Source organism: Mesorhizobium sp. M0923 (assembly GCF_040319365.1).
Taxonomy (GTDB): domain Bacteria; phylum Pseudomonadota; class Alphaproteobacteria; order Rhizobiales; family Rhizobiaceae; genus Mesorhizobium.
In genome coordinates this window covers 1-55,809 of sequence record NZ_JAMYNW010000003.1, presented here as the reverse complement: position 1 = coordinate 55,809, position 55,809 = coordinate 1, and the positions used below count along the sequence as shown (strand labels likewise).

The 55,809-nt window shown below is 61.9% G+C and carries 57 protein-coding genes and 5 pseudogenes (1 of these 62 only partly in view); 27 read left to right on the top strand and 35 right to left on the bottom strand.

Going from position 1 to position 55,809, the window contains the following annotated elements; genetic code table 11:
• The 3 genes from NKH89_RS06250 to NKH89_RS06240 all read right to left on the bottom strand — a co-directional run.
• Positions 1-934 carry the 5' portion of a sensor histidine kinase gene (locus NKH89_RS06250; RefSeq protein ID WP_352908513.1) on the bottom strand. Its footprint begins 101 nt before the window's first position, so 934 of the gene's 1,035 nt are visible here — the first part of the coding sequence; its start codon is at positions 932-934; its stop codon lies beyond the left edge, outside the window.
• A gap of 190 nt (positions 935-1,124) precedes the next feature.
• Entirely contained in the window at positions 1,125-1,289 is a 165-nt protein-coding gene (locus tag NKH89_RS06245) for a DUF1328 domain-containing protein (RefSeq protein ID WP_023678541.1), read from the bottom strand.
• A gap of 241 nt (positions 1,290-1,530) precedes the next feature.
• Positions 1,531-2,325: a response regulator gene (locus NKH89_RS06240; protein WP_023678542.1), complete on the bottom strand. Its 795-nt coding sequence runs from the start codon at positions 2,323-2,325 to the stop codon at positions 1,531-1,533.
• Positions 2,326-2,540: 215 nt separating this feature from the next.
• Between NKH89_RS06240 and NKH89_RS06235 the strand changes: the two genes are divergently transcribed.
• Entirely contained in the window at positions 2,541-2,744 is a 204-nt protein-coding gene (locus NKH89_RS06235; RefSeq protein WP_023720919.1) for a NepR family anti-sigma factor, read from the top strand.
• Between the two features lie 3 nt (positions 2,745-2,747).
• Complete coding sequence (locus NKH89_RS06230) at positions 2,748-3,299, top strand: sigma-70 family RNA polymerase sigma factor (protein ID WP_023678544.1); 552 nt, start codon at positions 2,748-2,750, stop codon at positions 3,297-3,299.
• Between the two features lie 31 nt (positions 3,300-3,330).
• On the opposite strand, the gene NKH89_RS06225 is transcribed toward NKH89_RS06230, so the two are convergent.
• Positions 3,331-3,699, bottom strand: a complete 369-nt coding sequence (locus NKH89_RS06225) for a response regulator (RefSeq protein ID WP_352480853.1) — start codon at positions 3,697-3,699, stop codon at positions 3,331-3,333.
• 226 nt (positions 3,700-3,925) lie between these two features.
• Between NKH89_RS06225 and NKH89_RS06220 the strand changes: the two genes are divergently transcribed.
• Entirely contained in the window at positions 3,926-4,252 is a 327-nt protein-coding gene (locus NKH89_RS06220) for an ElaB/YgaM/YqjD family protein (protein WP_023720917.1), read from the top strand.
• Positions 4,253-4,262: 10 nt separating this feature from the next.
• Positions 4,263-4,742: a hypothetical protein gene (locus tag NKH89_RS06215; protein ID WP_023720916.1), complete on the top strand. Its 480-nt coding sequence runs from the start codon at positions 4,263-4,265 to the stop codon at positions 4,740-4,742.
• Between the two features lie 58 nt (positions 4,743-4,800).
• On the opposite strand, the gene NKH89_RS06210 is transcribed toward NKH89_RS06215, so the two are convergent.
• A complete protein-coding gene (locus NKH89_RS06210) occupies positions 4,801-6,327 on the bottom strand; it encodes a sensor histidine kinase (RefSeq protein ID WP_352494198.1) in 1,527 nt (508 codons plus the stop codon).
• Positions 6,328-6,473: 146 nt separating this feature from the next.
• On the opposite strand from NKH89_RS06210, the gene NKH89_RS06205 reads away from it, so the two are divergent.
• Positions 6,474-6,647 carry a hypothetical protein gene (locus NKH89_RS06205; RefSeq protein WP_023720914.1) on the top strand — a complete coding sequence of 58 codons (174 nt, stop codon included), beginning with the start codon at positions 6,474-6,476 and terminating at the stop codon, positions 6,645-6,647.
• Between the two features lie 59 nt (positions 6,648-6,706).
• Here the strand turns inward: NKH89_RS06205 and NKH89_RS06200 are convergent, their stop codons facing one another.
• A complete protein-coding gene (locus NKH89_RS06200) occupies positions 6,707-7,627 on the bottom strand; it encodes a diacylglycerol/lipid kinase family protein (protein ID WP_352494199.1) in 921 nt (306 codons plus the stop codon).
• A gap of 252 nt (positions 7,628-7,879) precedes the next feature.
• Here NKH89_RS06200 and NKH89_RS06195 point away from each other — a divergent pair, with 252 nt between their 5' ends.
• Entirely contained in the window at positions 7,880-9,223 is a 1,344-nt protein-coding gene (locus tag NKH89_RS06195) for a PRC-barrel domain-containing protein (protein ID WP_352494200.1), read from the top strand.
• 51 nt (positions 9,224-9,274) lie between these two features.
• Here the strand turns inward: NKH89_RS06195 and NKH89_RS06190 are convergent, their stop codons facing one another.
• Complete coding sequence (locus NKH89_RS06190; RefSeq protein ID WP_352908512.1) at positions 9,275-10,843, bottom strand: alkaline phosphatase family protein; 1,569 nt, start codon at positions 10,841-10,843, stop codon at positions 9,275-9,277.
• A 219-nt stretch (positions 10,844-11,062) separates the two neighbouring features.
• On the opposite strand from NKH89_RS06190, the gene NKH89_RS06185 reads away from it, so the two are divergent.
• The 4 genes from NKH89_RS06185 (at position 11,063) to NKH89_RS06170 (ending at position 14,178) form a co-directional block, all read left to right on the top strand.
• Positions 11,063-11,995 carry a VOC family protein gene (locus NKH89_RS06185; RefSeq protein ID WP_352908511.1) on the top strand — a complete coding sequence of 311 codons (933 nt, stop codon included), beginning with the start codon at positions 11,063-11,065 and terminating at the stop codon, positions 11,993-11,995.
• A gap of 10 nt (positions 11,996-12,005) precedes the next feature.
• On the top strand, positions 12,006-12,641 hold the full coding sequence (locus NKH89_RS06180) for an alpha/beta hydrolase (RefSeq protein WP_352480848.1): 636 nt from the start codon (positions 12,006-12,008) through the stop codon (positions 12,639-12,641).
• Positions 12,634-12,933: a GNAT family N-acetyltransferase gene (locus tag NKH89_RS06175; RefSeq protein ID WP_352908509.1), complete on the top strand. Its 300-nt coding sequence runs from the start codon at positions 12,634-12,636 to the stop codon at positions 12,931-12,933. Before NKH89_RS06180 ends, NKH89_RS06175 begins: the two co-directional genes overlap by 8 nt.
• A gap of 186 nt (positions 12,934-13,119) precedes the next feature.
• Positions 13,120-14,178: a dipeptidase gene (locus tag NKH89_RS06170; RefSeq protein WP_352480847.1), complete on the top strand. Its 1,059-nt coding sequence runs from the start codon at positions 13,120-13,122 to the stop codon at positions 14,176-14,178.
• A gap of 88 nt (positions 14,179-14,266) precedes the next feature.
• Here the strand turns inward: NKH89_RS06170 and NKH89_RS06165 are convergent, their stop codons facing one another.
• The 4 genes and pseudogenes from NKH89_RS06165 to NKH89_RS06150 form a co-directional block, all read right to left on the bottom strand.
• On the bottom strand, positions 14,267-14,527 hold the full coding sequence (locus NKH89_RS06165; RefSeq protein ID WP_023720906.1) for a hypothetical protein: 261 nt from the start codon (positions 14,525-14,527) through the stop codon (positions 14,267-14,269).
• A 2-nt stretch (positions 14,528-14,529) separates the two neighbouring features.
• Entirely contained in the window at positions 14,530-15,762 is a 1,233-nt protein-coding gene (locus NKH89_RS06160; protein ID WP_352908508.1) for an aminomethyl transferase family protein, read from the bottom strand.
• Positions 15,763-15,814: 52 nt separating this feature from the next.
• Positions 15,815-17,389, bottom strand: a pseudogene (locus NKH89_RS06155) (phytoene desaturase family protein).
• Positions 17,376-18,996 (bottom strand): annotated as a pseudogene (locus NKH89_RS06150) (phytoene desaturase family protein). Before NKH89_RS06150 ends, NKH89_RS06155 begins: the two co-directional pseudogenes overlap by 14 nt.
• A 186-nt stretch (positions 18,997-19,182) precedes the next feature.
• Between NKH89_RS06150 and NKH89_RS06145 the strand changes: the two are divergent.
• The 6 genes from NKH89_RS06145 to NKH89_RS06120 all read left to right on the top strand — a co-directional run bounded on the left by NKH89_RS06145 (position 19,183) and on the right by NKH89_RS06120 (position 24,688).
• Positions 19,183-19,926 carry a methyltransferase domain-containing protein gene (locus NKH89_RS06145; RefSeq protein ID WP_352908507.1) on the top strand — a complete coding sequence of 248 codons (744 nt, stop codon included), beginning with the start codon at positions 19,183-19,185 and terminating at the stop codon, positions 19,924-19,926.
• Positions 19,927-19,984: 58 nt separating this feature from the next.
• On the top strand, positions 19,985-20,701 hold the full coding sequence (betI, locus tag NKH89_RS06140) for a transcriptional regulator BetI (RefSeq protein ID WP_502896875.1): 717 nt from the start codon (positions 19,985-19,987) through the stop codon (positions 20,699-20,701).
• A 26-nt stretch (positions 20,702-20,727) separates the two neighbouring features.
• Positions 20,728-21,816, top strand: coding sequence for an ABC transporter substrate-binding protein (locus tag NKH89_RS06135; RefSeq protein WP_352908506.1), 1,089 nt, complete (start codon positions 20,728-20,730; stop codon positions 21,814-21,816).
• Positions 21,817-21,930: 114 nt separating this feature from the next.
• A complete protein-coding gene (locus tag NKH89_RS06130) occupies positions 21,931-23,007 on the top strand; it encodes an extracellular solute-binding protein (protein WP_352908505.1) in 1,077 nt (358 codons plus the stop codon).
• Complete coding sequence (locus NKH89_RS06125; RefSeq protein WP_352480840.1) at positions 23,004-24,281, top strand: flavin monoamine oxidase family protein; 1,278 nt, start codon at positions 23,004-23,006, stop codon at positions 24,279-24,281. Before NKH89_RS06130 ends, NKH89_RS06125 begins: the two co-directional genes overlap by 4 nt.
• Before the next feature lie 5 nt (positions 24,282-24,286).
• Positions 24,287-24,688 (top strand): hypothetical protein, encoded by a 402-nt coding sequence (locus tag NKH89_RS06120; RefSeq protein WP_352480839.1) that lies wholly within the window; start codon positions 24,287-24,289, stop codon positions 24,686-24,688.
• A gap of 2 nt (positions 24,689-24,690) precedes the next feature.
• On the opposite strand, the gene NKH89_RS06115 is transcribed toward NKH89_RS06120, so the two are convergent.
• The 3 genes from NKH89_RS06115 to NKH89_RS06105 are packed head-to-tail and all read right to left on the bottom strand — an operon-like array spanning position 24,691 to position 27,539.
• Complete coding sequence (locus NKH89_RS06115) at positions 24,691-25,764, bottom strand: ABC transporter ATP-binding protein (protein WP_352908570.1); 1,074 nt, start codon at positions 25,762-25,764, stop codon at positions 24,691-24,693.
• A 22-nt stretch (positions 25,765-25,786) separates the two neighbouring features.
• Positions 25,787-26,611: an ABC transporter permease gene (locus tag NKH89_RS06110; RefSeq protein WP_023720898.1), complete on the bottom strand. Its 825-nt coding sequence runs from the start codon at positions 26,609-26,611 to the stop codon at positions 25,787-25,789.
• A gap of 10 nt (positions 26,612-26,621) precedes the next feature.
• Positions 26,622-27,539: an ABC transporter permease gene (locus NKH89_RS06105; RefSeq protein WP_352480838.1), complete on the bottom strand. Its 918-nt coding sequence runs from the start codon at positions 27,537-27,539 to the stop codon at positions 26,622-26,624.
• Positions 27,540-27,836: 297 nt separating this feature from the next.
• Between NKH89_RS06105 and NKH89_RS06100 the strand changes: the two genes are divergently transcribed.
• Both NKH89_RS06100 and NKH89_RS06095 read left to right on the top strand, forming a co-directional pair.
• A complete protein-coding gene (locus tag NKH89_RS06100) occupies positions 27,837-29,255 on the top strand; it encodes an aminotransferase (RefSeq protein WP_352480837.1) in 1,419 nt (472 codons plus the stop codon).
• A gap of 108 nt (positions 29,256-29,363) precedes the next feature.
• Positions 29,364-30,137 (top strand): glucose 1-dehydrogenase, encoded by a 774-nt coding sequence (locus tag NKH89_RS06095; protein ID WP_352494204.1) that lies wholly within the window; start codon positions 29,364-29,366, stop codon positions 30,135-30,137.
• A 108-nt stretch (positions 30,138-30,245) separates the two neighbouring features.
• Here the strand turns inward: NKH89_RS06095 and NKH89_RS06090 are convergent.
• The 4 genes and pseudogenes from NKH89_RS06090 to NKH89_RS06075 all read right to left on the bottom strand — a co-directional run bounded on the left by NKH89_RS06090 (position 30,246) and on the right by NKH89_RS06075 (position 35,766).
• Positions 30,246-32,776, bottom strand: a pseudogene (locus NKH89_RS06090) (NAD-dependent epimerase/dehydratase family protein).
• Positions 32,777-32,970: 194 nt separating this feature from the next.
• Positions 32,971-33,858 (bottom strand): arginase family protein, encoded by an 888-nt coding sequence (locus NKH89_RS06085; RefSeq protein WP_352855472.1) that lies wholly within the window; start codon positions 33,856-33,858, stop codon positions 32,971-32,973.
• A gap of 355 nt (positions 33,859-34,213) precedes the next feature.
• Positions 34,214-34,714, bottom strand: coding sequence for a DUF6496 domain-containing protein (locus NKH89_RS06080; RefSeq protein WP_023678569.1), 501 nt, complete (start codon positions 34,712-34,714; stop codon positions 34,214-34,216).
• Positions 34,715-35,031: 317 nt separating this feature from the next.
• The gene (locus tag NKH89_RS06075) at positions 35,032-35,766 is read right to left on the bottom strand and encodes a phosphoribosyltransferase (protein ID WP_352855474.1); all 735 of its coding nucleotides are present in this window, start codon (positions 35,764-35,766) and stop codon (positions 35,032-35,034) included.
• Between the two features lie 301 nt (positions 35,767-36,067).
• On the opposite strand from NKH89_RS06075, the gene NKH89_RS06070 reads away from it, so the two are divergent.
• A complete protein-coding gene (locus NKH89_RS06070; RefSeq protein ID WP_352847246.1) occupies positions 36,068-36,478 on the top strand; it encodes a CBS domain-containing protein in 411 nt (136 codons plus the stop codon).
• Positions 36,479-36,564: 86 nt separating this feature from the next.
• On the opposite strand, the gene NKH89_RS06065 is transcribed toward NKH89_RS06070, so the two are convergent.
• Positions 36,565-36,822 carry an Hsp20/alpha crystallin family protein gene (locus NKH89_RS06065; protein ID WP_352908504.1) on the bottom strand — a complete coding sequence of 86 codons (258 nt, stop codon included), beginning with the start codon at positions 36,820-36,822 and terminating at the stop codon, positions 36,565-36,567.
• Between the two features lie 61 nt (positions 36,823-36,883).
• Between NKH89_RS06065 and NKH89_RS06060 the strand changes: the two genes are divergently transcribed.
• A complete protein-coding gene (locus NKH89_RS06060; RefSeq protein ID WP_352471470.1) occupies positions 36,884-37,354 on the top strand; it encodes a YbhB/YbcL family Raf kinase inhibitor-like protein in 471 nt (156 codons plus the stop codon).
• A gap of 39 nt (positions 37,355-37,393) precedes the next feature.
• On the opposite strand, the gene NKH89_RS06055 is transcribed toward NKH89_RS06060, so the two are convergent.
• On the bottom strand, positions 37,394-38,869 hold the full coding sequence (locus tag NKH89_RS06055) for an FAD-dependent oxidoreductase (RefSeq protein ID WP_352494207.1): 1,476 nt from the start codon (positions 38,867-38,869) through the stop codon (positions 37,394-37,396).
• 1 nt (position 38,870) lies between these two features.
• The gene (locus NKH89_RS06050) at positions 38,871-39,920 is read right to left on the bottom strand and encodes a hypothetical protein (RefSeq protein WP_352855484.1); all 1,050 of its coding nucleotides are present in this window, start codon (positions 39,918-39,920) and stop codon (positions 38,871-38,873) included.
• A 362-nt stretch (positions 39,921-40,282) separates the two neighbouring features.
• On the opposite strand from NKH89_RS06050, the gene NKH89_RS06045 reads away from it, so the two are divergent.
• Entirely contained in the window at positions 40,283-41,146 is an 864-nt protein-coding gene (locus tag NKH89_RS06045; protein WP_245278662.1) for an alpha/beta fold hydrolase, read from the top strand.
• Positions 41,147-41,796: 650 nt separating this feature from the next.
• Here the strand turns inward: NKH89_RS06045 and NKH89_RS06040 are convergent.
• On the bottom strand, positions 41,797-42,120 hold the full coding sequence (locus tag NKH89_RS06040) for a glycosyltransferase family 9 protein (RefSeq protein WP_352908503.1): 324 nt from the start codon (positions 42,118-42,120) through the stop codon (positions 41,797-41,799).
• A 430-nt stretch (positions 42,121-42,550) separates the two neighbouring features.
• Here NKH89_RS06040 and NKH89_RS06035 point away from each other — a divergent pair, with 430 nt between their 5' ends.
• Positions 42,551-43,267 carry a pentapeptide repeat-containing protein gene (locus NKH89_RS06035; protein WP_352908502.1) on the top strand — a complete coding sequence of 239 codons (717 nt, stop codon included), beginning with the start codon at positions 42,551-42,553 and terminating at the stop codon, positions 43,265-43,267.
• Positions 43,268-44,542: 1,275 nt separating this feature from the next.
• On the opposite strand, the gene NKH89_RS06030 is transcribed toward NKH89_RS06035, so the two are convergent.
• From NKH89_RS06030 to NKH89_RS06010, 5 genes and pseudogenes are all read right to left on the bottom strand, one after another.
• Positions 44,543-44,749 (bottom strand): hypothetical protein, encoded by a 207-nt coding sequence (locus NKH89_RS06030; RefSeq protein WP_352494221.1) that lies wholly within the window; start codon positions 44,747-44,749, stop codon positions 44,543-44,545.
• A gap of 232 nt (positions 44,750-44,981) precedes the next feature.
• Complete coding sequence (locus tag NKH89_RS06025) at positions 44,982-45,947, bottom strand: Vgb family protein (RefSeq protein WP_352908501.1); 966 nt, start codon at positions 45,945-45,947, stop codon at positions 44,982-44,984.
• Between the two features lie 280 nt (positions 45,948-46,227).
• A pseudogene (locus tag NKH89_RS06020) lies at positions 46,228-46,338 on the bottom strand (pyocin activator PrtN family protein); the annotation flags it as partial.
• 1,203 nt (positions 46,339-47,541) lie between these two features.
• Complete coding sequence (locus NKH89_RS06015) at positions 47,542-47,739, bottom strand: hypothetical protein (protein ID WP_352494223.1); 198 nt, start codon at positions 47,737-47,739, stop codon at positions 47,542-47,544.
• A 13-nt stretch (positions 47,740-47,752) separates the two neighbouring features.
• Entirely contained in the window at positions 47,753-48,046 is a 294-nt protein-coding gene (locus NKH89_RS06010; protein WP_065012366.1) for a GYD domain-containing protein, read from the bottom strand.
• A gap of 74 nt (positions 48,047-48,120) precedes the next feature.
• Between NKH89_RS06010 and NKH89_RS06005 the strand changes: the two genes are divergently transcribed.
• Together NKH89_RS06005 and NKH89_RS06000 are read left to right on the top strand one after the other, a co-directional pair.
• Positions 48,121-48,285 (top strand): L,D-transpeptidase, encoded by a 165-nt coding sequence (locus tag NKH89_RS06005; RefSeq protein WP_352494243.1) that lies wholly within the window; start codon positions 48,121-48,123, stop codon positions 48,283-48,285.
• A gap of 127 nt (positions 48,286-48,412) precedes the next feature.
• Entirely contained in the window at positions 48,413-48,817 is a 405-nt protein-coding gene (locus NKH89_RS06000; RefSeq protein WP_352908500.1) for an antibiotic biosynthesis monooxygenase family protein, read from the top strand.
• Positions 48,818-48,961: 144 nt separating this feature from the next.
• On the opposite strand, the gene NKH89_RS05995 is transcribed toward NKH89_RS06000, so the two are convergent.
• The 3 genes from NKH89_RS05995 to NKH89_RS05985 all read right to left on the bottom strand — a co-directional run bounded on the left by NKH89_RS05995 (position 48,962) and on the right by NKH89_RS05985 (position 51,367).
• Positions 48,962-49,387: a GNAT family N-acetyltransferase gene (locus NKH89_RS05995; protein WP_352494225.1), complete on the bottom strand. Its 426-nt coding sequence runs from the start codon at positions 49,385-49,387 to the stop codon at positions 48,962-48,964.
• Positions 49,388-49,500: 113 nt separating this feature from the next.
• Positions 49,501-50,325, bottom strand: coding sequence for a methyltransferase domain-containing protein (locus NKH89_RS05990; RefSeq protein ID WP_352494226.1), 825 nt, complete (start codon positions 50,323-50,325; stop codon positions 49,501-49,503).
• Positions 50,326-50,686: 361 nt separating this feature from the next.
• Positions 50,687-51,367, bottom strand: coding sequence for an MBL fold metallo-hydrolase (locus NKH89_RS05985; protein ID WP_352496611.1), 681 nt, complete (start codon positions 51,365-51,367; stop codon positions 50,687-50,689).
• 62 nt (positions 51,368-51,429) lie between these two features.
• On the opposite strand from NKH89_RS05985, the gene NKH89_RS05980 reads away from it, so the two are divergent.
• Positions 51,430-51,678, top strand: a complete 249-nt coding sequence (locus NKH89_RS05980) for a hypothetical protein (RefSeq protein WP_352496612.1) — start codon at positions 51,430-51,432, stop codon at positions 51,676-51,678.
• Between the two features lie 265 nt (positions 51,679-51,943).
• On the opposite strand, the gene NKH89_RS05975 is transcribed toward NKH89_RS05980, so the two are convergent.
• From NKH89_RS05975 to NKH89_RS05960, 4 genes and pseudogenes are all read right to left on the bottom strand, one after another.
• The gene (locus NKH89_RS05975) at positions 51,944-52,246 is read right to left on the bottom strand and encodes a hypothetical protein (RefSeq protein WP_352496627.1); all 303 of its coding nucleotides are present in this window, start codon (positions 52,244-52,246) and stop codon (positions 51,944-51,946) included.
• Entirely contained in the window at positions 52,164-52,379 is a 216-nt protein-coding gene (locus NKH89_RS05970; protein ID WP_352496613.1) for a hypothetical protein, read from the bottom strand. Before NKH89_RS05970 ends, NKH89_RS05975 begins: the two co-directional genes overlap by 83 nt.
• Positions 52,380-53,073: 694 nt before the next feature.
• A pseudogene (locus tag NKH89_RS05965) lies at positions 53,074-53,348 on the bottom strand (DUF4062 domain-containing protein); the annotation flags it as partial.
• A gap of 223 nt (positions 53,349-53,571) precedes the next feature.
• Positions 53,572-54,243 carry a Crp/Fnr family transcriptional regulator gene (locus tag NKH89_RS05960; RefSeq protein ID WP_029356805.1) on the bottom strand — a complete coding sequence of 224 codons (672 nt, stop codon included), beginning with the start codon at positions 54,241-54,243 and terminating at the stop codon, positions 53,572-53,574.
• 224 nt (positions 54,244-54,467) lie between these two features.
• Between NKH89_RS05960 and NKH89_RS05955 the strand changes: the two genes are divergently transcribed.
• Together NKH89_RS05955 and NKH89_RS05945 are read left to right on the top strand one after the other, a co-directional pair.
• Positions 54,468-54,629, top strand: coding sequence for a hypothetical protein (locus NKH89_RS05955; RefSeq protein WP_352496614.1), 162 nt, complete (start codon positions 54,468-54,470; stop codon positions 54,627-54,629).
• A gap of 526 nt (positions 54,630-55,155) precedes the next feature.
• Positions 55,156-55,395, top strand: a complete 240-nt coding sequence (locus tag NKH89_RS05945; protein WP_352496615.1) for a hypothetical protein — start codon at positions 55,156-55,158, stop codon at positions 55,393-55,395.
• 167 nt (positions 55,396-55,562) lie between these two features.
• On the opposite strand, the gene NKH89_RS05940 is transcribed toward NKH89_RS05945, so the two are convergent.
• Positions 55,563-55,809 (bottom strand): hypothetical protein (locus tag NKH89_RS05940; RefSeq protein ID WP_352908499.1); only part of this gene is annotated, 247 nt, incomplete at its 5' end.

The following is a 55,809-nucleotide window of genomic DNA, read 5'->3' as shown; positions in this document are numbered from 1 at the left end:
CGCGTTCAAGTGCGACGCTGCCAAAACGCTTCTCGCCGCGTTGATTGTCGTTGGCTCCGATCACTTCGGCCCATGTCAGCGACAGCGCAGGCTCGCCAGCGGAAGCGGCCGTCAGATCGGCCGTCACCTCGACGAAACCATCGCTGCGCGACAGCGCGCCATAGCTGACCGAATTGACGGCGAGCTCATGCATGGCCAAGCCGATGTGCAAGGCAGCATTGGGATTGAGATATGGATTTGCGCCGCGGAAACGCAGGCTGTGCATGGGGTCCGCGCCGTACCTTCCGACCTGACCGGAAACCAGCTCGCGCAGCGCCGCTCCCCGCCAGTTGGATGACGTAACTAGGTCCTGCGAGGAGGCCAGCGACTGCAATCGGCCCCGGAAACGCGTCAGGAAATCGTCAATGCTGCCGGAATAACGCCCCGTCTGGGTGGCGATGCTCTGGATGATGGCCAAAAGGTTCTTGGAGCGGTGACTGACCTCGCGCAGCAGCGCCTTCAGCGTCTGCTCCCGGCGTTTCTGCTCGGTTGTTTCGACCATGGTGGTCACGACGCCCTGCACCGCGCCGGTCTCGCTGCGGTCGGCGTCGATCCATACCTGAAACCAGCGGGCGCCATCATCGGCCGGCACGCTGAGTTCGAGATGTTGAGGATTGCCGGAGACGATGACGTCGTGCTTGGCGGCGCCGATACGCTCTGCCTGCGCCGGCGGCAAGATGCCGTTGTTGTCGGAGGCATCAGAGGTCCATGGTGCGCGCATGTTGCGCGCCCACACCGTCTTCATCTCGCGATCCTGGTATAGAACGGAAATCCCGGCATTGTGCAAGGCGTGGAGAAGGGCTCGGCCAAGCTGCATTCCGCTTTCGGCGGGATGCAGAGCGATGATCTCATCCCTCTGGCCGCGGTCTTTCATTTTTCCGACTCTGGAACGCATCGGTAATTTGCTCAACCCACGTCGGGCTGAACGGCTCACGGAAAAATGGGTTCCAAAAGGAGGAGCTTCGGATCGAGCCCTAAAAAGCGGTCCGCCGAGCGGCATCCCGTTGGAGGACACTGCCCGGCGGTGGCTGGAAACCGTTTGAGGGGTGCGGCTTCCAGTGTTCGCTTGAATGGCCGCTTGGCATTCACGCCCGTCTGATCAGGCCGGCAATAAGCGATATGATCAGGAAGGCGAGAAAGATGAAGAACAATATCTGCGCTATGCCGGCCGAAGTGCCAGCGATGCCGCCGAAACCAAGCGCACCGGCGATGATCGCCACGACGAGAAATACGAGCGCCCAGTAAAGCATGATCCATCTCCTTCCAATGCTGCGGTGAAAACGTGATTCGCCTCCGTTTGTTCCACCATTTCCCGAAAAAGACGATGCTGAAAATCGTTACGGCCCGAATTGCTGCGGTGTGTGCGAAAAGGTTCTCGTCAGGTTCGGCAGCAGTTGGCTGTCGTGTGTTAAGTCGGCGTCACGCCCCCATCCGGTCCAAGGGGAGTGGCTATCCCACACCCTGGCGGCCGCAACTCGGTCGCCAGCTGTTTTATGCCGCGGCCTTCGCGTGCCGGTCAAAGAACAGGGCCTGGCTGATAAGAGCCTTGACCATATCCGGGTTGAATGGCTTGGTGACGAGGAAAGCCGGTTCCGGCCGCTCGCCGGTGAGCAACCGCTCGGGAAAGGCGGTGATGAAGATCACCGGCACCGAGGTGGACGACAGGATTTCATTGACGGCCGCGATGCCCGAACTGCCGTCGGCGAGCTGAATATCGGCAAGCACCATCTTTGGCCGCGCCTTGCCGAACATCGCCACCGCCTCCGCGTGGGTGCGCGCTGTTCCGACGACGCGGTGGCCGAGGCTTTCGACCATTTCCTCGATATCCATGGCGATCAGCGGCTCATCCTCGATGATCAGCACGTCGGTTGCCACCTGACGGGAGATCTCGTTGCTCGCCTGAGCGAGAAGTTCTGAGAATTCCTGTTCGTCGACGTCGAGAATCTCCGCCGCCTCGTCTTCGCTGAAGCCTTCGACGGCGACCAGCAGAAAGGCCTGGCGGGGACGAGGCGCGATTGCATTCAGATTGGCCGCGGCGCGCTGCTCCCATGCCGATTGGGCATGCTCCTGCGGAACGCGAATGGCCACCGAGGTGAAGAGCTTGGCAAAGACCTTGTAGAGTGCGATGCGGTCGTTCGATGCGTCCGGAAAGATATCGACATCGGCAATGATGGCCTCGAGCATTGCGGCGACCAACGCGTCGCCGCTCTCCTGCGATCCGGATACCGCGCGCGAGAAGCGGCGCAGGAACGGCAGGTGCGGAGCGATGGTTGCTGATAGGCTCATATCGGACGTCTCCCTCATATGACGTGATTACATGTTACAGCTAAAAACGGTTCGCAAGCCCAAAGTTAAAAACGCGGGTTGTGCGAAAAAGTTCCGGTCATGCGGAACTAAGTATGCGGGCTGGCGTTTAGGGTGGGGTTGGGCAACCAGACGAGGCTGCCGCTTGCCTTGCGTTATGTGTTGAAGGGCGGCTTAAGGCTGGGACAAAGGGCGAAATGAAGAACATGACGAAAGCTACCACGGCTGGCGTTGGCAACGGGCGCCGGGCTGCTTCCCGCGACCCGCTTGGGCCGAACTCGGAAATCGGCCGCAAACTCAAACAATATTACGACGAGCTGGTCTCCGACAATGTGCCGGATCGCTTCGCACAACTGCTCAGCCAGTTGGAAAAGGCCGAACCTGTACAGAAGAAGGACTGAGGCATGGCGGCCGTCTCCCAGGGCTTCAAGACCGACTTGCTCGGCTCGATCCCGAGCCTGCGGGCTTTTGCCGTGTCGCTGACGCAAAATGCCGACAAGGCCGACGACCTGGTGCAGGAAACATTAGTCAAGGCCTGGGACAAGCATGAAAGCTTCCAGCCCGGCACCAATCTGAAGGCATGGCTGTTCACGATCTTGCGCAACGAATTCTATTCGCAGATGCGCAAGCGCGGCCGCGAGGTGCAGGACAGCGATGGCGTCATGACGGCCAGACTTGCCGTTCATCCGGCCCAGCACGGCCAGCTTGACCTCGAAGACTTTCGCGGCGCGCTCGAGTTGCTGCCCGAAGACCAGCGCGAAGCCATTATCCTCATCGGCGCATCGGGCTTCTCCTACGAGGAAGCGGCCGAGATCTGCGGCTGCGCCGTCGGAACGATCAAGAGCCGCGTCAGCCGCGCCCGCACGCGGCTGCAGGAAATCTTGAAGATCTCCGGTGAAGACGAGTATGGCCCGGACGCAATTTCGGCTCAGGTAACGGGGTCGACGGCAGCGTGAAGCGTGGGCGTGTTCGAGCCGCTCCGCGCCCTCAGCGCCTGCAGGCCGCTGCCACTGCCTCGACGAGATCGTCTCCCGAATAGGGCTTGGTGACCAGTCTGACGCCGGGAAAGGATTTCTTGATCTCGTCCATATCCGACTGGCCCGAGGCGAAGACGAACGGGATGCCAGCTTCACGCAGCCGTGAAGCAAATTGAAGCGTCGAAACGCCGCTCAGCATGAGGTCGACGATGGCCACGTCGAACTGCGCGGCAACGTCTTGCTGTTCGATCTCAGTCAGATCACGGGCGATGACCACATCGAGCGCGCCGTAGTCGCGACAAAGCTGCTCGATATCCATGGCAATCAGGAACTCATCTTCCAGGATAAGAATCCGCAAACCGTCAAGCGATGGGCCCACGCAGCAATATCTCCTTAAATGCGCCTCTATCTTCAAACCGGGGAAGTCATGATCGCTATTTGGCATGCTGTCATTTAAAAAAGACATGCCGGCGGATGCGTCGGCCGCGGCCCTTGCAAGGCATTTGCAACGAGCGCTGCCGGAGATAGGGTTAGAAGAGGTTCGTGCCGGAACCTTGGGGTCTGTTGGGCGTTTTCGACCGAGCAAAAGCAAGGAGAGTGAAGCAATGGCGACTGCCGCAGGAAAGGCCGCGAACGAAGCCCGCACGAATTCCGATATTGAGGCCGACATCGCACAACTGAAGGCCGACATCGACCAACTTACCAAGCTGTTGGCCAAAACTGGCGAACATGGCTACGGGGCTGCGCGGCGCGCCGCCGCCGAGGGCGTCGAGCAGTTGCGAACCCAGGGCGAAGCAGCCTTCGACAGCCTGCGCAGCAACGCCAAAGACATCGAGGCGCAGCTGATAGCCCATATGCGCGAAAAGCCTGTGACTTCGCTGGCGATCGCCGCAGGCGTCGGGTTCCTCTTCGCACTCCTCGCGCGCCGCTAGTTCTGCACGCATGGGAATGCTTGCATCGCTGATCTCGGGCCTCGCCTCGGGCGAAACCATTGCGGCGATACAACGCGCGCGCGTCGCTGCGATGGTCTATTCGGTCGCAGCACTCGCGGCGCTGTGCGGCCTCGGCTTCCTAGTCGGGGCAGCCTATATCTGGACGGCGGCCCGCTATGGACCGATGGCAGCGTCGTTGAGCTTCGGGATCGGCTTTCTGGCAATCGCCGGTCTCATCCTGCTCGTCTACCGGATGTCGGCCGGCTCGCGCGCCAGACGCCGGGCGAAGCGACGCAACGCCGACATGAAGGCGGTCGGCATCGCCGCAGCACTCGCCGTGCTGCCGGCGCTGCTCAAGGGCAAAGGTGGCGTGGCGAAGGGCGGATTGGGCGCCATTCTCGGCCCGGCGATAGCACTCGCAGCCTACGCCATCTACCGCGAGAACGTGAAGCCCGACTCCGACGATCCGGATACCGGCAAAGGGAAATAGTTCGGAAGCGGATAGTTCGGCCCAAACGATTCTGGCGCCCGGTCGAAAAATCCTCGCGTCACAAATCGTCGAGCGGCATCGATATTTCGGCGATTACGCCGTCGGGCCGGAATTCATGGGTCACCTCGCTGGAAATGACCTTGGCCAGGCTGCGGCGAATCAGGATCGAGCCGAAGCCATGGCGTTCGGGCGGCGCAACCCGCGGGCCGCCGCTTTCACGCCAAGCCAGCAACAGACGTCGTGCACCCTTCCTGCCTTGCACCTTCCAATCGAGATCGACCTTTCCGGAAGAAACCGAGAGCGCCCCATGTTGTAGTGCGTTACTTGCCAGTTCATGCAGGATCAGGCCGAGTCCGACTGCCTGGTCGGGTGAGAGCAGGACATCGGTGCCGGAGATCGCCATGCGCGATTGTCCAGCGGTTTGAAACGGCTTTACTTCGATCTCCACCAGCTCCCGGATGCCGATGCCGCGCCACTCGCGGTCCGACAGCAGGCTGTGCGCAACGCCCAGCGCCTGCAGCCTGGCGCTGAAAGCTTCAAGGAATTCGCTTGGCTGACGGGCATGGCGAACGGTCTGCGTCGCCAGCGCCTGTACGGTTGCCAAAGTGTTCTTGACGCGGTGATTGAGCTCGCGCAGCAACAGCCGTTGACGTTCTTCGCCAAGCTTGCGTTCGGTGATGTCGTAGTTGACGCCGAAGATCAGCGTCGGCTTGCCCTCGCCGTCGCGCTCTATGACGCGGCCGCGCGTTGCGATCCATCGCGGCGGATCGAGGCCTTTGACACGGTATTCGCCAAAATAATCGTCGCTGCCGGTCAGCGCGTCGCGAAAGCGTGTTTCGGTCTGATGAACGTCGCGCGGGTCGATGGCGGTCAGGATGTCGCGCGCTCTCAGCCTGTTCGACTTGGGCAAGTTGAACAATTCGGACAGCAGGACATCGCAGTCGATCATGTCGCTGCGGATATCCCATGCCCAACTGGCGAGCGAAGCTGCATCGAGCGCAATAGCGCGCCGCTTTTCCTCTCGAGCCAGTGCGGCCTCGGCAATCGCTGCGCTGCGGGTTGCATCCTTCAGCGTGAACAGGCTCGCGGCGAGGCCAGCTAGCGCCGACAGTTGGTCGATCTGGACAGAAGAGGGACGTGCGTGCGGCTTCCGGTCGAGCACGCAGAGCGTGCCGATCAGTGCGCCGTCGACTACGATCGGCACGCCGGCGTAAAAGCGGATATGATGCTCGCCGGTGACCAGCGGATTGGCTTTGAACCGCGGATCCGTCGCCGCGTCGGCCACCACCATCGGCACGTCCCCGGCTGCGATGGTATAGGCGCAGAACGATGTCTCGGTTGCGGTTTCGGTCTCGTCGAGGCCGATACAGGACTTGAACCACTGCCGCTCGGCATCGACCAGCGTGATCAGTGCGACAGGCGTTTGCATCGCCGAAGCGGCAAGACCGCTGATACGGTCGAAATCAGGGTCGGCAGCCGTATCCAGCGCGTCGAGGCCGTGCAGCACGGCAAGGCGGTCCGCAGCGCCCACCACACGGCGAATATCGACCGGCAGGCCCGGCTTTGTCTGGCTATTGTCGTCCACTACGCCCCCAGTGGCCGGCCCCGCTGATTGATCAGGCCAACCGGCCCGTTTGCCGCCTTGTCGAGCCGGAACTTTCGCAGCGGGGAGCCGTTACCAGCCAATGCCCCGCTAGCTCCGCCTGCCGGCGCCAAATATGGAGCCAGACCATGCCAAAAATCGTTCCTGAAAACAAAGCCCGTCAAGGGCGGCGGGGTCAGCATGTCCTTCGTATCCTGATCGCCGCGCTGTTGCTGGCTTTTATCGCCTGGGGCGTCGCCGAAATCTACGGCTGGATGATCGAGACGCCTAAGACCGAGCAGGGCAACACACCCAGCGGCTAGACTCTCTCCATCTCTCGTGCCAACCCGCATCACGCAACCCCACATCACGCTACCTCACGTCAGGCAACCTTTGCCTCGGCGGCGCGCGCCGGGACGAGAACATTCAACGCGCGCGGATGGATTTCGACGGTCGTCTCGCGATCGAGCTTTACCAGTTCGCCGTCCATGACGGCCTGAACTTTCCTGTTCGTCGAATGGATTTTCAAAACGGCGCGGTTTGCCTGATGGATTTCGACATGCTCGTTGCCGCGCCATTTCCCACGGGCGACGTCAAAGAGGAACCTGATCAATTCGCCGCGCCGCCGTGCCACGGTGACATAGATGCCCAGCACGCCGCCTGCCGGATCGTCGGCATAGGGCAGGTGGCCCTCGCCGAACAGATTGTTGGTGATGCCGATACCGGTGATCCGGGTTCTGATCTCGGCCTCACCGACCGTCAGCGTTACGTTCATCGCCGGTGGATTGTTGATCGTTGCCCAAGCGGCTCGCACCGAGGCACGCATCTTCCCCAGCCGCGAGCCGAATTCCATCTTCTGGCGCAGTTGCACCATCCTGGCGTGCATGCCGATCGAGAATTGATGCACGAAAGGCCGGCCGTTGGCTGTTGCAATGTCAATCGCCATCACCTCGCCGTCCGCAAACGATTTCAGTGCCGCATCGAGGGTCTGCGGAATACCGAGGCCGCGCGCAAAAAGGTTCATTGTGCCAGCCGGCAGAATTGCCAGCGCCTTCTCCCCATTCATCAAACGGGCTGCCGCGGCCGAAATGGTGCCGTCGCCACCGCCCGCCAGCACGACGTCGATGCCGCGCCTGGAAGTTACGCCGTCCAGCGTGGCGACGATATCCTTGCCGGCGACGATTTCGATATCGATCGAGTGGCCGGCAGTCTCAAGCGTGCCGCGCATCCGGCTGGCGAAGGCCTCAAGATCGATGGTGCGCAGGGTGCCCCCGTCCTTGTTCAGCACCGCTGCAAACCGCATGGCCGTTCCATTTTCCAGCACCTATCGGGCCGGGACGGGGGCCCAGCCGGGAGTGGAACGGGGCGGCCGAGAAAATGTTCCGTTCGACCAGCGCGGCGAATCCGAGAACCATTGACATCGCACCGGGTGCACCGCGGCTTTTTTCGGAACAACAGTGTGGTCACAACGTTGTGAACATGCAGAAGACGCTGCGCCCGCAGTGACGCCAGGCGGGCAGGGCGTGCACGAAATCACCGACGAGGAGACACTAAGATGATCCGCACCCTTTTAACCACGACAGCAGTCGCAACATTGATTGCGACGGGTGCATTTGCGCAATCGGCGACGACCCCGGCGCCGGCGCAACCACCCGCCGCCCAGGATACCGCTCCGGCGATACGTGCCGAGGGCAGCCTTGTCACCAACATCATCGGTGAATCCGTCTATAATGGCACCGGCGACGATGCCCAGAATATCGGCAACATCAGCGACGTCGTCTTCGACGAGCGCGGCGAGGTAAAATCCGTCGTCATCGGCGTCGGCGGTTTTCTTGGCATAGGAACCAAGAACGTCGCTTTCGACTACAAAAAGATGCAATGGGCCGAAAGAAATGGCGACCGTTGGCTGATAGCGCAAACAACGAAGGATGAACTGACGGCTCAGCCGGATTTCGACCGGAGGCCTTACGATCCGCCGCCGCCACCAGCTTCGGCGGATAATGCGGCGCCTGCCGCCCCTTCCACCAGCGCGCAAAATACAACCCCGGCGCCTGCCGCGCCGGCTGAGCCGGTGAAGCGCGCCGAAGGCAATCTCGCCACCAATATCATCGGCGAGACCGTCTATAACGGCACCGGCGACGACGCCCAGAACATCGGCGACGTAAACGACATCGTCATCAACAAGGAAGCCAAGGCGCAATCGCTGATCATCGGTGTCGGCGGCTTCCTCGGCATCGGCGAAAAGAACGTCGCCTATGATTTCGACAAGGCACAGTGGGCCGAGAGGAACGGCGATCGCTGGCTGGTCGCGCAAACGACCAAGGAAGAGCTGCAGGCACAGCCGGACTTCAACCGCAAGGCCTATGATCCGGCCCCGGCAACCACTGCGTCGAACGATGCCGCGGCTAATGCGCCTGCCACCGTCACGCCTACCGTGACGGCCAGCACCGCGACCACCAGCAACACTGACCAAGCCAGTAAAACGGCTCAAAATGCCCCGGCGCCGGCGCCTACGGCTAATTCCGCGGCCGACCAGACCAAGACCGGCTCGATCGACAAGTCGACGCTGACTGAAATGCCGATAGGCGAAATCCGGGCCGAGGATCTGGTTGGAACAACCGTTTACGGCGCCAATGATGCCAATGTCGGCGAGATCGGCGACGTCGTGCTGAGCGGCGACAAGAAGGTCGACGCAGTCATCATCGACGTCGGCGGCTTCCTCGGCGTCGGCGAGAAGGAGGTGGCAGTCGGTATGGACAACCTGAAATTCATGACCGACAAGAACGGCAAGCGCTATCTCTACACGAACTTCACCAAGGAGCAGCTCGAGGCGCAGGCCGCCTATGACAAGGGCAGCTATGCGCAAAACCGCGACAAACAGCGCATGATCATGCGGTAAGCTGCATCTCAGTCGACAGGTAAGCCCGCGCCGGCAACGGCGCGGGCTTTCTCATGTCGACGCAAAAGGCAGGCCCGCGACATGGCCGGTAACGCCGTCATGCGTCAATTCGGCGAGCGCCAGCGACTGGTCGAGATGCTCGGCCCGCCAGGCAAGGAGCTTTTCGGCAAGTTCCAGCCGCGCCGGCCGACAGGCTGGGTCGTCCGCGACGCTGGTCACCTCGCCGGCGTCTTTCTCGAGGTCGAAGAGCAAGGGCGGCAGGCCACCGCCGAAATGCACATATTTGTACTTTTCCGTACGGATGACGGCGAGATTGCACTGGCGTTGACCGATGCCAAAATACCGTTCGGCATCACCATCCGCGATCGAGCGGAAATCGAACTCCCAATGGGCCGCGTCGCGCCAGGCGTCCGGCTCCGTCGCGTCCAGGAAAGGCGCCAGCGAGCGGCCGTCGAGATGCGGCAGCACTTCGCCGCCAGTGAGCTCGAGCAAGGTCGGCGCCAAATCCACCGCCTCGGTGAAGCGGTCGACGCTGCTGCCGACAGCCTTTCGGCGGCGCGGATCGCGAATGATCAGCGGAATATGGAAGCTGCCGTCGAAGAAGCCGCCCTTGCCCAGCATGAAATGGTCGCCCATCATCTCGGCGTGGTCGGAGGTCAGCACGATGACGGTGTCGTCCCATGCATCGGCCGCCTTGACTGCTTGCCAGACCCGGCCAAGCTGCGCATCGCTCTCCGAGATCATGCCGTAATAAAGCGCCCGGATGCGGCGAAAATTATCGTCGCCCCAGTCGCGCACCTTGCCCTCCGAGCCGGGCCGGAATTTCGACCGTTCCTGCCGGTCAAGTTCATAGGCGAGATAAGGGTGGCTTGCTGCTTCGGCCTGCCAGCTTTCGGCGCGGTCAAAAGCTGGACCGATGGCCAGATCGTACATGGCGTTGTAAGGCGCCGGCACGATGAAGGGTGGGTGAGGACTGATGAAGGAAAGGTGCGCGAACCACGGCGCATCGCGCTCCTGTTCGCCGAGCCAGCGGATAAATTCGCCGGCCAGGAAGGCCGACGGCGTTTCGTCCTTCGAATAGACGGGCGGGGCGTTGCTAACCCCGCCGTCGTTTTCCGGGATTTCACCCACCGGGAGATGGATGTCGGGGGAGCCGGCGCCGGCATCGACGCCGCGCGCCTTGAGCCATGACAGCCAAGGCTTCTGGTGCTCGGGCAGAAGCTGACGTACGGTGAAGCCGGGCAGCACGCCTTCATAGCTCTTCAGCTGCGGGTCGCCAGGCGCCAGCGTACGCGGATCGCGTGCCATATCAGTATAGCCGAACAGCGTCGGTTCATAGCCGAGGGCACGCGCCCGGAGCGCTATGTTGCCGTGGCGGGCGTCGAGCGGTGTGCCATTGCGGCAGACACGATTGTTCATCTGGTAGAGGCCGGTGTAGAGGCAGGCGCGAGCCGGCGAGCAAGGCGCGGCGCCGCCATAGTGCTTCTTGAAAAGAATGCCCTCTGCAGCCAACGCGTCGGCATTCGGCGTTCTTACCACCTTGTGGCCAGCAGCCGATAGGCAGTCGCCGCGCCACTGGTCGCAGGTGATCAGGAGAATGTTGGGGCGTTTTCCAATCAACCGCTATATCCTCATGCCGGCTACGTCGCTCATGGAGCGCAATTTCGGCGAATATGCAAGCCGGTCCAGTTTGACGAATGGTGAACAAAACCTGTTTGATCGTTCACTTTAACAGCACAGTCCATTCTGTGTTTGCCATCTTTGCAGCCAGGAGCCGGATCCTCATATTTGCGTGGACAGCGGCAAGGGCCGCACCAGTACAAGGGAAGGAGCAGAAACATGCTCGACCAGGTCAAGGGCCTGCATCACGTCACCTCGATGGCCAGCGACGCGCGCCAGAACAATGAATTCTTCACCGGGACGCTCGGCCTGCGGCGGGTCAAGAAAACCGTCAATTTCGACGCGCCCGACGTCTACCACCTCTATTACGGCGACGAGGTCGGCATGCCCGGCTCGGTGATGACCTATTTCCCCTTCCCCAACATGGGCAAGGGCCGCCATGGAGTCGGCGAAGTCGGCACAACCACTTACTCGGTGCCCGAGGGCACGCTCGGCTATTGGGAGAAACGGTTTGCCGAGCAAGGTGTCACAGGGCTTTCTCGCGAGGAGACGTTCGGCGAGAAGCGTCTTGCCTTCGCCGGTCCCGACGGCGACGGTTTTGCGCTGGTCGAGGACAGAGCGGACAGCCGAGCGCCCTGGGCCAAGGGTGGCATTCCCACTGACGAGGCGATCCGCGGCTTTCACTCAGTGTCGCTCAGGCTGAAAGATAGTGGCGCCACCGAAGAGCTGCTGAAATTCATGGGTTATGAGGAGGTCGACAAGTCCGGCAATGTCAGGCGGCTAACGGTGAAGAACGGCAACGGCGCCGATGTCGTCGATATCGAATCGCTGCCAGGGGCCGGCTTCGCCAATCTCGGCGCCGGCTCGGTCCACCATGTCGCCTTCGCCGTCGAGAACCGCGCCAAGCAGCTCGAAGTGCGCAAGGCGCTGCTCGATACCGGTTATCAGGTGACGCCGGTAATCGACCGCGACTATTTCTGGGCGATCTACTTCCGCACACCGGGCGGCGTGCTGTTCGAAGTCGCTACCAACGAGCCCGGCTTCGACCGCGACGAGGACACCGCCCATCTTGGTGAGGCGCTGAAGCTGCCGTCACAACACCAGCATTTGCGGCCCTATCTCGAGCAGCATCTGCAGAAACTGGAAGACTGAGGGCAACGTCGTGAGTAAGGATTCGTATATTCACAAGGTGCTGCCCGGTTCGCCTGATGGACCGCTGCTCTTCGTCTTCCATGGCACCGGCGGCGACGAGGCCCAGCTTCTGTCGCTTGGACGCGATCTTGTGCCGCAAGCGACGATCGTCGCTCCGCGCGGCGATGTTTCGGAACAAGACGCTGCACGCTTCTTTCGCCGCGCCGGCGAGGGCGTCTACGACATGGGCGACCTCACGCGAGCGACAGAGAAGATGGCCGGCTTCGTCAAGGCACATGTCGAGGCGGCAAAGCCATCTTCGGTGCTCGGCCTCGGTTACTCCAACGGCGCCAACATCCTGGCCTCGGTGCTGTTTGCCGAGCCGTCGCTGTTCGACGCAACGGTGCTGATGCATCCGCTGATCCCGTTCGAGCCGGAGGTCAAGGGCAGCCTTGGCGGCAGTCACATCCTGGTCACCGCCGGCAGGCGGGACCCGGTCTGTCCGCCTAATTTGACGGTGCGGCTCGAAGCCTATTTGCGCGCCGATGGCGCCGATGTCACAGTCGAGTGGCATGACGGCGGCCATGAGGTGCGGCCGAGCGAGATCGAGGCGGCGCGGCGGTTGTTCGCCGTGGCGCCGGACGAAAGGACCGCAAGCCATGTCTGACCTATTGCCGGAGATCGAACTGGAGGACCGCGGCTCGAAGGGCCGCTATCTCCTGCGTGGGCCGGGCGGCGCCGAGGCGGAGATGACTTTCACCAAGATCGGCGAGCACCAGATCATCATCGACCATACCGAAGTGCCGGATGCATTTCGCGGCCAGGGCGCGGGGCTTCGCCTGGTCACCCGTGCCGTCGAGGATGCGCGTGCGGCGGGCAAAACGATCATCCGGCTTTGCCCGTTCGCCAATGCCCAGTTCCGTCGCCATCCGGAATGGGCGGACGTGCTGAAGCGGTAAGAGACAGCCATCGATGAATGACAGGAGAAAGGGTGCGCGGCTTTACCGCGGGCCTCTTCGGCCATTGGAGGCGTACAAACACAGCGGCAACATGCGGGATTTGCGAAGAGCGCCCGTCTTGCCTAAGTATTGCCAACAAACCGGCTCGCCGTCTGCGGCCCGACCACTTCAACCGAATGGCCCTCCATGACCGAATCCGATCTCGTTCCCGTCTTCGACGGCCACAACGATACGCTGCTCAGGCTCTACCAGTCGAAGGATGCGGACGTCGAAAAGCTGTTCGTCGAGGGGACGCCGGGTGGCCATATCGACCTGCCGCGCGCGAAGAAAGGCGGATTTGCCGGCGGCATGTTCGCGATCTTCCCGCCGCCTGTCGAGAAATCCAAACGCGGCTCGGTGCCGCTGGCGCCGAGTGACAGCGAGCCCTTGCCGCCCGAGGTTCCGCGCGCCGATGCGCTCAACTCCACCATGGCGATGGCCTCGATCCTGTTCAGGCTGGAGCGGGCTTCGGCGCTCACCGTTTGCCGCAGCGCCGGCGACGTGAGGAAGGCGATGACGCAAGGCTCGATCGCGGCGGTGTTCCATATCGAAGGGGTCGAGGCGATCGATCCTGAGCTCACCCTGCTTGACGTCCTCCACGCAGCCGGCCTGCGTTCGCTCGGTATCGTCTGGAGCCGTCCCAATGCCTTCGGCCACGGCGTGCCGTTCCGTTTTCCGTCGTCGCCCGATACAGGGCCAGGGCTGACCGATGCCGGCAAGGCGCTGGTGAAAGCCTGCAACCAGCTGAAGATCATGATCGATCTTTCGCATCTCAACGAAAAAGGTTTTCGCGACGTCGTCGAAATCAGCGATGCACCGCTGGTCGCGACCCACTCCAACGTGCACGCGATTTGCGGCCATTCGCGCAACCTCACCGAATGGCAGCTCGGCGCAATCCGCGACTCGGGCGGCATGGTCGGGCTGAACTTCGCCACCGGGTTCCTGCGTGAGGACGGCAGGATGAACGCCGACACCAGCCTCGACATCATGGTGCGCCATGTCGATTCGCTGCTGCAGGCGCTGGGCGAAGACGGCGTTGGCCTCGGCTCGGATTTCGACGGCGCCATGATTCCTGCCGTGATCGGCGACGTTGCCGGCCTGCCGAAGCTGCTCGACGCGTTCGCAGCACGCGGCTTCGGGCGCGCGTTGATCGAGAAGATCGCCTATCGCAATTGGCTCAGTATGCTGGAAAAGACCATCGGCTAGGGCACCCAAAAGTACGCTCCGCTCCGGTTCTCGGAACCCACAATTTTCGACTCGGCCTGACCTGAATCTCAACACGCCCCAGGGCGAGTTATTCAAAACCTATGCGTTTAAGCCAGTCCTGGCCAATGCCGCGATCGCGGATGATCGGCAGCGGATCGGTCGAGTCCAGCCTCGCACAAATGCGGTAGACCTCCAGCGTTTCAGCGCTCATCTCGCCACGTTTGTAGAAGAACATGGCCGCTGCATAGCGGGTGCGGCCCGACCATTTTTCGCCGAGCGGCGTGTTGACCAGCTGCCACTGTTCGGCGGCTTCGGCGTCATCCTCATGACGTTCGGCTTCGTCGGACATGCTCAGAAATCCGCGGGCGGATTGGCGGTGCGGCGGTCGAGCCTGACGAACGGCCGCGCCACGATTTTGGCCCGCTTCATCAGCTTCTGGTACTGCAGTTCGCGCGTGGCGTAGATCTCGACCCAGAGGTCGTCGACGATGGTCTCGCCGAACGGCCGCGTCAGCGAGGCGATGGCGATGTTGCGCTTGGCCATTGGCGACCACATGGCGGCGCTGACCAGCCCGACCTCCTGGCTTTTCCTGTGGTAGACGATCGCATGCTCGGCCGGGATATTGCCCTCGATCTGCAACCCGACCAGGACATGGCGAAGACGCTTCTTCGCCCGTGCGTGGAGTATTGCGCGGCGGCCGTTGAAATGACCCTTTTCCAAGTCGACCATGAAGCCGAGGCCGATCTCGTCCGGCATGCGCAGGCGATCGGCGCGGATGGCATGCTCGGCGGTGACGAAATCTGCATTGGCGACGATCAGCCCGGCTTCGAGCCGGGCGCGGTTCAATGCGGCGTAGCCGATGGCGCGGATGCCGCGCAGCTCGCCCGCCGTCATCAGCCGATCCCAGAGGCTGAGCGCCTTGTCCGTTTGCACGAACAACTCGTAGCCGAGATCGCCGGTGAAGCCGGTGCGCGAGATGGTGATGGTGACGCCGTCATGCGGAAACTCGGCGAGGTCGAATATTTTCAGTTTTTCTATACCTGCAAAACCTGCATCGCGCAGCACGGCAAAGGAGGTCGGGCCTTGCAAGGCGAGGCCGGCGACGGTTTCGGTCTCTTCTTCAACCGCCACGTCGAAGCCAATGGCGCTGTCCAGAAGCCACGGCAGATGCCGCTCCTGCGAGCACAGCCGGAACCGTGTCGGCGATAGCCGAAACAACGTGCCGTAGTCGAGGACAAAGCCCTGATCGTCGCACCAGGCGGTGTAGTTGACGCGGCCGGGCTTCAGCCTAGTCACGTCGCGCAATGTCAGGCGGTCGAGGAAGGTCTCGGCATCCGGTCCCTCGATGCGGTACTTCGTCATCGGCGAGATGTCGAACAGAGCGGCCTGGCTGCGGATGGCGAAATATTCGAGATCCTCGTCCCATAGGGAATGTGGGGCGCGATAGCCGGCCCAATTGTACCAGTCGTTCGTCTTCGCCAGCGCATCAATGCGCGCCTGGAACGGCGTGTCGAGGCGCAAACTGCGGAAATGGGATTGTGCCGCGATGCGGGCATCGGATGGGCCAATGGGCTGATGGTTCATCACGGCGTTCTTTCGCCGTGGAGCACGGTCTTGGCTCGTTGCACCATGACAGCTACCCCCTCACCGTAATGATGCGCCTTGCGGCATTCAGGCCCGGCACGCCGGAGACCCCGCCGCCCGGATGCGAGCCGGCGCCTGCAAGGAACAGCCCGTCCACCGGCGTGTCGTAGCCGGACCAGCCGGAGATCGGCCGTGACATCAGCATCTGGTCGGCCTGCAGTTCGCCGTGGTGCCAGTGCCCACCCGGCATCCGGTAGCGCGCCTCGATGTCGGCCGGCGTCAGCAGGTCGGCATGGAGCACGCTGCCGCCGATTCCCGGCGCATAAGCCTCGAGTTCAGCCATCAAGACTTTGAGGAATTTCGGCTTGCCGACGCTCCAGCCCTCTTTCAAGGCATAGGGGGCGTATTGCACCACCGCGGACAGCACGCAGGCCCCCTCGGGCGCGAGCGAGGCGTCCGACAGCGAGGGCAGCGTGATCTCCATCACCGGTTCGGGTGAGAACTCGCCATATTTCGACGGGTTGAAGGCGCGCTCGACATGATCGGTCGAGGGCGCGATGACGAGACGGCCACGGTGGCCGGCGGCATCGACGCCGACGAATTGCGGTGGCTGGTCGAGCGCCAGATTGAGCTTCGCAGCATCGCCCTTCATGCGGATATTGCCGACCTTGCGAACGAAGCCGGTGTCGACTTCACGCGGGCCGACAAGGTCGACCATGGTCGTCGCCGGGTTGATGGCGGACACGACCGTTGTCGCGCGGATTTCCTCGCCGCTGTCGAGCAGCACGCCGACGGCGCGGCCCTTCTCGACGATAATCTTTGCCACCGGCGTCGCGGTGCGGATGGTCACGCCGGCCTATTGCGCCGATGCGCGAATGGCGGCTATGACGGCGCCCATGCCGCCCTTCGGCAGCATCTGCGCGCCGGCGGAACCGCCGGTCTCGCCGGCCAGGCGGTAATAGAGACCGAGCAGCGAGGTCGGCGAGCGCGGGCCAAGATGGCTGCCGAGCGTAGCGTCGAAGGCAAGCAGGCCCTTCAGCCGGTCGTCGGCAAGCTGCTCGTCGAGCAGGTCGGCAACGTTCATCAACAGCACGCGCAGGAAATCGCGCATGTCCTCCTTGCCAAGCTTCTTCAGCGCCAGTCCGGTTTGGCCGAGCGCTGCCGTGTTGGCGAGCGACATGGCGCCGAGATCGGGCGGCCGGCGTGACAAGAACAGCTTCAGGATGCCGGCGTAGCGCAGCAGCTGTGCCCGCAACTCCTTCCAGGCGGACTGCTCGGCAGGACTGGTGCCGGTCAGCACCTCGCCATAGGCGCCATGCAGGAAAAGCGGCGGACCGCTTTTCGCCAGCACCACCGACGGCGCGAAGTCGCCGCGTGCGACCTGCAGCCCGTGCTTCTCCAGCTCCAATACCTTCACCACATCGGGGTGCAGCCGGTTCAGCAGATGGGCGATCGACGAAACACGAAATCCGGGCGCGAATTCCTCCGTGCGCGCGGCGCCGCCGACCTCGCCGGCGGCTTCCAGCACCAGCACCTTGCGGCCGCTCTTCGCCAGAACGGCGGCGGCGACGAGGCCATTATGGCCGCCGCCGATGACGACAACATCCCATTTGTCAGATGACGTCATGGGCCGGGCTCATATGCTGATTTGGCTTGGCGAGATCACGCAGGATCTCGGCGGCGGCATTGCGGCCCGGCGCGCCCATGACGCCGCCACCGGGATGGGTCGAGGAGCCGCAAATGTAGAGTCCATCGACCGGCGAGCGGTATTGTGCGTAGCCCGGCACGGGGCGGTTGAACAACAACTGGTCGAAGGTCAATTCACCCTGGAAGATATTGCCTTCGGTGAGGCCGACCTCGGCCTCGATCTCGCGCGGCGTGCGCACTTCCATGTGGACGATGCGGTCGCGGAAGCCCGGCGAATAGTCCGATATCTGCGCGATCACGCTTTCGGCAAAGCCGTCGCGGTCGGCGTCGGTCCAGCCGCGGCCGTCCACCTTCGGTGGCGCATATTGCACGAAGCAGCTCATGAAATGCTTGCCGGGTGGAGCCATGGTCGGGTCGAGCGTCGTCGGGATCACCATGTCGAGGAAAGGATCGGCCGACCAGCGCCCGGCCTTCCAGTCGTCATAGGCACGCTCCATGCGCTCGATCGAATCGGTGAAATGCATGTCGCCACAATAGACGGGCGAATCCTTCGGCAGCGCCGGGAATTCCGGCAGTGAATCGAGCGCGATGTTGACCTTGCCTGACGAGCCGCGGATCTTGAAATTCCTGACCCGGCGCAGGAAAATCTCGGGCAATTCCTTTTCCTCGACCAGCTTGAGGAAGGTGCGCTTCACGTCGGCGTTGGAAACCACGAGCTTGCCGTATATTTCCTCGCCGCCGGCCAGCACCACGCCATTGGCCTTGCCGCGCCGGATCAGCACATGGGTCGACCTCGGCGCCGGTACGGATGGTGCCGCCCGAAGCCTGGAAGGATGCGGCGAGCGCCTCGGTGACCGCGCCCATGCCGCCGCGCGCATAGCCCCAGGCGCCGACCGAGCCGTCGACCTCGCCCATATAATGATGCAGCAGGACATAGGCGGTGCCGGGCGACATCGGCCCGAGCGCGGTGCCGATGATGCCGGACAAAGCGAAATTCGCCTTGATCACGTCGGTCTCGAAATATTCGTCGAGAAAGTCGGAGATCGACATGGTCCAGAAGCGCAGCGTCAGCGCCATTTCCTCCGCAGTGAGCCCCGTGAACTTCTTGCCGAGATAGAGCAGTTCGCCAAGGTCGCGCGGCCGCAGGCTGGTCGGGTCGGGCGCCGTGCGCATCAGCAGCGGCTGGATGAAGCGGCACTGCCGCGTCACGTCGCGGGCATAACGATCATAGGCCTCGGCATCGCGTTTGGAGAACCGCGCGAATTCGCGCCGGTGGGCATCGTGGTCGCGGTAGTTGGCGAGATAGTCGCCATCGCGGGTGAACACCGCGCCGCCCTCATAGGAGATCACCTGCAGGCCGAAGCGCGGCAGCTCGAGGTCGCGCATGATCTCCGGGCGGAACAGCGAGCAGACATAGGAGCAGTTGGAATAGAGGAAGCCGGGCGTCAGCTCGCGGCTGGTGGCGGCACCACCGACCCAGTCGTTCTTCTCGACGACCAGCACGTCGAGCCCGGCACGCTGCAGGTAGCAGGCATTGACCAGCCCGTTATGCCCGCCGCCGATGACGATCGCGTCCCAGCTCTTCACTTTGGCCCAGCCTTCATCGTGCCCGACCTTCTTTTCGTGTGATGCGCCCCCAATAAGCCGAATTTCGCACGAAGACGGTCATCCTGTCCAGCCATATTGAATGAATGTTCAACAAATGATGTTGCGTTTTCGTGTTTATGCGCTAGGCTTTGGCTCATTCGAGGATAGCCTTGGGACCAGGGTTTGATGATCGAAACGGCAGAGGCCGAACCGGAGTATGACGACACCGCCATCCGCTTCCTCGAGGCGCTGTGGGGCGACGGCTATTTGTCGCCGGGTGGGCCAGAAGAGGTCGACCGGGTCGTCGAAGGGCTGTCGCTTGCGGGCAAGACAGTCCTGGACATGGGCTGCGGTTCCGGCGGCATCACGCTGCATCTCATCGAGCGTCACCGCGCGGCCCACCTCACAGGCTTCGACGTCGAACGGCCCGTGATCGAGATGGCCAGGAAGCGGGCCGCTGCGCGCGGGCTCGCGCGTCGCGCCGATTTCATCCAGGCGGCGCCAGGACCGCTGCCTTTTGCCGACGGTGCCTTCGACGTCGTATTTTCCAAGGACGCGCTGCTGCACGTGGCGAACAAGGATGCATTGTTCGCCGAGATATTCCGCGTCCTGAAGCCTGGCGGCGTCTTTGCCGCGTCGAACTGGATGATCTCGCATGATGGCGAGCCGTCGCCCGAGATGAAGGCCTATGTCGCCGCTGAAGGCCTGTCCTTCGCCATGGCATCGCCGGCCCGCTATGTGCAGGCGATGCGCCAGGCCGGCTTTGCCGACATCACCGTGCGCGACCGCAATCCCTGGTATCGCGAGATCGCGGGGGGAGGAGCTGAACCGCTTGAAGGGGCCGCTCTACCCGGTGGTCGCGGCTGCCGTCGGCGCGGCCTATGTCGACAAGAATATACGAACCTGGGAAGCCATGCAGAAGGTGCTTGACACAGGCGAGCACCGTCCCACTCATCTTCGCGGCCGAAAGCCGGTTGGCTAGCCGGCGATGCTGGAGACCATCAATCCCATGAAGACAACAGAGGCGCGCGAAGCCCTCCTCGAGGCGACGCGAAAGAGCGACACCGAAAAGCGTGGCCGCAAGGCGTCGAAAGAGACCAGGCAGCTTCAACTGATCGAAGCGACGATCGATTCACTGGCCAAGCGCGGCTATTCGGATACGACGATGGCCGACGTTGCCGACGGTGCCGGCCTGTCGCGCGGCATCGTCAATTTCCATTTCGAAAGCAAGGAGAAGCTGCTCGTCGCGACTTTGCAATACATGTATGACGAGTATTCGGCGCATTGGCGCAGCGCCTTGCAGAAGGCCGGCGATGATCCCGCCCGCCAGTTGCAGGCATTGGTCGCGGCCGATTTCGACCGCTCGATCTGCAACAAGCGCAAGCTGGCGGCCTGGTGTGCGTTCTGGGGCGAAGCCAAATCGCGGCCGACCTATCAGGCGCTGAGCAGCGCACGCGACGCCGTCTATCAGAACATCTTTATCGACCTTTGCGCGACGCTCAAGCAGAGCGGCGGCTATTCTTATGAGCCGCAGGTGATAGCGCTGGCGCTCAGCGCCATGCTGGAGGGACTGTGGCTGCGGCTGATGATGGGCACCGAAGACACCACGCGCGAGACTGCGCTGCAGGCCGCGAACGCGTTCCTGTCCGCGGCATTTCCCAAGCATTATCCGTGGCCGACAGCCGGCGGTGCCAAGCCGGCGTGAAACAATCAAAAGAGGATGGAACAGCAATGAAGACAATGACGCGACGCCCGACGCTGACATTGACGCTGACATTGGCATTGGCCGGAGCGCTCGCCGCTTCGGCGGCGGCGCTGGCTGCGGACAAGGATCTCGTCGTGTTCGACTGGTCTGGCTACGAGGAGCCCGGCTTCCATCCGAAATATGTCGAAAAGAACGGCGATTCGCCGACTTTCACCTTCTTCGGCGACGAGGACGAGGCGTTCGAAAAGGTCCGCTCCGGTTTCAAGGCCGATCTTGGCCATCCCTGCTCGCAAAGCGTGGTGAAATGGCGCGAGGCCGGCCTGCTGCAGCCGCTCGACACCTCGAAGATATCAGGCTGGAAAGACCTCAATCCCGGCATAATGGCGATGAAGGATCTCGCCACCACCGCCGACGGCAAGGCCTGGTTCATGCCTTGGGACTGGGGCAACACGCAGCTGACCTACAATTCCGACAAGATCGATGCGAAGGACGTGCAGTCGTTGAAGGCCTTCGCCGATCCGAAGTTCAAGGGCCGGGTTTCCGTCGGTGACAATGTCGACGACGCCTACGCGCTGGCCAGTCTCGCCATCGGCCTGAAGGACTGGACCAAGATGACGGATGACCAGTTCAAACAGGCATCAGGCTTCCTGCGCCAGGTGCACAAAAACGTCCGCTCCTACTGGACCGACTCAACCGATATCGTGCAGCTGTTGAGCGGCGGCGAGGTCGATCTCGCATGGGCCTGGAACGACGCGACGGTGCAGTCTGTCGCCGCCGGCGTGCCGATCAAGGCCAAGAAGGACACCGACGAGGGCATTTCGACCTGGGTCTGCGGCTATGTGCTGTTCAAGGATGCGCCCGGCAATGCCGACAAGGCCTATGATTATCTCAACGCCGTCAACGATCCGGAAGTCGCCAAGGTCCTGGTCAAGGACTGGGGCTACGGCCAGGCCAATGCCAATGGCATGGCCGGCGTCGACCAGGTGGTGCTAAAGGAGAAAGGCTATGACGACGTGCAGAAGTTCGTCGACAAGACGCTGTTCCAGTCGCCGGTTCCATCCGATCTCAAGCTCAAGATGATCGCCGAGTTCGAGAAGATCAAAGCCGGCTATTGAGCTCTCCTCGCTTGGCCCGTCTGCCCACGGACATAGCGGGCGGACGGGCTCGCCAAAGCTCCCGAATTCTCCTAACGTCGCCGCGGTGTTTCCCGCGATGAGGAGCTTTGCGCCATGAATTCCGTGCTTCGCCGCCTGGCCATCGCCGCGGCCTGCGCAATCGGCGCAGGCACAGTCGCGGCACTTGCGGCAGGCGGCGGCGACCTCGTCGTGTTCGACTGGTCGGGCTATGAGGACCCGCTGCTGCATCCGGCCTACACCGCCGAACAAGGCGCCGAGCCGACCTTCGCCTTCTTCGGCGACGAGGAAGAGGCCTTTCAGAAAATGCGGGCCGGCTTCAAGGCGGACATTGCGCATCCCTGCTCGCAAAGCGTGGTGAAATGGCGCGAGGCCGGCATGCTGCAGCCGCTCGACACCAGCCGTATCGCCGGCTGGAAGGATCTCAATCCCGGCATCATGGCGATGAAGGATCTCGCCACCACCGCTGACGGCAAGGCCTGGTTCATGCCTTTCGACTGGGGCAATACGGCCCTGCTTTACCGCACCGACAATGTGACGCCGGATCAGGCGCAGTCGCTCAGGATCTTTGCCGATCCGAAGTTCAAGGGGCGCGTTACCATTGGCGACAATGTCGACGACGCCTACGTGCTGGCCAGCCTGGTCATCGGCCTCAAGGACTGGAACAAGATGACCGACGCGCAGTTCAAGGACGCCTCGGCATTTCTGCGTGACGTGCACAAGAACATCCGCTTCTACTGGACCGACGACACCGATATCAATCAGGCCTTCTCCGGCAACGAGGTCGATCTCGCCTGGGGCTGGAACGAGACTTTCGTCACCCTCAAGGGCCAAGGCGTGCCGATCGCCATGAACCGCGATACCAAGGAAGGCCTGTCGACATGGGTGTGCGGCTATGTGCTGATGAAGGACGCACCGGGTGATCTCGACCAGGCCTATGATTTCCTGAACGCTGTCAATGCGCCTGCTGTATCCGACTATCTGGTCAAGACGTTCGGCTATGGCCATGGCAACGCCGCTGCCATGGCGGCGATCGATCCCAAGATCCTGGCCGAGCGCGGCTTCGACGATCTCGACAAGTCCCTCGACAAGACGCTGTTCCAGCAGCCGGTGGCGCCGGAGCTCAAGCAGCGGATGATCGCCGAATTCGAGAAGATCAAGGCCGGCTATTGACGTCCGAGATCGAACGAGCCGAGGTGGTCGTCGTCGGCGCCGGCTTCACCGGCCTGTCGGCGGCGCATGAGCTGAACAACGCTGGCGTCGATTTCGTGCTGCTCGAAGCCCGCGACCGCGTCGGCGGACGCGTCGAAGCCATGCCGAACGGGCTCGGCGAGCGCATCGACAGCGGCGGCCAGTTCCTGTGCGAGGACATGCCCGAACTGATGGCGCTGGTGCGGGCACGCGGCAAGACGCTGGTCGGGACGCATTTCGCCGGCGAATTCATCACCCAACCGCGGATGAGCGAGGCGCAAGCCGAGCGCACTTATGGCACCGCCATGCGAATACGCGAGCGGATGAACGCGATTGCACCGGACGATCCGGCCATTGCCGGTTTGACCGTCGCGGCATGGCTCGATCGCCAGAATGATCCCGATGAAGCCAAGGCGGTCTTTCATTCGCTGATCGAGGGCCTTTGGTGCCTGGCAATGGAAAGGCTGCCGCTGTGGTACCTGATCGACAACGACCGCCGCATCACCAACGAGGTGTCGGAACTGCAGTATTTCGTGCGCGAAACCATGCATTCGCTGGCAGACGACCTGGCCCGCGACCTCGGTGGTCGCCTGCGGCTGAACACGCCGGTCAAGACCATCGAGCGTCGAGCGGAAGGGGTTCGCGTCGTCTCGGCCGCAGGCTCAATCGAGGCGCGAGCGGTGCTGGTCGCAGTCCCGCCGATGATGGCGTCGAGACTGGATTTCGTACCGCTGCTGCCGGCTGCGCTGGAAGCAGCGCTCGGCGTCTGGCAAAGCGGCGCGGTAATCAAGATGCTGGCGCGTTATCCCACGGCCTTCTGGCGCGACAGGGGCTTGAGCGGCATGGTGATGTGGCGCGATCCGCACGGGCTTTTTGCCTGCGACGCCGGCAATGACGACGGTCATCCAGCACTTGTCGTCTTCATCGGCGGGCCGCTGGCCCGGCGCTGGCGCGAACTGGGCGAGGCGGAACTGCGCGCTAAGGTGACGTCAAAACTGGAGCAAGCGCTCGGCGCCGAGGCGGCCGGCTTCTCCGATCTCAGCTACCGTGACTGGACGGACGATCGCTGGAGCGGTGGCGGCTACAGCGACCTTATCGTCGATGCGACGGCAACCAATGCCGAACGCATCATCCGCGCCGGCGCGCCGCCGGTCCATTTCGCCTCGTCGGAGCTGTCGCCGTCATTCCCAGGCTATGTCGAGGGTGCAATCGTCGCCGGGCGAAAAATGGCGCGGCGGTTGATCGAGGAGATCTGAGCGGTATGAAAACGGTCTCGAAGATCGTACTCACCGGTGCGGTCATGGCAGTTACAGGATTTGCGGCTGGCTATTATTCGGCGCCCCACCCAATCGAGATTGGTGAACTCGACAATACCTTAAAGAAGGTCTGCGAATACTCGGCAAGCTCACTTAAAGCTGACCTTCAGGGCGGCTGGCCGATCAACTCATTTGCTGTTTGGAAGTCCGGCGACCGTGCGCATTATCACGTGCTTAGCCAATTGGGTAATCTCAAGTGCGGGTTCGACCCGGAGCTTACAGTCGTCTATTTGCAGAACCATGGATTGGTCGACATTGATGATCTTAAAATGCTGCTGGAGGATTCAAAGAAGGCAGGCGACAATCGATTAAGTGACTATCTGTCCGCCGAATTGGAGGTGAGATAGCGTCAATCTGCCATCGCCACCAAGGCCTCTGGGTCGTAGGCGAGGCGGATCGTGGTGCCGACCGGAATGTCGTCGGCGCCGAAGTCGTTGGTCTCGGTCACCGACAACGGCTTTTCCAGCCTTGGTATCTCGACGATCAAATGGGTGATCTCGCCAAAATAATGGCGCTCGACCACCTTGCCGGCGACCTCGAATTTTGCCGTCGCATCGTCCCACAGAACGCGCAGGCGCTCGGGCCGGATGCCAAGCGTCGCGGCGGTGCCATTGCGCACAAAAGCTTTCGGCTTGTCGGTCTTGACGCGGCCGAAGCCCAGCGTGTCGAGCACCAGCGAGGCGCCGTTCTCCTCGACGATCTCCGCTTTGACGAAATTCATGCCGCCGAGGAAGTCGGCCACCTGGCGATTGACCGGCCGCTGGTAGATCTCCTTCGGCGATGCGACCTGCGCAATCATGCCGCCGAACATCACTGCGATGCGATCCGACATCGCCAGTGCCTCATATTGGTCGTGGGTTACCAGGACAAAGGTGATGCCGACCGCCTGCTGCAGGCGGCGCAGTTCGACCTGCATCTGCTCGCGCAGCTTCTTGTCCAGCGCCGACAGCGGCTCGTCGAGCAAAAGCACTTTTGGGCGCATCACCAGCGCGCGAGCCAGCGCCACGCGCTGGCGCTGGCCGCCGGAAAGCTCGGTGGCGAGCCGCTTGCCGAGGCCGGTCAGCGACACCTGGGCGAGGGCTTCCTCGACGCGGCGCCTTTCCTCCGTGCCGGCCAGCTTCAGCCGCTTCAAGCCATAGGCGACGTTCTGCTCGACATTGAGGTGCGGGAAGATGGCGTAGTTCTGGAACACCATGTTGGTCGGCCGGCCGTTGGCGGGGATGCCTTCCATCGGTTGGCCATCGACGGAGATCGAGCCGCTGGTCGGGTTGTCGAAACCGGCAATCATACGCAACAGCGTGGTCTTGCCGCAGCCGGACGGGCCAAGCAGCGAAAAGAATTCGCCCTCCCTGATGGTCAGCGAGGCGTCGTCCAGCGCCTTGAACGAACCATAGCTGCGCGTGACGTTGCGGATCTCGATCATAGAGCGCTCGATTTGGGGCCGCTCAGGCATGGAGGCCTCCCTCGTTCTGGGTGCGTCTGGCCGCGCGGCGGCGCAGGATTTCGGCGATGGTCATCAAAAGAAACGAGGCAACCAGCAACAGCGTGCCCAGCGCCAGCACGCCGGGCAGTTTCGCGGCGAAACGCAACTGGCCCCAGATATAGATCGGCAGTGTAGCCTCGGTGCCGGTCAGGAAGAAGGCGATGAGGAACTCATCGAGCGAAATGGTGAAGCAGACGAGCAGGCTTGAAATGATCGCCGGCGCCACCATCGGCAGCGTCACCCGCCGAAACGTGCCGAAGGCGCTCTCGCCGAGATCGGCGGAGGCTTCCTCCAGGCTGCGGTCGAAGCCCTCGAAGCCGGCGGTCAGCACCGTCATCGAATAGGGAACGCAGACCAGGACGTGGCCAAGCACGACGGTGAACAGCGACAGGCTCAAACCGAGTTGCAGGATCACCAGTAGCAAGGAGATGGCAACGATGATTTCGGGCAGTACCAGCGGCGCCATGATCAGGCCGTTGATGGCGCGGCGGCCGGGATAGCGGTAGCGGGTGATCGAGCGCGCGGCGAGGATGCCAAGAACGGTCGACAGGATGGAGGCCGATACCCCGACGACCAGGCTGTTCCAGGTGGCGTCGAGCAGCGCCGGCGTGCGCGGCAGGTCGTGGTACCATTTCAAGGTGAAGCCGGAGAGCGGGAATTTCGGCGTCGCGGCGGTGTTGATGGAGAAGATCGGCAGGAAGATAACCGGCAGATAGAGAAACACGACGTAGAGGAACGCATAGGCCGGCAGCAATCGGCCCGGCAGCAAGCGGCGCATCGCCGTCATCGCGCCGGCCTCATCGTGCCAGCCGCTGGGCGGCACGGATGATCAGAACCGTGGCGCCTGCGATCAGCGTCACAACCAGCATCGTGGTGACGGAGAGTGCAGCACCCAGCGGCCAATTGGAGGCCTTGCCGAATTGCGCCTGGATGGCATTGGCGATCATGACGCCGTCCTTGCCGCCGACAAGCTTCGGCGTGACGTAATCGCCGACCGTCGGGATCATGACGATCAGCGCTGCCGAAATGATACCGGGCGCCGAAAGCGGCAGCGTCACGCGCAGGAAGGAACGGACAGGGCCATCGCCGAGGTCCGTGGCCGCCTCGACCAGCGTGCGGTCGATTTTTTCCAGCGAGACGAAGATCGGCAGGATGGCGAAGGCTGCCCAGGCGTGGGTCAGCGTGATGATGACGGCAGTCGAATTGTAAAGCAGCGCGGTCGACGGCTCGTCGATGATGCCAAGGCCCATCAGGCCGGAATTGAGCACGCCATTATAGCCGAGGATGACCTTCCACGACATTACCCGCAGCAGATAGCTGGTCCAGAACGGGATGGTGATCAGGAACAGCCACAGGCCCTTGTGGCGGCCGCCGTGGAACGAGATGAAATAGGCGATCGGATAGGCGAGCACGACCGTGAAGAAGCTCACCGTCAGCGAGATGTAGAGCGAGCGCCACAGCAGGTCGCGATAGATCGGCTCGGTCAGCGCAAGGCGGTAGTTTTCAAGCGTGAAGGTATGGTCGACAGTGAGGTAATTCTGCGTCCAGAAGGAGTGCGCGATGACCGCCAGGATCGGCAGCACCAGAAGTATCAGCGCATAGACGAAGGTCGGGCTGATCAGGGCAAGACCCTGAACGGGTTCTGATTGCAGAAGGGCGTTTCGCCTCGCCCGCGTCATGCCGAAAGCGGGCGACCCTTCCGCGGCCACCATCATTGCAGGCCCTCGGGCAGGGTCTCCGGCGTGATTTCGGTTGCTGGCGCGGACTGTCCTGCCATGCGGCATCCCATTGCTGAAACCGGCTATCTGTTCCCACTTTATGCCCAGGGCGCAATCGTGCTCCGAGCTTGCCGGCTTTCTTTCATCATGCGCGCATCGGCGGATTGAAATCAAGCGCTATTTCTGCAATATTGATTGAACGGCCATTCAAAATGAACGAAGAAAGCCGAGCTTTCCTGGAGCGTGAACCAGCTTCGTGTCCGGTGAAATTGCGGCATACAATGCGAGGCGAAGATGGCGGCGGCAAGAGACATCACTTCGACCGAAATGGCTGGAGCCGGCGCTCAGGATGCCGTCGAACTGGCCAAGCGCCATCTTGTCCAGCCCTGGCCGTTCGCCGGCTCGGTCGGCGCGGAGGCACGCGCCCTGATCGGCGCGGGCGAGGGCATCTACATCACCGATGCCACCGGCAAGCGGCTGATCGACGGACCGGCGGGCATGTGGTGCATCAATGTCGGCCACCGTCGCGAAGAGCTCGCCAAGGTAATGTACGACCAGGCGATGGCGCTGTCCTACAACACGCCGTGGTACACGATGAATGCGCCGTCGGCGGAACTGGCCATGCGAATCGCCGGCCACGCGCCGGGCGATCTCAGCCATGTTTTCTTCACCACGGGCGGCTCCTCGGCGGTCGAGACGGCGCTGCGCTTTATGCAATTTTACAACAATGTGCGCGGCCGCCCGGAAAAGAAGCTGATCCTGAGCCGGGGCGGCGCGTATCACGGCTCGACCTATCTGTCGGCCTCGCTTAACGGGCGTCCGCGCGACCGTGACTGGATGGATGGCGCAGACGAGCTGGTCGTCAAATTGTCCTCACCCGATCCGTTCCGCCGTCCGAAGGGCATGAGCGTTGCCGCTTTCACCGATGCGCTGGTCGCTGAATTCCGCGATATGGTCGCCCGTGTCGGCGCCGACAGGATCGGTGCTTTCGTCGGCGAGCCGGTGCAGGCGTCGGGCGGCGTCATCGTGCCGCCGGAGGGCTATCTCCAGCGCATCCGGACGATCTGCCGCGACAACGACATCCTCTATATTTCCGACGAGGTGGTGACCGCCTTCGGCCGGCTTGGCCATGTCTTTGCCTCCGGCGAGGTGTTCGGCATCGAGCCCGACATGATCACCTTTGCGAAAGGGGTGACCTCAGGCTATTTCCCGCTCGGCGGCGTCATCCTTTCGGAACGGCTGCTGGAGGAGCTGCGCCGCTCGAACCATCCGGACGCCATGTTCGGCCATGGCCTGACCTACACCAGCCATCCGGTCGGCTGCGCGGTGGCGCTGAAGAACCTCGATATTCTGGACGAAAGCGTGCTGGCCCATACGCGCGAGGTCGCGCCCTACTTCCAGGCGCAACTGAAGACGCTGGAGGAATTGCCGGTGGTCGGTGAGGTGCGCGGCATGGGGCTGATGGGCTGCGTCGAATGCGTCGCCGACCGCGACAGCAAGGATCCACTGCAGCTCGACAAGGATGTCGGCAAACGCATCGACGCGCATTGCCACGAGCTCGGCCTGTTGGTCCGGCCGCTGATTAACATGTGCGTGATGTCGCCGCCATTGATCATCACGCGCGAGCAGATCGACGACATGGTGTCGATCCTGCGCGAAGGCATTTCGCGCACGATGGACGATCTGCGCCGGGAAGGCGTCTGGCGGGGATAAGCGTTTATCGCCGGCAATCTCGCCATTGCTGACAGCGGTCGTTCGCGCTTACGATGTACGGCAGGGCCTCGATCGCCTGCATCTGGCCGCATCTCTGGGAAACAAACATTGACCGACCTATCGGACCTGTTCGGCCTCGCCGGCAAAACCGCTTTCATCTCCGGATCGAGCCGCGGAATCGGCTTTGCCATGGCGAAGGCGCTGGCGAGCGCCGGCGCGACGGTGATCATCAATGGGCGGGACGAAGACCACGTTCAAAAGGCACTCGGATCGTTGGCCGAATCCGGTATCCAGGCGATCGGCTCCACCTTCGACGTGACCGTGGCTGAAGACGTCGAGCGTGAAATCGGCAGGCTGGAAGCAGAGCGCGGCCCGATCGATATTCTCGTCAACAATGCCGGCATGCAGCACCGCGCGCCATTCGCCGATTTCCCGCTCGACATGTTCGACAGATTGATGCGGACAAACCTTTACAGTGCATTCTATGTCACCCGGCCGGTGGTCCGCTCGATGATGGCCCGCAAGACCGGGTCCATAATCAACATATGTTCGGTGCAAAGCGAACTGGGGCGTTCCTCGATCGTGCCATACACGGCATCGAAGGGTGCGATGAAAATGCTGACCAAGGGGCTTGCCACCGAGCTTGGCCCACACGGCATCAGAGTCAATGGTATCGGCCCAGGCTACTTCCGGACAGAACTGAACGAGGCGCTGGTGCAAGACGCCGAATTCTCGCGCTGGCTGGTCGGGCGCACACCGCTGGCCAGATGGGGCGAAGTCGACGAACTGGGCGGCGCCGCGATCTTCCTGGCATCCAATGCATCGAGCTTCATGACGGGCCAGATCATCTATGTCGACGGCGGCATGACCGGCTCGGTGTGAGCGCGGGCGTCGCGGTCGCTGTTGGGGCACGATCAGGGCGCCGCGCCGCCATCCTTTGGCTAGCTTCGGCGACCCTCATCTCGACACGTCCAGCGCTGCTGAACATCCTTATACGATGGCCCGGTCCCAACCGCCATAATGCGCGGCGCTGCGCGTGCCGCGCGGCAGGCTGAGCCCGACCAGCAGCGCTCCGATCGCCAGATTGGCTAGGCTCGCCGCCGCACCGCCGGCGAGGATAAAGGGAGAGAGGGCGATCCAGGCTCCAAGCGCGATGTTCAGAAAGCGGACGGCGCGCGCCACTTCGGCCATCGCAGTAACGGCGACCATTATGACCAGGCAGCCGGTGACATGGTCGCTGAAGTAGAGCGGCGGGCTTGTGCCGAAGGCGAGCGGCGTGATCATCAGCAGGGCGCCGGCGAGGGTGCTGGCGACTAGGGTCCATGGGAAGTTCACACCGCCGGTGACGAAGTCCCGCGCCACTTCCGACAGCGGCCGGTCGAGATCCGGCGCCGGCGTCTGGTCCTCCGAAAGTGCCGGGCCTCCGCACCAGAATGTGCGCCAGAACGGCTCTCCCGCCTGTTTCGCACGCCAAAGATACTGGCAGCTCGCCAGCACCTCGTCGACCGAATAGGGGATGAGCACGACGGTGACGGCAGCCTGGACGATGCAGAGCGTGCACAGCGCTCCGATGAGCGGCGGCTGGATGATGATGAAGCTGACGCTGACCACGCCGAGCGGGACGACCAGCAAGCCGAACAAAAGCACCATCCACGGTATCGTGCGCCAGCGGCGGCGGTCGCCGATCGCGCCGGCGAGGATGTCCAGCGCATAGGTAAAGGCGCCCAGCCCGGCATCGGCGATCGGAAAGCCCTTGGAGACCCAGGAGGTGACTACCGCCTCGCTGCCATTGCCGGCCGGCGTTTCGCCCGGGCCAAAGAACGGTTCCCAAAGGCCATCGATATGGCCAAGCTGATAGGCAGCGAGATAACGCGAGACGAACAGGCCGACAAAGGCGAGGCCGATTATGGGAATGCGCTGGGTGAAGAGCGAGGGCGAATAGCTCCAGCCGAGCGGCCGGTCGTCATCGGCGGCAAGGGCACGCCGGCTGATACCCGGCGTTGGCGGGACCATCACCGCGAACGCGACGATCAGCATGCCGGCCAGCGTGTCGGTCGCGTAGGCTCCGGCGCTGGTGGTCCAGAACAGGAGCGGCGCGAACATCACCCAAACCCCGATCGAGGCGGTGATCCATTGCAGTCCGCGCCAGCGCCGGCGCATGCCTACAAGCGCCAGCGACAGGATGGCGAGGCCGGATACGATCTCACTGATGCCGAGCCTTCCGTCGCGCGTCTCCGGCGAGGCGATCTCATGTCCGAGCGCCGGCGGAATCGGTGCTGAAGCGGGATCGAACAGGCCGAGCGTGAAGGGCGCCGCCACGAGCCACAGTCCGATGGCAACATTGGTCAGTGGCGCCCAGAGCGTTGCGGCCCGGTGGCGTTCGGTTTCCACTTCGACCTCGTCGTCCGAGCGCTCGAGCGGACGCCGCAGCCTTGCGGCGGCCTGGTCGAGCTCGGGCGCGGAAGCGGCGACCGCCGACGGTTCAAGCTTGTTCTTCTTGTACCAGTCGGTGGGATCCGCCTTCAGCCGCCGGATCATTTCCGGCAAGGTAGCGGTCAGGCTGTGCCGCGGCTTCCAGCCAAGCAGCCGCCTTGCGCGGGAGATGTCGATCTCGTAGTGATCGTCGGCGTTCTCGATCATCCATAGCTTGATGTCGGTCTCCTGGTCGAAAACCTTCTCCTGCATCCAGGCGCCGAGCTTCGTCACCTCCTTGGGCAGGGACAGGTCCGCCAGATCTCGCCATGCAGGAGCCGCCCAATCTGCTTCTGCATCTCGTCGTAGGACGGCGTCTGCTCTTCGCCGATCAGCAGTACGGTCTCGTCGGGAAGCTCGCTGCGCCGGTCGACGGTGCGCACTACGGCGTCGACGAGGTCGTCCAGGTGCAGGTAAGGCTGTCCGGTGGTGATGTCGCCGGTGAAAAGATAGGCGGTCGGCATGCGCTCGAAAATGCGGGCGATCTGCTGGGCGATGAAGGCGGCGTGGCAATCCTCGTCATAGACACCCGCCAGTCGCAGGATCGCAACCTTGATGTCGCCGTGCTCCTTCAGGATCAGTGTCTCGGTCTCGGCCTTCGATCTCGGATAGGCCCAGGCCGGATCGATCGGCGATCGCTCGTTGATCTTGGCGCCCTTCACCGGGCTCGGCGCATGCACCAGCAACGTGCTCGAAAACACGAACTGCTCCGTCTCGAGCCCCCTCAGCGCGTTCAGCAGCCGGCGCGTTCCCTCGACGGTCACCGCGCCGTATTTCGGATTATCCTCGCCGGTCGTGTCGTAATAGGCCGCGAGATGGATCACCGAGGCAATGCGGCCGCCACTCCGTTCGCGCACCTCGGCCAGCGCCTTCGCCGCGCTCGTATCCGAGGTAAGGTCGATCTCGATCGTCTCGACGCCGGGCAAGGACCGCCTGGCAACATCAAGGCCGATGATGTCGTGGCGCTCCGTCAGGCCGCGAGCGATGGCCTGGCCCAGAAACCCGCTGCTGCCTGTGATCAGGACGGTGGGACGGGTTTTGCCGGTCATGGCGAATCTCCTTGGCGGTAGCGAGATGAAAGGGGCCAAATGCTTTCAGTCGCACACTCGGAACCATGTTCGTTGAGAACGGTTCCCGATGAGGTGGCATCACGGAATGGATGCGCGCGGCGATCCGTCAGACCGACTGCCATTCGCTCCGGCGGATTGCATTCGTGCACAAGTGCAGGACGACTGCCATTGGCCTACCGGTCGCGAAGTGCAGCAGTCAGAATGTCGATCAGCAGCTTGCCGCAGCGACGATCTGGATCGCGGTCGGGATCATAGATCGTCACCTCCATCCCAATCACGCGTGAATCATTGCACCATGTGCGAAGAGCTTCGACGGCTTCGTCGGGCAAGACACCGCCGGCTTCCGGCGTATCGACAGCCGACATGATCTCGCTGTCCAGCACGTCGACATCGAAGTGAACGAATACACCCTCGACGTCCTGCCCTGCGACCGCGTCAAGCGCTACGCGTGCAGCATCGGCGACGCCGCGCCGCCGCACTTCAGCCAAATCCATCCGGTGAACATCGGTGTCGAAGACGGCCTTGGACGTGTAAGTCGCGGGGTCCTGCACATCGCGATAGCCAAACGCGACTACATCGGCCTCACGGACCAAAGGAGTGTGCTCGCCGAAATCGGTCAGGAGCTTCGGTCCATGGCCGGTCACGAAGGCCAAATCCATGCCCGCGGCTCCCTTTGAGGGCGAGGTATCCGGCAATTTGAAATCCGTGTGCCCATCGAAGAAGATAAGGCCGTAGCGGCCACGACGCCGTAGCGCTAGCGCGGGGCCAAGCAACACGCTGCAATCGCCGCCGAGTATGAGCAGGAACCCTCCCGAGTTCAGCTCCTCGCCGACGGCTTCGGCAAGCGTCTCGGAATACTGGCGCAGCGCCTGGGCATTGCGCACGCCCGTCGCAGGGTCCACCTCAGGCCGATAGGGCGGAGCCCGAACCGTGCGCAACGGACCGGCGCCCAAACGGTTGGCGAGACCAAGCGATTGAAGTACCTCCGGCGCCTTCCATGCGCCGGGCTCCGGCTCACCCTCCTGCGGCATCAGCCCAAGATTAGAGGGCGCGCCGAGCAAAGCGATATGTCTCGCCTGAGGGGTGGTTCGTGGCATTGTCGTGCTGGCTACTGAGGACATGATCAGAGTTCTCCGCGTTGTGGGCAATAGGCATCTGCTCAAGAAACAGGCTGCGCTTTCCTCCCGGTCTCCCGTCGGCTTTGCCGCCGAGTACCTCCGGGGCCTTGCCGCCGAGTACCTCTGGGTCGGTGTTACGCGTAAGGGAACATTTCGAGCGAAGACGTCGATGTTGTCCCGCAGATGCAGTCACTGATTCGCCTTGGGCAGCGGCACCGTCCCACGCTGCAGGAGCGGAGCTCGATACCGGTCGTTTGGGCCATATCGGGTTTCCTAGAGCCGAACTGCCATCTTTGAACTATGCGTGGTGTGCCCGCGTTCTGGCGGCCTTTTGCGCCGCCGCCTTCCTTCCGCTGGCGCCTTTCGTCTCGGCGGCTTTCTTTGCGGCTGCGGAACGCTCCTCAGCCGTCCGGCGCGAGGCCGCACGCTTTGCCTGCTGCGCCAGCGCCTCGTGCGACGCTGTGCTCTTCGGCTCGTGCTCGAGCACCTTGGAGACGGCTTTCGAGACCCGCGGGCGGCGTTTCGGCGTGCGTTCGCCCTGGCCGGCCTCATAGGCGTATTCGGCGCTTTTGCGCGTGCTCTCCTTCACCTTGCCCTTTTTGGGCGGGGGCAGGTCTACGCCTGCGCGTCTCGCCTCGGAAAGCCCGATGGCGATAGCCTGCTGGGTCGAGCGCGCGCCGTGCTCGCCGCGGCGGATTTTATCGATCTCCTCGTGCACGAACTCGCCGGCCTGCGTGCTCGGCGATTTGCCCTCGCGCTTGTCCTTTCGGGCCTTCTCGATGGTTTTCTTGTCCGGCATTGTCTTTCTCCCAACTAGGGGTTGCGACAGCCATTTGGGTTGCAGCTGCGCGCTGTTTTACGAGGACCTTAACGCGTTGAGGACGCAAATGATCCCGGGACTGGTGATCCAACCTCCAGCTGTCAGGACGTGGACGCCGATCTGTCCGAAATCAGATGGCGCAAGAACCATCGGCTCGCGAGATCCGCGACTTCGTCCAGCGCTGCCATGGGCGAAGAGCACAAGGCCGCGGGCATCCGGGGCAACGAAAGATTGCCCTCGAGCGTGATAGGGAACATGCACGACGTGCTCGCTATCCCGGTCCATATCCACCTCCGCTATGTCGATCTGATGCCAGGCGCCGGACCCGCACTCGCATGCCCAGCCAATTCCTCTTCGGAAGCGGCAGGCTTGTCGGAAGCGGCAGGCTTGGGCACGGACCTGGCGAGGAGCGCGCGGACCTCTTCATCGCTCGTCTGTGAGAAATCCACGTACCACCGCCCGACACCGAGCAGCGGCTCTGGTGTCGTCGCGCAAACGACCTCGTCTGCGTCCGCCCGCATCGCGTCGCAAGTGTCGGGGCTACCGACGGGAACGGCCGCGACGATATGGGCGGCGTGGTTTTTTCGCAGCGCCTTGATCCCGGCCCGCATGGTCGATCCGGTCGCAAGCCCGTCATCCACGAGGATAATGGTTCGTCCGTTCAACTGCGGTGGGGGCCGCCCGTCCCTATAGAGGTGCTCGCGGCGCAGAAGCTCTTTTTCCTCCGTTGCGGCGACTGCGTCGATGACATGTGGCGGGATCGCGAGACTGCTGACGATTTCGTCGTTGAGGACGCGTACGCCGAAGGGCGCGATCGCTCCCATGGCCAGCTCCTCGTGACCGGGGACGCCGAGCTTGCGCACGACGAAGACGTCGAGCGGTGCCTTGAGCGCCTGCGCGACCTCGTAGCCGACCGGCACGCCGCCTCTGGGCAGCGCCAACACGGTCACGTCGTCGCGCCCGGCAAAGCGAACGAGCTCTCCGGCGAGTCGCCGCCCGGCCTCGCGGCGATCTGAAAAGATGATAGCCATGATCTTCAATCCGCGTGCATCTGTTTTTCCGGTGGATGTTTTCACCAGCCTGCGGCGACATCCCGTGGGATGGCTGCGACGCCGGGTACCGTTTTGGAACTCGCTCGCTGCCTGGACGTTCCAAGAATAGTTTCGATCGCGAGGTGCCGGCACGTGCATTGGCGCGGGATCGAGAGGATAGCGGTCGCACAAGCCTCGTCCGGCCAGCTGGCAATCTCGCGATGCGCGGCAACAGCGCGTTTGGCGACTTGTTGCCTCAGCAATCAGAGAGAGGAAATATGCCATGCAAGTTCAGGAGATCATGAGCCGTCGGACCGAACTGGTCGGCCCGAACACGACAATCAGGGATGCCGCCCGGAAAATGCGGGCCGACAATCTCGGTGCCCTTCCGGTCGGCGAGAATGACAGGCTGGTCGGCATGGTGACGGACCGCGACATCGTGATGCGCGGCGTCGCCGAGGAGCGCTCAGCCGGCAACACGACCGTTCGCGAGGTCATGTCCGAGCATGTCTATTGGTGCTTCGACGATGCCGATATCACCGATGCGGCGAAGATCATGGCCAAGCATCAGGTGCGTCGTCTTCCGGTGATCAACCACGACAAGCGCCTCGTCGGCGTCATTGCCTTGGCCGACCTCGGGCGGACCGGTGAGGAAGCCGCCAAAATCGCTCTCGAAGGCGTTTCCGAGGCGACGGACGATCCCCGGCGCTAGACGCCCTGAGCGGTTGCCGCCGTGCTCGCCGCTCTCCTTCCACAGGGGCTGAACGCCGCCTGCTCAGGCAGCCTCCAGTTTGGCAACTATCGCGCTTTCACTTCTATGCGGCGTGTTTTGTCCTTTGCAGCGGGATTCTTCGGAAGCTCGACAGCCAAAACGCCGTTCCTGAAAGTGGCCTGCACCTTGTCGGCATCGATCTCCGTTTCCAGGGGGATGGTCCGCTGAAACCGGCCATAACTGCGTTCGCTGTAAGTGCGGCCGCCGTTGCCTTCCTTCTGCTCCGAACGCTTCTCGCCCGTAATGGATAGGGTGTTGAGATCAGACGCATCGCCGAAGCTCAACAAGCGGCGTGAACGACGCCGGCGCGGGTTTCTCGGTCGCAACCTCCTTGGGGAAATAGCAATGCCACTCACCCTTATCAGCCCGGCGTTCCGGGCAGGCGGAAGAATTCCCGAAAAATATGCGCGTGACGGCCAGAACGTCTCGCCGCCGCTGAAGTGGTCCGGTGTTCCGGATGGTACCAAGAGCCTTGTTCTTGTCGTGCGGGATCCCGATGCGCCAAGCGGGATTTTCGGGCACTGGGCGGTCTTCAACATCCCGCCGGATGCCGGCGGACTCGCCGAGGCCGAAGACGGCAAGCCCGGCCCATCGGCCCTCAGGCAAGGCACCAACGATTTCGGCAATGCGTATTACGATGGTCCGCAGCCGCCTGCAGGGCACGGCGTCCACCATTACCACTTCCTACTGGCCGCGCTCGATGTGCCGAGCCTCAGCGTACCAGGACAGGCGGGCGTGCATCAGGTCTGGAAGCAAGCCCAGAAACACGCATTGGAGGAGACGGAGTTGGTCGGAACCTACGAACGGCCGGCGTGACGCGGGCCGCGCCGATCGCCGCCTTCACAGTGGCCGCCTTCACAATGTAATCTGGGCAAGCGGTTTTCGGGCAGGGCCGTGGATGACCGAACCGTCGGCGGCGAAGATCGAGCCGTGGCAGGGACAATCCCAGGTGTGGTCCACATTGTTCCAGGTTACGGTGCAGCCTTTGTGGGTGCAGGTCGCCGAAACCGCCTGGAGTGCGCCTTCGGTGTCTCTCCAGGCCGCAATCTTTTCGTCTCCCCTGACGATCACGCCACCCATGCCGGGCGCAATGTCGTGGGTGCTCGACACGATCGATTGACTGCGGCCATTCTTGTGGAAGTCCTCGGGATAGGGCCGCGCCGGATCGTAGAGTTTTTGCCATGGGCTCGGGCGGGCGCAAATCAGGTCGGCGATCATCGTTCCCACGGCCGTCCCGTTGGTGATGCCCCAGGCGTTGAAGCCCGTGGCAATGCGGAAGCCGGCGGCCTTGGTGGGATCGGGTTCGCCGGCGTATGGGATCCTGTCGGCCGTATCATAGTCCTCGTTGCACCAGCGCCACGCGACGTCGCCGACCGGAAGGTTCTTTCTTGTCCATTTTTCCAGTTCGACAAACCGCTTCGCCAAGTCGCCATCCCAGCCGGTGTTGAATTTGGGGCCAAGCGTGACCAGCAGCGGACCTTCGGCATCACGGCCTGTGCGAATGGAATGCGTCGGCTCGTCGATGCCGATGAACATGCCGTCGACAGGGAGGGGATCATCGATCCGAAAGGCCATCACGGTGTGGCAGCGCGGTTGCGTCCGGTTCGCCATGCCGACGGGGCTCTTCACCGTCATGTTGGTGGAGACGACGACGTGCCCGGCATCAACGGCGCCGCCATCTGTGACGACGCGCCAGCGGCTTGCCTCGTCGATCGAGGTGGCGCGGCTGTTTTCAAAGATCCGACCGCCACGGGCCGTCACCGCTTCCGCCAGACCAACCAGATACATCGCCGGATTGAACTGCGCCTGGTCGGGGAACCGTAATGCCGCGGCCGTTTCGAAAGGCAGCGGTGCGCGTTCGAGAACCTCGGCCTCTAGCCCGACCTGGCGCGCGGCCTCCGCCTCGGCCGCGACCTCCGCGCGCCGGCGATCGTCGCAGGTGTAGGTATAGGCTTCCTTGCTCTCGAGATCGCAGGCGATGGCGTAGTTGTTAACCCAATCGCGGATTTGTCGGGCGCCGGCGGAATTCGCATCGGCGTAGACCTGGGCCAACTCCCGGCCGACAGTGTCGATGAGATGACGATAGATCAGCGTATGCTGCGTGGTGATCTTGGCCGTCGAGCGGCCGGTCACCTGGCCGCCCGTGCGCAGGCCTTCGAGGACGACCACCGATCGGCCCGCCTCGCAAAGCCGAAGCGCCGTCGTCAGCCCGACAATTCCAGCCCCCACGACAACGGCGTCCGCATGGATCGAACCTTCGAGCTGGGGATAGTTCGTGGATCTGGCTGCCGCCACCCAACAGCTTCCCGGTTTTCCCAAGAGAATGGCCATTTCAACCGCGTTCCTTGCGTCTCGGTGCACTTCCATCGACAACCGCGCCGGCAGAGGAACGTTCCCGAGCTTGGTCGCTTTCAATCATTGTCTCGCCACCCCGGGTCAGAAAAGCACCAGGAAGATGCGAGGTGCAGGCCATCACCCACGTGATCGCCTCGCGGTCGTATTCGTCGCCGGAGCGCCAGTCCTCGAAGAAGGCGTTCAGCCTATCGACACGCCCCGGCCAGATACCGGCGGCCTGCAGGCCGAGCGAAACGCCGTAATTGGTGAAGGCGAACTTGGTGTCGCCCAGCCATGGGGCACGGCTGAAATAGCCGGGCGGGTCGACCCACATCGTTTCCAGGCTTCGCAGGGAACGCCTCGTCTGGGCCTCGGCCCACGGCTCGTCGGGAAAGAAATGGGCGAGCCACAGCATCATGCCGAGGCCGAGGTCCTGCTCGATGTCGAGGGTGCGCCAATCGCGCTGCATCAGATCACGCATTTGCGCGATCTCGGGCGCCAGTGCGTCCTCATCGAGCGTCCGGTAAGAGACGTAGCCGTCATAGGCATCCATGCTGCCGAGACCGTAGCCAGGATATGGGCTGCTTAGATCCTCCTGCATCTTCCAGATCACACCGCGGCCGGGGACCACAAATGCCGGGTGAATGTCACGCGCCAGCGCAATGCCGCGCTTGCGGTATTCCGGCTTCAGATCGCCGAGGCGCGCCAAGGCGAACAGCCACATCGCGAGATAGTGGAAGTACTGGCCGTCGCGATCGGCCGCTTCGCCGATCCTCAGTCCGCGCCGGCGGCCGAGCACACGCTCGACATCGGCGACCAGCCGCTCGGCCGCGTCCAGCCAGCGCTGTTCGCCAGTTTCTGTGTAAAGCGAGACGTAGAGCACGACCCCGAATGCATCGGTCCACAGATATCGCAAGCCGTTGGGCCAGATGCCTTCGGCGCGCATCCAGTCGAGTTTTCGCAGGACGTAGTCGACGTCACGCAGCATCGTGCCAAAGCCCGAACTGGCCGAGCCGGCCGATGTTCGGTGTCGCGCGATTGTGAGCATGCAGAATTTCGAGCATGTCTCTCCTCCGTTGCGGTCGATCTGGCCAGATACCGCGAAACGATCTGATCGGCGGCAGGTTCCTTGGCGCTTTCAACGGCGCGACCGGGAACCCTCCGCCTAGTCATAAGTTTGCGAATTGGCCTTGGACGGTGCGGGGACCACGTGGCCCGAACTCATGCCCGGACTGGCCGAGCGGAGCAGTACAGAAAGCGACAATCGCGCGAACAAGACAAAGTGCACTGTCACCGTATTTGTGTTTTGGAAGTCAGTTGCCGCGTCTATTTTTCCACGGAACCTTCCAGCGAGAGCATCGTAAACAACGGGATGCGGGAGGTTGCAGCCTTTCGATCAAGGAGGCAAAATTGCGACACCGCCAAGTCAAAGTTAACGGAGACGCTATTTTCTTTCGCGAGGACGGCCCGGCCGACGCTCCGGTGCTTCTGCTGCCGCACGGCTATCCCTGCTCGTCCTATCAGTTTCGAAGGCTGATGCCTGGACTGGCAGATCGCTGGCACACGTTCGCGCCGGATTTTCCTGGCTTCGGTTACAGCGCCACGCCCGACATGGCTGCATTCGGCTACGATTTCGATGCCTATGCCGGGTTTCTGGCGGCTTTCGCTGACGCGCTCGGCCTATCCCGCTATGCGCTGTGGCTGCACGACTATGGCTCGCAGATCGGATTGCGCCACGCCATCGCCTATCCGGAGCGCGTTGCCGCGCTTATCATCCAGAACGGCGACATCTACGAAGACGTGCTCGGCCCGAAATACGCAGCCATCAAGATGTATTGGAACGATAAGACGTCCGAGAAGCATCGCCCGCTGGAAGATGCGGTCAGCGAGGAGGGCTTCCGGCACGAGTTCATCGGTGAAGTTGGCGAGGCCGTGGCCGAGCGCGTGCCACCGGATCTGTGGAAACTCCATTGGCCTCTGATGGACACGCCAGCCCGTCGGCGGCTTGCGGTCGGCCTGATGGAGAAGCTGGAGGGGAACCTCAACTGGTTCCCGAAATACCAAGCTTATCTGCGCAAACGGCAACCGCCGACACTGATCGTCTGGGGTCCCGAGGACGGCTATATGCCGGCCGCATCGGCCCGCGCCTACAAACGCGACTTGCCGCAAGCTGAGTTCCACCTCCTCGATGGCGCCGGCCACTGGCTTCTGGAAACCCATTTCGATGAGGCGCTTGCGTTGGTGCGCGACTTCCTTGCACGCGTCCACGGCTGATGACCGATGCATCCCTCGGGTAACCTATTGAAAGCATGGTGAACCGACCGGTCTGTGGCGAACCAGTCTCCGTTTGATATTTCCTGCTAACAGGCAAAAAGCAGGGTATTTGTGCGAATGCGCGCTTTGGGCGGGCAGAACATCAATATCTTGTCGCGATGTCAGCTACTTAGTGGGAGATTTCCTGCGCGAGGCGTCAGGGAATATCGACCAGATTTGCGTGAATATTCGCGGCCGCCGGTGAATTAACAGGGAAATCCGTTGTCGTTATGTGGGATGCGATTGCCGTTAGCTGGGATCGAATGTTCGTTATCCGGGAACGCGCTGCCGTCTTGCGGAAAATGAACGCGCAATAACGGTTCGAATCGCGCTTGCGAGGGAATGCAATGCTCTCACCCGGAAAGACCTTGTCATAGCGCGGGAGGCGATTGTCGACTCGCAAGAGGCTATCTCAAGGCGATGAGCAGTAACCGACGGCGGGGGTGAATAGGGGTATTTTGCTGACTTGGCCGTTCATGAGACGCAGAGTGTAGTTTACGATATCTCGGTTCTGGATCGAGGCCCGGCTTTGATCTGATGGACCTAGGCCGCTCGCCGTCGATCCGGCCAGTTGTTAGGTCCGCCGCTTCAACGAACTAGCTGAGCTGAGCTTAACGATTCGGTATTGATTTGAGCGTTTCGAACTCGATCAGGTCGAGGGTAGCTGTGGTGACCTCCTCTACTCGCACGCGATGCACACAGTAGACGCCACCGGGATTGTTCGGCTTGCACAAGTTGGGAGCAGCGCATTGGCAGGGCAGCCGAGGCGCCACGATCCGATGCGGAACTCCGAGCGGCCCCCAAATGTCCGGCGGTGTCAAGCCGTAAAGGCCGACGACAGGAGTCCCTACTGATGCCGCCAGATGCATGGAACCACTCTCATTTCCTAGAAAGATAACGGCGTCGTCAAGCAATGCCGTCAGTGCGACTAGCACCCCGTGCCGGGTCAACCTCGCCGTCGGGAAGTACCGACCGGTGCGGAACCAAGCGGATTCACGCTTGTCGGCAGCGGACGCCGGCGGTTGGCGGTCTGCACTCGAGCAGGCTCCCAATTAGCGAGACAAGCGTCCAGAGCGGAGGCCAATCTTGGCACGCGACTTCGCCAGCCTGAACGACCGCTCTCCTCGGCTTAGTCAAGCATACCTACGGAATGATGCGCCTGGCCGGTGACAAATGAATCTCTGCTGGACCGCCGATATGGGGAGGCGCTCGCAAATCGCGCCCTACGCGCGGGTTGATCTGTTGATCAACATCAAAGCTTGAATATGAGAAATGCGCCAACTGTGACGGCAGTGGTCACCGTGGCTCGAGTGTCAGCAGATGTGGTAAGGGTGAGTGTCGGCGAGTAGCAGAGGTCCAGCAACAATGACTTTGAGGCGAACCAGAGCTTACGGCACATCCGGCTTGGTTCTAGCGGTTTGCACTGTGTTTGCTTGGCAGAACGCCGCTGCCGCTCAAAATTGCGACGCAGCCGCGACGCCTGGCGTCAATTGGCAAGAGTGTGACAAGAAGCTTCTCATCCTAGAAGGACAGGACCTGAGCGGGGCGAACCTGTTCGGTGTTGATTTCACTTCGACCGACCTCAGGAACACCAATCTCCGTGCGGCAAATCTTGAGAAGGCAACTCTTGTGCGTGCTTCCTTGGCCGACTCGACCGCCAAAGGCGCCCGGTTCGACAGAATCGAGGGCTACAGGACCGACTTCAGCCGTATGGACGCGCAGAGCGCTGTGTTTGCGAGCGCGGAAATGCAGCGCTCGAATTTCCAGGACGCCAATCTGACCAATGTTGATTTCACAAAGGCAGAACTGGGGCGTGCGCAGTTCCATGACGCCGATATCAGCGGCAGCCGCTTCTCGTTTGCCAATCTCGCACGGGCGGACTTCCGAGGAGCGAGGTTCACCGCGCCGATAGACTTTGACCGCGCCTTTTTCTTTCTGACCCGTATCGAGGGTGTCGATCTTTCCAATTCGGCGGGTCTGTCCCAGTGGCAGCTCAACATGGCTTGCGGAGACGCCCGGACCGAGTTGCCTTCTGGCTTGACGAGGCCTGAAGATTGGCCCTGTCAATTCCAGCAGGAATAGTTGTCGGCAAGCGAACTGCGGCAATGCTGCACCCGACAGGATTCGAACCTGTAACTTCTGCCTTCGGAGGGCGCAGATCGTCCGCCAAAGTGGCACGTTTCTGCGGTATTGCTATTGGCGAAATCGCGGCCGAAGGGTGTTTGTGCCCTTCCGTTCACCGCTACCGGTTCAATCGAACCGGTAGCTCCTGTCCGAATAAGTGGCAGCAACTCTTGTATCGTCGAGAATGACTACCATCGTCGTGATTATCATTCAGAAGCCTGGCACCAACGCGTCGATCATACTCTAGCTCGGTCCATCACGACCGACGGTTCATCGATCCCACCCCTCCCGCCGCCTGCGGGTGGTGAAGGCCCGCAGGCGGCAACCCACTTTGGCCTCGAAACGACGGAAAGTCATAAGACAAGCGGTTCATTCAGCAGCTTGGTGAGTCCGTTCGACCGACGTGTACTCGTTTGTCGAAGGTTCAGGAATACAGTCGCAACGGGCTCACTATGTGATCTGGAAGGTCAACTGCTGATCCTCCCGCTCAACTCCTAATGAACCAGCGGTTGCGGGGCGAATGGCGCTCCAGGCCGCTACTTGGGCGACGAATGGAGGCATTCACTCACGACCGCTGCGGGTTCTTCGACGACCCGCTGTCGTATGACATACCCTGCGTAGACACGGCTTGTGAAAACGCGCGATAAGGTCGGCCTGCGCTAGATTCAAAGATGGCCGGCGCACCAGAAGATGGCACACCGAATGTGCAACGCAATGCTTGGCTTCGCGGCACTTGCCCTAGCCGCGTGCCAATCGGCTCCTGAAACGCCGCAACCCGCCACTCTCGAACCTGCGTTAGAACCTGGTGCCATTCCTCCCCAACCTGCCTTGGTTCCTTCCGGCTCAGCAATCATGCATCAATCCGTGGCGGTCACTCTCCCTGGCAAGGGCGTTCCAACAAAGTACGCTGCTTTTTCGGGTCTATGGGCCGGACGATTGGATGGGATGTATGACGCCAAACTTGCTGTTCAGACGATTTCTTCCGATGGGAAGGTGACGGTCACCTATGCGTGGGGAAATCTGGGCGACAACTATCCGGGAGAGGCCGCCGGCTTGAGCGCCTACCGAATGGCGCGGACGTCAGTTTTGTTATGCTGTCCGACGGAGCCCTCGCCGGAACCGTTAGGCTTGCTGGCCAGACCTACACGGGCGCGTACCTCAGGCAATGATCAAAGACGCATCTGAAGGGCTATGGAGAGGGCCAAACGACTGTTCCAATTTTGCAGCCTGTTGTTACCGGAGTGGGGGCCGTGCAGGTCGTGATCCCCAGATGTGAGCCACAACTCGATGCAAATGATCGTTGAACTTCTTGCCCGCCGCCTTGACGGCAAGCGCGGCCTGATCACCCTTCGCCTCCCGAATGACGGCCTCGATGCTCTGGCGGTTGATATGCGAGAAATAGCTGTCGCCGGTCGGCTCGAACCATTTCGCCATGTTCACCGCAAGAGCCTATCCAAGCCGGTCTGCGTGCTCGAAAGCGCCTTTCCGGTCATAGCAATGAAGCTTCCGCACAGCGTTGACGGAATGAGCCGCCGCAAAAGGGGCGGCGCCGATCCGCGATGCGGATCCGCGTCGATCCTGCACGGAGCGCGGCGCTAGCAGCGCGGAGGAAGGACGGGAGACCGAACTTCGCCTTGCTGGCGCTAATGAAGCCGCGACTGGGACCGGCGCCTCACTTGGCGGAGACGGTGCGGATCACGACCAGCCGGTCGGCCCCGGATTCTGGCAGCCAAACCTCTCCGCGGCGTCCATTGATCTGACGGACATCAGCGTTTTCCGTGGACTTGGGGTACGTCGTAAACTTGTCTGTCTGCGGATCGAACGCGTGCACGGCATTCCCTCCGAAATCGGAGAGCCAGACAATGTCGCGCTCGTCCACATAGACCGCATAGGTGCGAGGAAGGTCGCCGGGCAAACGCCAAGCGTTCCAGCCGCCGTCATGGGGGTCGTAGACCGATACCTGTCCCGCGTTCCATTCCGAAATCCAAAGCCGTCCCCGGCTGTCCGACCACACGCGGCGCGCCCCCTGGTCCGGGGTCGGAGGCTCGATCACTCGAGCTTCACCGCTCTTGCGGTCGATGCTTGCCAGATAGCTGCCGGCGAGCGACACGAAGTAGACGTCTCCGTTGGGGGTCGCAGTAATCCCGTAGGGGCCGCGGCCCTCTGGAGCGTGGAAAATTTTCATGTCGCCCGTCGCAGGGTCGAGCCTTCCGTAGATTCCGCTCTGCCCGGTGAACCAGAGGAGGCCGTCGCCGTCGAAGGCGGCAGTATTGAGATTGGCGTAGCCGACGTCCTGCGGAAGCGCCCACACCTTGATTTCCTCGGTTGTCGAGTCGAAGCGCACGATCGCGTTGAGCCCGCCATCGGTTATCCACGCGTCACCGTCCGGACCCTGGATGACACCGTGAGGGCTGGATCCTTCGCCAAGCGGTACTTGGCGAACCTTGCCGGTCTCGGGATCGAGAATACCCAGTGCCCCCTGTTGCTGGGCCGTGTACCAGATGTCTCCGTCGGGCGCGGGCGCGACGTCATGGGGATGCGCGCCCTGCGGGAGACTGTAGACCTGACGTTCCTGCGCGCCGGCCGGGAAGGCGGCAGGGCTGGCGGCGAGTGCGATAAAGCGGAAGAGGCGGCGCATGAGAACTCTCCATGCTGCGGCATGTGCCACTACTCTAGGCGCAAAGTTCGTCGCGGCAATGACGGATCGGGAAAATCACGGCGCCCTGCACTGCGTTTCACCGCCCCGCGGATCGACCAATCCAGCCCTGCTGTTGGGGCATTTTTGGGGTTCGACTGACGCGCTTATGGAACCCAACCCGGCTTGACAAGGATGCGTATTCAACAGGCGCAATGCGCCAAAAGCTTTGGCGCGAAGGGCAAGCATCTTGCCGATACGGCCATAGCCGAGGATGCCAATGCTGAATCAATTTCGGCGGCGTCAGGTGGGAGAAATAGTCTCGGCAGACGTCATCGATCGGGATGATGGCCTTACCACCATACTGAGCCATCAAAAGCAGTGCCGTGTTCATGCCGGGTTACCACCTAAGTCTGGAACCCTAGCAAGCCGCCCGACGGGTTCAACCTTCCGTCACGGCCGGGCAGGGGAGGGCGTGCAAAACGGTAGGCGCGACCTAAGAAGCGGTCGGGCTCGAGTCAGTAGAGGGATACCGCCAATACAGTGCTGTGACCGAGTTCGTTTGCTGACGGGGCTTCTTAATCGGTGCAAATTGGTCCGACTCCAACCTCCGCAACCAGTTCCAGCATAAATCACTAATAGTCGCGATCTGATCAAAGCCCCGCCGGAAAAAACGGCAAGGCTTTTCCCACGGCAGGTTTGCGAAGCGCGGAAGGGCACTCTGCCGCCCAGAGTAACCAGCCTGCACGGTGAAGACGAGAAGGACGCTCTTCCTAACGCGGAATTCGAAACCCTCCCGGCCCTCTATAGACCGCCGATTGCCGCACAAATCGCAGCTGAGCAATGATCTTCTGGCCATCGCCGAGACCAAGATAGCAGAGGACAAGAACGGGCTGGCGGAGGACTCCCCACCTTTTTGCAAGGCTGATTTTCACCCAGCCACCACTCTCGTCCATGCCGGTCTTGAGGTCGGGGTGCGGCGCAGCACTGCGCTGCAGCCCTGCCTCGCGGCGAGCAGCGGGTGTGCAACCGGAGTGGGCGCCTTCGCGGGGAACCGGCTGCAGGGAGCAAAGCGACCGAAGTTGGGCGGAAACGCTCCGAAGCGCGCCGAGGGCGGAGCCCTAAGCCTCTCGATGCTTCAACTCAAAGGACAGTCTTCCATCTTTCTCGGACCTTCGCCGACGGTCGCCGGTCAAGAAGTTGTGACCCAATGCCGCCTTTCCGGCGCCGATTTTCCTCTCCAAACCGGACCTTCCTCGCTACCAGCGCTTGTGACCCTTTTCGGAACAACCGCCCAAGACGAGGGACCGGCGCTGACAGTTCGGCTGACGATCGGCGCGACGATGCTGCTTGCCTCGATATCACGCTTTGCCACCCCGCCAGCGTCCATAACGCCAGACGGAAGCCGGCGCCACGCGCACGAATTGACTCTGTCCCCAGGCGGGGGCTCACTACAGCCGTGAATCGAGAGGCATCAGCAGCGAGTTCGCCGTCGATGCGCGCGTACTGCGGACCATAAAAGTTAGCACCGGCACTTGTATAGCTACCGTTATCCTTAGACATATCAGATCGCTCCTTAAGCAAGCCGATAGTCTACCTACGTGGGTATGCGCGAGCTCATGACTAACCCGCGTCCAAGCCTGGCTTCAGTATGCTTTCGAGCAGCAAAGCGCACCAGCAGCCGCCGATATACTTGATGCCGGCCGCATGTCCCATCAATCCACGTTTTGATCGCGATCGCGATCGCGATCGCGTCGGCCATTTGCCTGCGCCAACAGTCGGCCGCGATCTTCATTGCCGCTTCTTTTTCAGCCCATCTTGGCAATGACCTTTGCCATATCGTTGGCGTCGAACGCTCTTAGGGTCTGCGTTCGGACGTTGCCGAGCGAAGCTATCGATAAGCTGAGCGCGGTCGCGGCAATATCATCGTCGGCTTCGGCAATCGCGACCACGTCGTGCTGACCGAGCGTCCAGTAAAGCGAATGTACTTTGACCCCGCTTTTGGCCGCCATCTCCTTGAATGCTTCAGCACGCTTTACGGTGTCCTTGACTGTCTTAGCCCCCTGATCTGTGAAGTTGGTGAGCAGCACATAGTAGGCCATGTTATCCTCCCATAAACAGGGAGGCGTGCGGGCGCTTCGGCGACCGCCGTGTCTCCCATCTCTAAGCATAGCACATCCACGGCACGCCCGAACCGGGCAAGATCGGCACGACTTTCTCGCATGGCTGCATCCGACTGACCAACTGGGATGCCGAAGACCTCGGCTCGATCGTGCAGCCGGGCACGAAAGTCGACTTCAAGGACGGGATGGCCCACGCCGCCGACGAGCGCGCTCAGTAGCAAAGCGAACTTGGCGAGCAGACTTGCCCTTCACAGCCATACCTAAGGAAAGTCGCAGAATTGGACGCAGCGCGCGCTTCGCGCACAGCAACTCCGCGCGTCTTGGAACAAGGAGAGACCGGCAGCGTTGGGCCTGCAGCCGACTGAGATCGATTTGGCCGAAGCTACTGTCCCGCAATTTCGCCATCAATCCAGCGAGGTTTCCATGACACACATCCGAGCCGACAACCAGCCAGTCACCCAAATCACCATCGTCGATTCTGAACCGGACAAGCAGTCCGAGGCATTGTCCATCATGGCCGAGCGAGCGCGCTTTATGGCGCGTCAGCCTGGGTTCATCTCAATCAGCCTGCATCGCAGCCTCGACGGGCGGCGCATCGTCAACTATGTCCAATGGCAAAGTCGCGATCTCTTGCGAGCGGCTCATCATGCGCCGGAATTCCGCAAGGAATGGGGTCACTTCGATCAGTTGACGGACGAGATCTATCCCAATCTGTACGAGGTAGCCGAGGTGATAGAGAGTGGTCAGTAGGCGTGCCGCCCCCGCAGATGGCGCACCATTCGCGTTTGCGGAGGAGAAGCTTTCAAAGCAGACACTGACTGATGGCGGACTTTTTCAACAAAATCTGTGGAAAGTTGCAGTTCGATCAACGTGAGTACGACTGGGACTCGGGCATCATTCAACCTGTATCAGCCCTTCCATCAATACCGCAGGGAACGAGTTGCTTGGGGTCATCGGGAGCTCGATCTGCACAATCCGGGTCAGCCCAAAGCTCTCGTAGAACGGCTCCGCGTTCAGGCTCGAATACGCTTGAAACATTTTTGCTCCAGCCTTGGCTGCCGCCTGCGCGCATTCGCGAAAGATGGCGCGACCAGTACCTTTCTTAACTACGGCCGGATCGGTCGCAAAATGCCTCAAATGGGCAACGTCGGGGGTGATTTCTTCTGTGCCGGGACGCTCGAGTGTCCATCCGCCACACCCCAAAATGCGCCCCCATTCTTCCGCGACATAATAGGTGCCCGACGTCAGCAGCTCCGGGTTCGCCTTCGTCATAGCAGGCAAGGATCCGGCGAGGACCTCTTGGCTATAGGCGGCGGCCATGAGCGTAGGATAAGCCCTCTCGAGGAGCTGATCGATCAGTGGTGCATCCTCTAGATATGCCCTTCGAACTTCCACTCGCTCTTCCTTTTGCTCATGGCGCCACGTCAGCTGCGCTATTTGCGTGCGAGCAAGACGTGAGCCTCTTGGGGGAACATCAGCTCCCCTCCAGTTGAATAGATTGCCAGCGAGGAACTTAGATCACCCGTGATCGCTGTGATGACTGCGTCGCGATGTCCGGCATCCATTCCGCTCACCAGTCCAGCCTGGGGAGTTGCTGCTAGCTGTAGTCGCACGTATTCCTTTGGCGAGGGGAAACCGATGTTCTTGGTAATCGTGTGGACGGTCACATGGCGAAAGCCCGCGCCAGCCACCAATCGGTAAAGCTCGTCAGCATCGGCGAGTGAATGCTCGGACCGTTTGGTTGCCGAAGCGCCTGGACCGAGATGTCGATCCAAGGCATCTGCCAGCGCCTTCGCCGCAGGAGTTTGGTCAATAGCGCTGAAAACGCTTAAGGCCAGTCGGCCATTAGGCACCAGCACCCGGAACATCTCACGTAGCGCACCCGATCGGTCCGGGAAAAACTGCAGTCCGAGTTGGCAAAGAACCAGATCGAAGGTGGAGTCAGGGAACGGCATTTCGAGTGCGCTTCCCTCGCACCAGTCGATACGCGGTCCAGCGCCTCTCGGGAGCGATCGAGCAACGGCAAGCATGCCCGTGTTGATGTCGAGGCCGACGACCTGCCCATTTCCCATGCGCTCGGCCGCCGAGCGTGCCACCACGCCCGTGCCGCAAGCTACGTCCAGAACCCGCTCACCAGATTGAGGCGCAGCACGATCCACCAGGTCGGCAGCCCACAGGGCGGTAATTGCCGGGACCAGGTAGCGCTCGTAGAGTTCCGCGGCGCTGCCTTCCAGCTGCCACTGCTCCTGCTGGGCCATAGAGTCCCTCCCGCACAACGAGCCGCTCGGGCAACGGGCCCGATCAGAGCTTGGGGCAGCCATCATAAAGCGCGTGTCGGTCAACCAGCAACCCGCGATGGAAACAACAAGGATACAGAGCAGACCGCTAGTAAGGTCCGCTCACCCACTAACGAAACCTCTACTGCTGTCTCGGCGAATGCCCGAAAATGGTGGGGAGTTGCCGACCGACATCGGGTCAAATGCGACCTGGAACTTGAAAGCTCAGGACCAAAAGGGCCAACACGGTAGCCCCCAAGTCCTTCAATATGCATCGGAAGGTGGCGCTGTGGCTCGGTCAGCCGTCGCCGTCCAGTTGGCAACGGGCAGTGTGGCAGGGATATTACCCCTCGGCTGCGAATACGTAGCCGTTGCCATCCTTGGACAGCGTGCCGGCGTTCGGCATCAACCAGTGAGTACCCGAAATGGTGAGCTTGTCGGCGACCGCGCGATCGAAGATCTTCCTTCGCGTTTCGACAGCCAGTTGCGGATCCTGGTCGATAGCAAGCTGCCACTCGGGATTTGTTGAAATGTGGGGCGCAAGATTGACCACGTCAGCGCTGATCAGGAACTGTTTGCCGCCCGAGGTGACCAGATGCGCGACCATTCCCGGGCTATGACCGGGGGCCTGAACGGCGTGCACGCCGGGCAGGAGTTCTGGTTCTCCCTCAAAGGTCCTGACGTTTTTCCACGTCGCCACGGTAGCCTGAATGCGCTGGGCGAGGCCCTTGCGCGTCGGTCCGAGATCGATCGACTCGACTCCCGGGCGCGTCCACCATTTCAATTCCGCGGCGGGCACCACGATGTCGGCATCCGGGAAGACCTGCGCATTGCTCTCATTGTTCATGAGGCCATAAATGTGGTCGCCGTGGAGATGGGAGATCAGGATCGTCTTGACTGCCTTGGGGTCAAGGCCCGCCGCGGCCATGCTCTCGAACAGCCGGCCGTTCCCCTCACCATAAATCGGATGACCGCCCGTACCCGAGTCGATCAGGACCACTTGATCGCGCAGCTTGAGCGCCATGACGATAAACCGCAGGGGCGCCTGATTGTCGGGAAAACCGGCACCACGCAACGCGGTCTTGATTGTTCGACGCTGACATTCCTGACCATACCCTCCCGCAGCGGAACGTCACGCATGCCATCAATCAGAGAGAAGACTTCAATGTCGCCAACCTTGTATTTGCGGAAAGGTTGAGCGACGGACTGTTGAGCGCAAGCCGCGTCGACAAACGCGATCGGATTGTCGAGTCCAAACGCAGCGTAAGCACCGGCTGCGCCAAGTGTCAGGTCGCGACGCGAGATATCGAAAATCCTTCCCCGCTGACTGAATGATCGAGTATATCAACGGCGGTGGGCACTGCACAACGTCGGCTTTGGGTCCGCATCAGGTCGCAGCGCGAACGGCAGGTTTGGAGAAGCGCCATGAAGGTCAGCAAATGGCGCTCTGTGCTCGTTGCCGCCGACCGATTCAAACGGCAGGGCCTAACCCATCTCGGCCATTCGCGGCATAGCCAGAATGACTGAGTTTTACCCTAGTCTTCCTCCCGAAAATCCTGCAGCGAGGCATGGCGCAGATTCTCCTCGCCGCGGAGATGCTTCACGGGCCGATCAGCCCCGGCTTGACCCATTGCATCGCCGGCCGTTTCATCCCGTTTGGCGCAGGCCCAGAATGCTCCTGTACGCGCTCCCAGAGGCGTTCCCGCATCTCCCGGTTCAAGGTGATAAAGGCGCTCCCGACATAGCGTCCTGTGCCACGCTCGGCCATTAGGGCGAAAGCCGGCTTTCCGGGTTCACGCTCGACGCCGAGCAACTCGTATTCATCGATGCTGTAAGCCTTGGTCTTGTGCCAAGCCGTCGAATTGCCGCTCCGGTATTTGCTGTCCTTGCGCCTCGACACCATGCCTTCGAGCCCCGCCTGGTCTATCAGGTGGGAAGATCGCCTTAGCCTCGCCGGGAAGCGCCTGGCTGAATTGGATACGGCCACCGTCCGGGATCATCTCGGCAAGGAACTCGCGGCGGTCCTCCAGCGCCATGTCGCGCAGGTCGTGACCATTGAGATGCAGAAGATCGAAGGCGACGAATAGAGGTCGTGCTGGCGTTGGGTGATGGCTTTCCGCAAGGCTCCGAAGTCAGACAGGCCAGTCTCGTTCAATACGACGATCTCACCGTCGATGGCGCTTTCCACGTCCAGTTCAGCGGCGGCCTTTGCGAGGGCGATGCCGATGGCGAAACTGTCCGAAGGCGACACGATCACGATGACTGGCGAGGTGACGCTTGTTCACGATGACGGGACCGGTTCGGCTTCACGGCTACGACGTTCCGGTGACGACGCGCGGGGAACGCCTCGCCGAAATACCGGACCTCTCCACCGCGTCCGCCCTCGGCAATCGCGACAGCATGCTTGGCTTTCGACACATCGACACCGACGTAAAAAACGTTATCTTGCTCCATGGCCCGTCCTTTCTTCGCTTGGGGCTCGGCTCGGCACTCCCGAGCAACCCCCGTTTGCTTAACAGCTGCAAAGACTAAGGGCGGGCCGCCGCTCAGAGTCATAACGTCTAATAGCCATCGCAACCTTACCCGCCAAATCGTCCTTGTTGCGCCAATATTTGACGAGCTTCTTTTCATACAGCTTTCGGAATCTCTCGAGTTTGGCCTTTTTCTCGAACTCGACCTTTCCGCGGCCCACGTCTTGCGAGCACCGCCTTCGAGTAAAAACGCCACGGTAGGCACGTCTTGGGCGACGGCGTACTCGTACTCCATCTGGGTGTAGCTCTTACCCTTCAACTCTGAGCCGTACCGCTCTGCTACGATGAGTACGTAGTAGTCGCTGTCATCGATGCGCCGCTTAATGTATCCCATTGAGTGTCGTCGCTGGCTTGGAATGCCTCCATCCCCACAGGAATATGCCCGGGGTTAAGAACGGCCTCGATGACCGACCGTCTTTCGTCCACCAAATCGGCGTAGGTCGAGCTGACGAAGATTTGGTATTTAACGTCCATGCGGCTTCACCCTTCGATCCGCCCTTGTAAGTCTGCAAGCAGGCTGGGGATAACGTTCCGTGCCCGCATCAAGAAGCCGAGTCATGATTCTTGCAAGGGGTGAAGCGATCAAAGCCCGACCCGCGCGCTGGCACGCTAGGTTGCCCGGTTTGCCGGAAGGAATAATCACTTGCGGCCGAGGAGTATGAAACGTGCTGTGCCCCCGCCGCAGCGACAGCCTTCGCTATTCCTTCTTGTCGACCAGCGCCCGTAGTGCCGAGACGTCATGCAGCAATAACCTGCTGCCGCGCTTTTCGATCAGGCCTCTCTTGGCGAGGTCGCTCATTTCGCGCGAGACCGCTTCCCTGTGCGTGCTCATCGTTGCCGCCAGCTCGGAATGCGTCGGTGCCGGGCTTATGGACACCTCGCCGTCCACGAGTGCGGCTTTCTCCGCCCGATGCAGGAGCTCGACGATCAGCCGTTTTCGCACGACCAGAGTGCTGTATTCGAATACCCGCTCGGTCATGCGCCGGAGTTGGGCAGACAGATGCTCAAGCAGCATCCAGGCAAAAGTCGGGTGGGTCATCACGATATCCCGGAATGCTGTGCCGGACAGCCGTGCAGCGCGGGTTGCCTCCAGCGCGACTACGCTGGCAGAGCGTGCAATCCCGTCAATGCCTCCGAGCTCCCCGAAAATGTCACCCGGTTCGACATCGCGATACGCTATCTCCCTGCCGTCCGCTGAAACCAGTGTCACGCGAGCCCGTCCTTCCAGCAGGAAGAAGACATCGCGACCAGTGTCGCCGTGGGAAATGATTAGCTCGTTGTGTCGATAGCTGCGCTCGTGCCACCGTTTGGTCAGCGCGGCGAGGTCGGCATCGCAAAGTCTTGAGATGAAGGCCAGAGAGCCTGTCACAACGGTCTCTTGTTCAATCAAGTGTACTTCACCTTACTCCCTATCCAAGGAAATTTGATGGCCGCAGGCCCCGCTTTCCGGGATGCAAACTGGGAGCGGATTTCGCCAATGTTTTCCCCGGTGTGGGAATTCCCACAGCCGAGCCTGGTTCGACTGTCATATCCTTGTTGCAACGTCAGGCCCGCCGGCTCGTGTGCAAGCCGGCGAAGGGAAAGGGAACAGTCATGAAATTCTTGGCTCCCGTCACAAAACTTGCTGCGGGGTTTCGCAAATTCGTCGCGCCGCGCTACCGCCCGGAGCTTTATTACATGCGTGGCCCGGGGCCAGCCACCGCCCGCCGTATGGGCGCGCCGCGGCAAAACCAATCCATCGACCACTACGCCTAACTTGCCTCGCGGACGGCTGACGCTCTCGCCCGGAGTGCCGTTCGCGCCGTTCCGTACCGGTCAATTCAGATCAATGAAGGGACGATCTGATCATGGTTATAATTCATGCTGCCGCCATTGGTCCATTTCGCAGGTGGTTACGCCTCCGCGCCGAGCGAAAAGCTCTCTTGTCGGCAACGGACCAGTTGAGCCGTTTACCCGATGACGTTCTTGGCGACATCGGCATCTCACGTGACGAAATCATGTGCGCTTTGCCAAGCCGCGCCATCCGTCATGCGGAGGCAGGCGCGGCCGGCACGACGATCGAGCGCACCAGGATCGCTTCGGCCTCGATCCCGAAACGGTTGGCCGCCGGCAGTGGCTACGCCTCGGCCGAGATCCCCTTTGGCTGGTTCACGAGCGCGCGATCGAGCCTTACATCGCGGCTTCGACAAGCAGCGGCGCGCGGACGGGACCTTCGAACGGCACTACACCTGCGACCCCAGGGACTGAATGTTGACCGACGGGAGCTGGGGAGGATCTCAAAATGATCATGTCAGTTGTTAAGTCCCTCGCGCCTGTGACGCTCGGCACCGTGCTGATCGCAATCAGTCCGGCTTCATTGTCGGCTTCTGACGCTCAGGACCTCGCGTTCGCTCACGCTGACATGCCAATCAAACAGCTGAAAGACGTCTATTTGGATTGCGAGCGGGAGGCCGCCGGTGCGCTGGGGACGGAAGACGTGATGTACTGTTCGATGCGCGAGTTCCGACTAGGCGCGCGATAGCAGTTTGCGCATAATCAACGATGCATGGCCTTCTGCACCGTGCGACGCGGCCCTGCGATCGACCACTTCGAACCATGTTTGGACCGCGCACTTCGCCGATCAGCGCAGTAACCAACCCGCGGAGTTCCGCGAGCGACAGCCTTCAAACGAATCAGTCGGTGGTAGCGTCACGCATAGGGTGAATCACGAACGCGCTCGCCTGCAAACCCCTTCGCCCGGAAATCTGCCCCGGTTACGCGGTTCGCCAGCAGACTGACAAGGAGCGGCTTCAGCCGATCGCCGATGCTATTTGTTATCTTTGTGCCGAATGGCATCTGTGGACGCCCCTTCGGACGCAAGCGATTTTTTTGGCGGTAGGCACGATGTCGGATGCTGCCATCTGTCCGGCCTCCTGATGCAGCCATCGGCTGCGGG

Coding starts and splice junctions, on each gene's coding strand:
- NKH89_RS06245 (WP_023678541.1), bottom strand. CDS start 1,289: ATGCTTTACTGGGCGCTCGTATTTCTCGTCGTGGCGATCATCGCCGGT.
- NKH89_RS06240 (WP_023678542.1), bottom strand. CDS start 2,325: ATGAGCCTATCAGCAACCATCGCTCCGCACCTGCCGTTCCTGCGCCGC.
- NKH89_RS06235 (WP_023720919.1), top strand. CDS start 2,541: ATGAAGAACATGACGAAAGCTACCACGGCTGGCGTTGGCAACGGGCGC.
- NKH89_RS06230 (WP_023678544.1), top strand. CDS start 2,748: ATGGCGGCCGTCTCCCAGGGCTTCAAGACCGACTTGCTCGGCTCGATC.
- NKH89_RS06220 (WP_023720917.1), top strand. CDS start 3,926: ATGGCGACTGCCGCAGGAAAGGCCGCGAACGAAGCCCGCACGAATTCC.
- NKH89_RS06215 (WP_023720916.1), top strand. CDS start 4,263: ATGGGAATGCTTGCATCGCTGATCTCGGGCCTCGCCTCGGGCGAAACC.
- NKH89_RS06205 (WP_023720914.1), top strand. CDS start 6,474: ATGCCAAAAATCGTTCCTGAAAACAAAGCCCGTCAAGGGCGGCGGGGT.
- NKH89_RS06200 (WP_352494199.1), bottom strand. CDS start 7,627: ATGCGGTTTGCAGCGGTGCTGAACAAGGACGGGGGCACCCTGCGCACC.
- NKH89_RS06195 (WP_352494200.1), top strand. CDS start 7,880: ATGATCCGCACCCTTTTAACCACGACAGCAGTCGCAACATTGATTGCG.
- NKH89_RS06185 (WP_352908511.1), top strand. CDS start 11,063: ATGCTCGACCAGGTCAAGGGCCTGCATCACGTCACCTCGATGGCCAGC.
- NKH89_RS06175 (WP_352908509.1), top strand. CDS start 12,634: ATGTCTGACCTATTGCCGGAGATCGAACTGGAGGACCGCGGCTCGAAG.
- NKH89_RS06170 (WP_352480847.1), top strand. CDS start 13,120: ATGACCGAATCCGATCTCGTTCCCGTCTTCGACGGCCACAACGATACG.
- NKH89_RS06165 (WP_023720906.1), bottom strand. CDS start 14,527: ATGTCCGACGAAGCCGAACGTCATGAGGATGACGCCGAAGCCGCCGAA.
- NKH89_RS06160 (WP_352908508.1), bottom strand. CDS start 15,762: ATGAACCATCAGCCCATTGGCCCATCCGATGCCCGCATCGCGGCACAA.
- NKH89_RS06145 (WP_352908507.1), top strand. CDS start 19,183: ATGATCGAAACGGCAGAGGCCGAACCGGAGTATGACGACACCGCCATC.
- betI (WP_502896875.1), top strand. CDS start 19,985: ATGCTGGAGACCATCAATCCCATGAAGACAACAGAGGCGCGCGAAGCC.
- NKH89_RS06135 (WP_352908506.1), top strand. CDS start 20,728: ATGAAGACAATGACGCGACGCCCGACGCTGACATTGACGCTGACATTG.
- NKH89_RS06130 (WP_352908505.1), top strand. CDS start 21,931: ATGAATTCCGTGCTTCGCCGCCTGGCCATCGCCGCGGCCTGCGCAATC.
- NKH89_RS06120 (WP_352480839.1), top strand. CDS start 24,287: ATGAAAACGGTCTCGAAGATCGTACTCACCGGTGCGGTCATGGCAGTT.
- NKH89_RS06115 (WP_352908570.1), bottom strand. CDS start 25,764: ATGATCGAGATCCGCAACGTCACGCGCAGCTATGGTTCGTTCAAGGCG.
- NKH89_RS06110 (WP_023720898.1), bottom strand. CDS start 26,611: ATGACGGCGATGCGCCGCTTGCTGCCGGGCCGATTGCTGCCGGCCTAT.
- NKH89_RS06105 (WP_352480838.1), bottom strand. CDS start 27,539: ATGATGGTGGCCGCGGAAGGGTCGCCCGCTTTCGGCATGACGCGGGCG.
- NKH89_RS06100 (WP_352480837.1), top strand. CDS start 27,837: ATGGCGGCGGCAAGAGACATCACTTCGACCGAAATGGCTGGAGCCGGC.
- NKH89_RS06080 (WP_023678569.1), bottom strand. CDS start 34,714: ATGCCGGACAAGAAAACCATCGAGAAGGCCCGAAAGGACAAGCGCGAG.
- NKH89_RS06075 (WP_352855474.1), bottom strand. CDS start 35,766: ATGGCTATCATCTTTTCAGATCGCCGCGAGGCCGGGCGGCGACTCGCC.
- NKH89_RS06070 (WP_352847246.1), top strand. CDS start 36,068: ATGAGCCGTCGGACCGAACTGGTCGGCCCGAACACGACAATCAGGGAT.
- NKH89_RS06060 (WP_352471470.1), top strand. CDS start 36,884: ATGCCACTCACCCTTATCAGCCCGGCGTTCCGGGCAGGCGGAAGAATT.
- NKH89_RS06055 (WP_352494207.1), bottom strand. CDS start 38,869: ATGGCCATTCTCTTGGGAAAACCGGGAAGCTGTTGGGTGGCGGCAGCC.
- NKH89_RS06050 (WP_352855484.1), bottom strand. CDS start 39,920: ATGCTCACAATCGCGCGACACCGAACATCGGCCGGCTCGGCCAGTTCG.
- NKH89_RS06035 (WP_352908502.1), top strand. CDS start 42,551: ATGACTTTGAGGCGAACCAGAGCTTACGGCACATCCGGCTTGGTTCTA.
- NKH89_RS06025 (WP_352908501.1), bottom strand. CDS start 45,947: ATGCGCCGCCTCTTCCGCTTTATCGCACTCGCCGCCAGCCCTGCCGCC.
- NKH89_RS06015 (WP_352494223.1), bottom strand. CDS start 47,739: ATGAAGATCGCGGCCGACTGTTGGCGCAGGCAAATGGCCGACGCGATC.
- NKH89_RS06010 (WP_065012366.1), bottom strand. CDS start 48,046: ATGGCCTACTATGTGCTGCTCACCAACTTCACAGATCAGGGGGCTAAG.
- NKH89_RS05995 (WP_352494225.1), bottom strand. CDS start 49,387: ATGGCCGCCGCCTATAGCCAAGAGGTCCTCGCCGGATCCTTGCCTGCT.
- NKH89_RS05990 (WP_352494226.1), bottom strand. CDS start 50,325: ATGGCCCAGCAGGAGCAGTGGCAGCTGGAAGGCAGCGCCGCGGAACTC.
- NKH89_RS05985 (WP_352496611.1), bottom strand. CDS start 51,367: ATGGCGCTCAAGCTGCGCGATCAAGTGGTCCTGATCGACTCGGGTACG.
- NKH89_RS05975 (WP_352496627.1), bottom strand. CDS start 52,246: ATGGTGTCGAGGCGCAAGGACAGCAAATACCGGAGCGGCAATTCGACG.
- NKH89_RS05970 (WP_352496613.1), bottom strand. CDS start 52,379: ATGGCGCTGGAGGACCGCCGCGAGTTCCTTGCCGAGATGATCCCGGAC.
- NKH89_RS05955 (WP_352496614.1), top strand. CDS start 54,468: ATGAAATTCTTGGCTCCCGTCACAAAACTTGCTGCGGGGTTTCGCAAA.
- NKH89_RS05945 (WP_352496615.1), top strand. CDS start 55,156: ATGATCATGTCAGTTGTTAAGTCCCTCGCGCCTGTGACGCTCGGCACC.